Genomic DNA, 57,671 nt, shown 5'->3' with positions numbered 1-57,671 from the left:
GATGCAGCCTGTGGAATGAGTGGTCGAGCGTATCCATCGATTTCCTTCCTTACGAAAACACCGAGTGATCAGAACGCGAGTTGATGGGTGATCTGCACCGCCGCTTTTTCCAGCCTGAGCAGAAACGCCTTGCGCGGTTGTCCTCCACCATAGCCCGTCAGCGAGCCATCTGCACCGATCACCCGGTGGCAGGGCAAGACAATCGAAAGGCGGTTGTGCCCGTTGGCCAGGCCCACGGCGCGACTGGCGCCGGGCTTGCCCAGCCGCGCGGCGATGGTGCCGTAGGTGCTGGTCTGGCCGTATGGGATTTTCGCCAGTTCGGCCCAGACTTGCCGCGAGAATTCGCTACCGGGCAAGTGCAGGGGCACCTTGAATTCGGTCAGTTTGCCGGCGAAATAGTGCGCCAGCTCGTCTTCGATTTGCTGAAGGTGGGCGTTGTGACCGGGCGCCACCGCGTAGCCATAACGGTTCTGCAACGCCTCGACTTCGCGGGTCAGCGCCGGCCGATCCAGAAACTCCAGCAGCACCAGCCCACGCCGTTCGGCCATGGCGATCATCGGCCCCAGCGGGGTGGTCAGGCGCGTGAACAACAGTGGTTCGCTGTGGGCCGCGCGGCCCGGCGTGATGTGGAAGGATTTTTGAAACGCATCGCGAAATCCACTCAGCGATTCGTACCCCGAATCGAACGCCGCGCTGTCAATGGAATCGCCTTGTCTGATCCCGCCCAGTGCCATGCCGAGGCGCCGGGTACGCAACCATGCATGAAAGGTCATGCCGAAATGCTGTTTGAACCAGCGGCGCAGTTTCAGCGGCTCAATGCCCTCGGCCAGCAGTTGCACATCGGTCCAACGCCGCTCGGGGTCGGCGTCCACCGACTTGAGCAGCCTTTGCACCCAGTCCGGCGCAATGGCGGCAGCGTCCAGCGGTTTGCATCGCAGGCAGGCTCGATAACCGGCGGACAGGCACTCATCCGCATGGGCGAAGAATTCGACATTCTCCGGTTTCGGCTTGCGCGCCGTGCAACTGGGGCGGCAAAAGATCCCGGTGGTTTTGACTGCAGTAAAAAACACCCCCTCGTAGGCGGTATCGCGTTCGAGCATGGCGCGGACCATCTCGGCATGGGGCGGAAGCACAGCGTTTTGTAGGTTCATGGGCTGAGCATAAGGCGGGTTGGCCGGGGGCTCCACCGGAAAATCGACAGTGAATTCCAGTCAATCATGATGAGGCTACGATGCGGTTCAGTTCGGTTTTCGAGTACGCGTCCGAGGCAATGGCACGGAGCGGGGCCTTTCTCCAATAGGTCATGTTTTTCGCAGCCTTACTGTATGTATCTGATAGCTGCACTTTCTAGAGGGAAAAACTCCTACAGCTATTAAAGAAAAATCCCTTCATTTTTAGGATTTGCCCTAAATCCCCGCGCATTAAGAACATGGCATTTTTTTCTGTCCAGAAAAATCAGCTGTGCCTAGTCAATGAGAACCATTCTCCCATGCTTAATGAAAAATTAGTTTCAGTTGCTCCGGTTGTTGCGGCGCTGGTCGCCTTTTTATCGGTTTCAACAATGCTTCGCATTCCAGGTTTGCCTATCGGAGTATCGGAACTTGTTGTTTTATTCTTGGCGATGGTGCTGATTGTGAGAAGCAAGTTTTTGCCGCACTTTAAACACCCGCTGATGGTGTTCTGGGTTTTTTTTATTGTTACTGCTTTGGCAGGTTTTATAACGGGCTCTGAGCGCGGCGAAGGCTGGGTCTACACGGGCGCTGCTTATCTTTATGTGGCGTGTTTTACGATGGTGGTGTTGGGTTGTGCTGCCGATTTGGAGAGGTATGAGTTTCACAGGTACATTCGGGCAATGGTTACTATCCCTGTTTTTCTACTGTTTATTCCTCTGTCGTTATTTTTTTCAGGAGATATTTGGCTGTCAGGCAGGTTGGGGGTCAATACAGATTTTTACCCTTCTCGGGTAGCGGCCTGGTCGGTGAACCCTAACCAGCTTGCACTTTTTCTGCTCCCGCTTCCGTTTTGGTTGGCGGCTATTTCTCAAGCTCAGCACTGGTCAAAGGTGCGGATCGTAAAGATGTTCGTATTTCTCTGGTTTCTATTTTTTCTAGGTTTTTGTGTCAGAAGCGATGCACTGCTCCTGGCGTGGTGCATCGGGATTCCGGTGCTGACAGTGTTGGTCTCGTGTTGGTTGAAAAACATTAATTGGAGATTTTTCACCACCATGCTCATGGCGTTCTTGCTCGCGTTTGTTTTTTTCAAATGTTTTTTTGATGGAGTGGGTCAACCCTTTTTCGATACCGTTCAGACGCAAATTAAATCCCTGTCTTCCGATCCGGTTATAAGAGTTGATCAGGTCAAGAACGGTGTGTTTGAGCAATCGATACAAACGGAAAACCACCTTGATAAAGCCGGTCATGAGTTTGATGGCAATGGCGTCAGTAGACAATATGCTGTAAGTCAAACAGATCCAGTAGCGCCTGCTTTCGGGCGATCTGATTCCGCATTTGGAGTAGGGTTGGACCCTAATAAAGTAGACGTGCGGAAAGCGTTGTGGGTACATGCATTGGATGTTTGGAAGTTGTCGCCAATATTTGGCCATGGGCCAGGGGCGTTTTCCTATCTGGATATATCTGGCCAAAAGCATGAGGCTCACAATCTATTACTGGATATGCTTACCCAAGTGGGCGTGGTAGGGGTAGCTCTATTCGGCGTAATGTTTTTATGGTTGGTTGCTGGTGCGGTTAAAGCAAGAGACCCATTTTCACTCGTGTTGCTCCTTGCATTAATAGTGTTTTCCGGAGCGCATTTCATACTTCGTCAGCCAGTCTTTATGATGTACCTCGTAATAACCGCTGTGGCGATAGAAAAACGGTTTTTTGTTCTGATGAATGCATCGCGTCAGTGAAGTCTATATCGTTATGGTCGGGCTCGGTTCCAGCACTTCTTATCAATTACTTGGCGAATTTTTTCGCCCCGGCAACACACAGGATCACGGCAAGGGTCACCGCCAGCATGCCGATGCTGACCTGCTCGTGAAGCAAGGTCGCCGCCAGCGCCAGGCCAAAAAACGGCTGCAGGAGCTGAAGCTGTCCGACCGCGGCAATCCCGCCCTGAGCCAGCCCGCGATACCAGAAAACAAAGCCGATCAGCATGCTGAACAGCGACACGTAACCCAGGCTGAACCAGGCCGGTGTGCTGATCCCGGAGAACGATGCGGGGGCGAGCCACCAGGTCAACAGCGCCATCACCGGCAGCGACAGCACCAGCGCCCAGCAAATCACCTGCCAGCCGCCCAGTGTTCTGGACAGTTTCGCCCCTTCGGCATAACCCAGACCGCACGCGAGGATGGCCAGCAGCATCAGGATGTCGCCTTCAGGTGAGGCGGTCAGGCCTTGTGAGGCAGCAAATCCCACCACCAGCAGGCTGCCCAGCACCGAGAAAAACCAGAATACCGGCCGCGGCCGCTCACCACCGCGGATCACGCCGAACACGGCGGTCGCGAGCGGCAGCAAGCCGACGAAGACGATCGAGTGCGCCGACGTCACGTATTGCAACGCCAGCGCCGTCAACAGTGGAAAGCCGACCACCACGCCCATGGCCACGATGAACAGCGGCAACAGTTGGCTCTTTGCAGGGCGCTTTTCCTTGAACAGCCACAGCATGCATAGCGCCAGTACGCCAGCAATGGTTGCACGGGCGACGGTCAGGAAAACCGGGTCGAATTCCAGCACTGCCACTCGCGTGGCCGGCAGCGAGCCGCTGAAGATCACTACGCCGATCAACCCGTTGATCCACCCGCTGGTGGTCTTTTCCCGGGGCTCGATATGCAGGTTCGATACGCGTTCCATTGAGGTCACACTCGATAATTGTTTTCGCGGCGGGTTGCCTTGAGCGCATCGTATGGCTGACTATAAAGACAATCAAAAAATTGTCATGGATACATCTCGAGATGCCGCGCTCCCGATACAAGTCGCTGGTTGATTCCTTTGCCACTGATATCCGTTGCGGACGTTTGCCGCCGGGCACTCGCTTGCCCACGCACCGCCAGTTGGCCGAGTCAGAAGGTCTGGCCCTGGTCACGGCCAGCCGGGTGTATGCAGAGCTTGAGGCGATGGGGCTGGTGAGTGGGGAAACCGGGCGGGGCACGTTCGTTCGGGAGACGTCGCTGCCGCCTGGTCATGGCGTTGATCAACCCGAAGTGGCCGCGGGCGTGATGGACCTGAATTTTAACTACCCCTCATTACCCGGTCAGGCCGATCTGTTGCGCAACGCCTTGCGTCAGCTCGCGTTGTCCGGCGATCTGGAATCCCATCTGCGCTACCAGCCGCATGGCGGGCGCCTGCATGAGCGCGCGTCGGTCGCCAGTCATTTGTGCACGCGAGGGCTGAGCGTAGAGGCCGGGCAGGTATTGATCGTCAGCGGTGCCCAGCATGGTTTGGCGGTGACGATGATGGCGCTGCTGAAACCGGGCGATGTGATCGCGGCAGATGCGTTGACCTACTCGGGTTTCAAAGTGCTGGCGCAAGCGTTGCACCTGGAAATCGTGCCCATTCCCGTCACCGAGACCGGCCCCGATCTCGATGCACTCGACACGCTCTGCCGGCGTCGTTCGGTGCGGGCCGTCTACACCATGCCGACCCTGCACAACCCGCTGGGCTGGGTGATGGACGCAGCGTGGCGGAACCAGCTCGTATCGATAGCGCGCGCCCACGACCTATTGATCATCGAGGACGCCGCGTACGCGTTTCTCGCCTCTGACCCGCCGCCACCAGTGGCCCAATTGGCGCCGGAAAGGACGGTCTACGTTTCAGGTTTTTCGAAGAACGTCGCCACCGGCCTGCGTGTCGGCTTCGTTGCCGCGCCGGCTGATAAGGTCCCGGCACTGGAACGCGTGATCCGGGCGACTACCTGGAATACGCCTGGCGTGATGACCGCGATTGCCTGCGCATGGCTCGACGATGGAACCGTCAGCAAGCTTGAGGCGCAAAAGCGCGCGGATGCACAGGCTCGGCAAGCCCTGGCTGCGGAGCTTCTGAAAGGGCTGCCCTGCATCACTCATCCTTCTTCCTACTTTTTGTGGCTGCCTCTGGCGGAGGACGCCAGGGCGGACCAGATCGCCGTGGAGTTGATACAAGAGCAAGTGGCCGTTTCCACCGCCGAACCCTTTTCCGTCGCTGCCAACGTGCCCCATGCGATCCGGTTGGCGCTGGGGTCGGTGGACATGGATTCTCTTCGGGCAGCGTTGATCAAGGTGAAGCGGGTGGTGGGGGCTTATTCCTAGAACGGTTGGGCAGTTTTCTTCAATACGCGGACCAGCCCGCGCCTTACCGTGAGGCCTGGTTCAACTGAATTGAAGAAGGTATGCAATGAGTCTGATTATTTCGATGGCGGCGTTTGCCCTGGTGGCCTCGATTACGCCGGGGCCGGTCAACATTGTTGCGTTGAGTTCCGGCGCGCAGTTCGGTTTTCGCGCCAGTCAGCGCCACGTGGTCGGCGCAACGCTGGGTTTTGTGTTGCTGCTGGTGTTGATGGGGTTGGGGCTGCATGAAGTGTTGCAGGCATGGCCGGCGCTGACGCGGGTGGTGCAACTGGCCGGCGTGGCGTTTCTGTTGTTCATGGCGTGGAAACTGGCGGCGGACAACGGGCAACTCGACGCGAAGGAGTCGGGGCGGGCGCCGTCGATGGTGTACGGCGCGGTCATGCAGTGGCTCAACCCGAAAGCCTGGCTGGCCTGTGTGGCCGGCATGGGCGCGTTTGTCGCCGATGGCGAGGCGCGGCTGGTCTGGCAGTTTGCCGCGGTGTATCTGGTGATCTGCTACCTGTCCGTCGGTTGCTGGGCGTACGCCGGGACTTTTCTGCGCGGCTATCTGAACAACCCGGCGGGGATGCGCGTGTTCAACCGGATCATGGCGCTGTTGCTGGCGATGAGTGCGATTTACCTGTTGCTGCCCTGATCGATCATTCAGCCGCGATACTGCCCCGGTGTCGCCGCCAGATGCTGTTTGAACGCCCGCTGAAAATGCGCCTGATCGGCAAACCCGGCTTCCAGCGCCACGTCAGCGATCAGCTTGCCGCTGCGCAGTCGATCCTGGGCAAACTGGATGCGTCGGTTGACCAGAAACGCGTGGGGCGTCATGCCGTAATGCTGTTTGAAGGCGCGGATCAGGTAGGACGGCGACAGTTGCGCAGCGTCGCAAATGTCTTCGAGCTTGAGCATTTTCGTGCAGTTGTCGCGGATGTAGTCAGCCGCGCGCTCCAGTTTGAAATTGGGCTCGCGCAGCGGTTGATCGCCGGGGTTGAGGCGTTGCTGCACGTCGGTAAAAAACTCGACCGCCGCGCTGTGTTTGCTCAGCACGTCCTGCTCGCTGTCGACCAGTGTTTCAAATAACGCCTTCAGGCCGGCAAACAGGCTGGCGTCAGACGTATGGGTGATGGAAAACCGCCGAAACGCCAAGTCGCTGCTGAACCCGAGCTGATGCTGCAAGTCGGTAAGCCACGGCGTATCGACGTACAACATCAAGTACGACCACGGCTGGTCATTGATTGGATTGCAGGCGTGGACGTCGCCGGGATTCATCAGCACTACGGTGCCGGCGCTGACCTCAAACTCCGATTGTTCATGGATATAGGTACTGCGCCCGGCGGTAATCGCGCCGATGGAAAAGTGCTCATGGGCATGCCGGGTGTAACAGACCTCGCGCCCATCGGCGATGGAGCGGGCTTCAATGAAGGGCAGGGCATCGTCACGCCAGAAGCGGGGGGCCTTGTCAGCGTCTTTGCCAGCGGTGGGCTTCATCGTCGGTGTCCTCGGCAGGTCAGCACCGGAGTGTATTAGCTCTCGCCGTCAAAGGCTCGTTGCAGTGCAGCGATATCGAGTTTTTTCATTTGCAGCATCGCCTCCATGGCGCGCTGTGATTTTGCCGTGTCGGGGTCTTTCATCATGTTCATCAGGGCGATTGGCACGATTTGCCACGACAGGCCGAATTTGTCCTTGAGCCAGCCGCATTGCTGGGCCTGAGGGACGCCCCCCGCGCTGAGGGCGCCCCAGAAGTGATCGACTTCCTCCTGGGTCTGGCAATTGACCTGAAACGAGATCGCCTCGCTGAACTTGAACATTGGGCCACCGTTGAGGCCGGTGAAACTCTGTCCGTCGAGCTCGAAGCTGACCGTCATGACCGAGCCTTCAGGGCGGCCATGCAAATCGAAACCGGCGTGGCCATAGTAGGTCGTGGCGGTGATTTTTGAATGATCGAACACCGAGCAGTAAAACTTCGCGGCGTCCTCCGCCTGATCGTCGAACCACAGGCAGGGCGTGAGCTTCTGAACGCGTTGCATGGCGGTAATCCTCTCCACGGTTCACTCGTGCTGAACTTTCAGCGTAGTCAGCCGGGAGGGGCCCGGAAGTACCGCAGATCGACAAGTTACCAATCAGAAATCCCAGCGGGTGGTCAGTTGCACGTTGCGAGGCTCGCCGTAAAACCCGGTGCCAAAGTTACCGAGCCCGGTGTAATAGGTCTGGTCGAAGAGGTTCTTCACGTTCAGCGTGGTGCTCAGGTGGTCGTTGAAGCGGTAACGCGCCATGACGTCCACCAGGGCATAGCTTTGCTGGGTGATTTTCGAAGACTGGCCGAAGTTGACCGGGTCGTCGGGGTTGGGCTGGAACACATTGCCGAAGAATTCGCTCTGCCAGTTCACCCCGCCGCCGACGGTGAGTTTTTCCAGTGCCCCTGACAGCCGGTAGGTGCTGAACACCCGTACCACTTGTTCCGGCGCGGTGGTTTGCAGGATCGAGCCGTAGACGAAATCGCCCTTGGCATCGCGGGTGTGGTTGTAGCTGTAGCCGGCCGACAGATTCCAGCCTTCCATCACTTCACCCGCCACTTCGACTTCAAAGCCTTTGGTCGTCGCGCCTTGCACCGGGCGGTACACCGACTCGGTATCGACACCGCTGACGTACTCGGCAACGTTGTCTTGCTCGATGCGGAACACCGCGAAACTGGCGTTCAAGCGCCCGTCAAGGAATTCGGCCTTGAGCCCGGCCTCGTAGCTGTCGCCTTCCACCGGGTCGAGCAGTTTGCGCTCGGCATCCTTGCTCATCTGCGGCTGATAAATGCTGGTGTAGCTGGTGTACACCGACCAGGTATCGTCGAGGTCGTAGACCAGCCCGGCATACGGGGTGACCACGCCGGTCTGGCGATAGCTGTCGCGCACATCCTTGGTGGTCGGGTCGCTGTAGTCCAGCTCATCGCTGGCAGTGAAGCGGCTGACCCGGGCGCCGAGGATCAGCGCCAGGTCGTCGGTTGGCTTGAGCCGGGTGGCCAAGTAGGCACCGGTCTGGCGCTGGTCGATGTCGTTGTCGCCGACCCTGGCAATGTCCGGTTTCGCGAACTCGCCGCGCCAGTCGTAGATGCTGCCGTCGAGGGGCGGGTAGACCGAACCGTGCACCGGGATGTCCTGGCGCGTGTGCATCGACATGAAACCGGCGATCAACTCGTGCTCGCGACCCAGCAGGCTGAACGGGCCGGTGAAATTGACGTCGAGGTTGTCCTGCAACTGGTCGCCCTTGAACCGGCCCATGTACATGAACATGCCGTTGCCGGTGAGCGGGTCCGGATTGCCGCCGCTGGCCGAGGCGAGGAAGGTGTCGTGCTGGCGATGTTTGCGGTCGTAGCTGACCTTCAGCTTCCAGTCATTCGCCAGTTGCTGTTCCACCGAGGCGAAGATCGTCTGGTTGGTGAAATCACGCCGGCTCCAGTCGGTAGCCGGGTTGAACGAGCGGGAAAAATGCGTGCGCGAACCGTCGCTGTTGTACATCGGGAAACCGGTCCAGCTGGCGCCACGGGAGCGGGTATTTTGCTGGTCGATACCGAAGGTCACGAGAGTGCCCGGCGTCAGGTCGGCTTCGAGGATGCCGTAGGCGATGTCGCGGGTGTTGCGGTAGTTGTCCAGGTACGCGCTGCGGTCTTGATACGCCCCGACGAAACGCCCGCGCACGTTGCCGCTCTCCGTCAGTGGGCCGGCAATATCGCCGGTGCTGCGATAGTTGTCCCAGGAGCCGACGGCGCCGGTGATCGAGGCCTTGAATGCTTTGGTCGGGCGCTTGCGGATCAGGTTGACGGTGGCCGAAGGATCCCCTGAGCCGGTCATCAGCCCGGTGGCGCCCTTGATGATCTCGACGCGGTCGAAGGTCGCCATGTCGGTGCTGGTGGTGCCGTAATCGTAGACGCCGTCGTAGTCGGTGTTGACGCCGTCGTACTGGAAGTTGGTGATCGGCAGGCCACGGCTGGAAAACTCCCAGCGCTCGCTGTCGTAGTTCTGCACACTGACGCCGGGCACACGGCGCAGGGCGTCGGCGATGCTGGTGGAGCCCTGGTCGTCCAATTGCTGGCGGGTGATGACCGACACCGACTGCGGGGTTTCACGCAAGGACAGCGACAGCCCGGTGGCTGAAGAGGTCGATCCGAGGGTGTAGGCGTGGCTGTCTTCGGTGATGGCGCCGAGCGCCCGGCCGGAAACGTTGGTGGTGCCCAGTTCCAGCGGCCCATTCGTTGCGGGGGCAACCTGCAGGACATAGCCGCGGTCGCCCTGAGGCTGGGCTTGCAAGCCACTGCCTTGCAACAGTCGCTGCAAGCCCTGTTGCACGGTGAATTCGCCTTCGAGCCCCGGGCTGTATTTATCACTCGCCAGATCGTTGCGGCCGGCGAGGAATATCCCCGCCTGTTCGGCGAAACGGTTGAGTGCGCTGACTAACGAGCCAGCAGCGATCGTGTAATAACGCTTCTGGCTGCCTGACTGTTCACTGGTGCCGGTTGTTCCGGCGTGGGCGAGGGCCGGGGCAAGACTCAGCAGCGCGACCGGAAGGGCCAGTGCCAACGGACGCAAGGCAAAACGAGTGCGAGCGAAGGAGTCGCGCAAAAGGGTGTTCCCTGGAATCAGATCGAGCGGCAATTGAAGTGCTTCACAGGGTTAACCGAACGAAAAACCCAAAAGGGAACTGTGGCGTTGAAATATCTTTGGTTCACGCTTTCGGCGCGACGTTGACCCACCAGTCCATGGTTTTTTCGACGCGTATTGGTAGCGCCGCTTCCAGCAGGCGCAAGGCTTGATCGGTGTCCTTGAGCGGAAACGAGCCCATCACCGGCAAACCGGCGATGGCCGGGTCGCACGCCAGATGCCCCGGTCGGTAGCGGCTCAATTCTTCGATCAACTGCCCCAGCGGCAGGTTGTCCGCCAGCAACAGACCGCGGCGCCAGGCTTCGCGGCCCGCCGCTGCTTCGGTGGAAGGCGGCGTGTGGTTTTGCGTGAACGCCAATTGTCGTCCGGCCTCGACCACCTGCACCTGGCCCGCCGTGGTTCGAACTTCGACCGCGCCTTCGTAGACGTTCAGCAGCGTCCGCTGTTGTTCCTGGCGCACGCTGAAACGAGTGCCGAGCGCGCGCATCCGGCCTTCGGTGGTTTGCACCAGAAAGGCTCGGCTGCTGTCCTTGGCGGTATCAATCAACACTTCCCCGGCATTCAACAGCAGCAGACGTTGCGTGGTGTCGAAACGCACATTCAGCGCGCTGAGGGCGTTGAGCCAGATGCGGCTGCCATCGCTCAGGAGGCTTTCCCGGGTTTCGCCGGTGCCCGTAGAAAGATCGGCGGTCCATCGGCCCAGAACGTCCGGCAGCGAAGATTCCCGCCAGGCGTTCCAGCCCAGTAGCCCGCCCGATGCGAGAATGAGCAGGCTCTTGACTGTCTGCCGACGGCTGATCGGCGAGCGCGCGGTATTACGCAGCACAAGACCGGCGGCCTGCGGGTGATCATCCTGTAGCGCGGCGAAGCGCTGGCCAACACGCTCGACATAGCGCCAGGCCGCCTGATGATCGCCACTTTGCGCCAGCCAGGCTTGCCAGCGCTGACGTTCCTGATCGCCGACGTGCTGATCGTTGAGTTGCACATACCATTGCGCCGCTTGTTCGAGGCTGGCATGGCTGATCGAGTTGGAAGAGGGGGCGGGCATGGCGCTACTCGATCAACAGGCCATCGAGCTCGGCCTCAAGCATCGCGCAGTGCATCAGCGCCTGTGCCAGGTACTTTTTCACCATGCGCTCGCACACACCGATTTCTTCGGCGATGGCGCGGTAGGGCAGGCCATGCAACTGGGCGAGGATGAACGCGTCGCGCACATTCTTTGGCAGGCGCAGCAGCATGGCGTCCACTTCATACAAGGTCTCGACGATGATTGCCCGTTGTTCCGGCGACGGTTGAACCGCCTGCGGGCGTGCCGCCAGCGTTTCCAGCCACGCCTGTTCCAGCTGCCGACGGCGCCAGTGATCGATGCACAAGCCACGGGCAATGGTCGCCAGGTAGGAGCGCTCGCGACTTTCGCAATCGAACACTTGAGGGCGCTTGAGCACGCGGATAAAGGTGTCATGGGCCAGGTCGGCAGCATCGAACGCATTGCTCAAGCGCCGGCGCAGCAGCTCATGCAGCCAGCGGTGATGCGTGACGTAGAGGTTCTGAACGCTGGAAGAATCGGCGACCATCATCGTGAACAGATATCCATGGGCGACAGGCGCCGTTGGTGCAAATAAGAATTGGTCGCGATTAAAACAAAAGGTTTAGCTGCGTGCAAATGATATTGGTTTGCTTTTAGGGTGTATGGACAGGCAGAAGGCCTTGGTGAAGTCAAATTGACTCTTTCCGTAGTCGTATTGACTGTTCTGGTGTCAGGTCAAATTGACTGCCTTCGTCGCAGCGTGTTGATTTTTATAGCTTAAAAAACTGGCACGAAACCTGAAGTAACAAACGTACAACTGGTCTGATTCGGGAGTACGGAAATATGTTCGCTTACTTCAGCAATCCTCAGAATGTCTTGCACCTGTCTAGCAACATGTTGGGCGCGGGCCTGGCGCTGTTGCTGGCAGGCATCTACGGCGCTTATCTCTACGCCGGACACCTGCCGATCGTGGTGTTGGTCGCGATGCATGCCATGACCATCATCGGGCCTACCCTGATCAAGATCGGCTATGTCATGCGCCTGCTGGCCCAGCATCGGATGGGCAAAGGTTTGGTCACCGCAGCGGTTTGAGGCATCAGACCGGTATTTTGCTTGTGCCGAGACGCTAGCCTCGTCCCAGACCACCCTGTTCGGCGATCCAGCGGGTGGCCAGGTCGATAAAGGCGCGCAACTTCGGTTGAGTCTGGGTTCTGCCGGGGAAATACAGGTACAGCGCCGAACTCAGTGGCACGAACGGTTGCAGCACCCGCTCCAGTCGGCCGTCCGCCAACTCATCGGCGATTTCCAGATCACAGGCATACGCCAGGCCCGAACCGCTACGGGCGGCCGCCACCAGCAACCTTCGATCATTGACGATCACGCCACCCTCGACACCCACGGTAAAATCGCGCCCCTCGCGGCGAAACTCCCAGCGGTGCGCGCTCCCCGAGGTCGAAAAGCGAAAGCCGATGCATTGATGACGGGTCAGGTCCTCAGGGCTGGCCGGTTTGCCTGCCTTGGCGAAGTACTCCGGCGCACCCACCACCGACCATTGCAGATCCGGCGTGAGGCGCACTGCGACCATGTCTTTTTCGATGGACTCGCCCAGGCGGATCCCGGCATCGAAACCGCCAGCCATCAGGTCCACCGTGGCGTCATCAAGGGAGATGTCGAGGGTGACTTGCGGATAAGCCTCGCGAAACAGCGGAATCAGCGGCTCAATCAACAAGGCCCCGGACAGCCTCGGTGCAGTGAGGCGCAGCGTGCCCATGGGCTGGTCGCGAAAGCCGCTGAGTACCGCCAGCGCCTCATCGATTTCACTGGCCGCAGGCCGCAACCGCGCAAACAGGCTGGCCCCGGCTTCAGTCAACGCCACCCGGCGTGTGGTGCGCTGGAACAGCAACACACCCGTACGGCGCTCGAGCAATTTGATCGCATGGCTGACAGCCGTGGGGGTGACTGCCAACCGCGTCGCGGCGAGGGTGAAACTCTTGTGCTCGGCCACCGCCAGAAACTCGGTCAAGCCATCGAAAGGATCGTGATTCATCGCGGTGCCATTATGAAAGAGCGTTTCATAGTGCTTGTAACACGAGGGCATTTTTCCGGGCAATCTTCCTGCGTACCTTGTGCCTACCCCCACTGCACACAAGGAACACGCTCATGACCACCTCCAATAACTTCAAGCGTATCTGGCTCATCACGGGTGCTTCTCGCGGTATCGGCGCAAAAATAGCCGCCGCTGCGCTGGCCAACGGTGACGCGGTGGTTGCCACCGCCCGCGATGCCAACAGCATCACCCAGCGTTTTGGCGATCAACCCGGTTTGCTGGCCGTCACCCTCGACGTCACTGACGAAGCGCAGGGCGTTGCGGTCGCAAAAGCCGCCATCGAGCACTTCGGACGCATCGACGTGCTGGTCAACAACGCCGGTTTCGGTTTGCTCGGCGCCGTAGAAGAAGCCACTGCCGATGAAGTACGCCGCGTGTACGAAACCAATGTCTTCGGTTTGTTGAACGTCACTCGTGCCGTCCTGCCGCACATGCGCGCCGCTCGCAGCGGGCATGTGATCAACCTGTCATCGGTGGGGGGGTACAGATCCGGGGCGGGATTCGGTGTTTACTGCTCGACCAAATTCGCCGTCGAAGGCTTGAGTGAAGCGCTGCATGCCGAGCTGGAGCCGCTGGGCGTCAAGGTCACCATCGTTGAACCGGGCTATTTCCGCACTGAATTCCTTGAAGGCAATTCGCTGGTCGAGTCGCCGTCCTCGATTGCCGACTACGACGGCACTGCGGGTGAAGTGCGCAAGATTGCCAAGGCCGTGACCCTGAATCAGCCTGGTGATCCGGACAAACTGGCCCAGGTCATGATCACCCTGGTGGAAGCGCAAAAAGCACCGCTGCGCCTGCCGCTGGGCAGTGACTGCGTCGCGGCGATCGAAGCCAAAAACGCCTATGTCGCCGGTGAGTTGCAGGCCTGGCGCGAAGTGTCGGTTTCCACCGATTTCTAAGCCCCGACGCAACCTGTAGGAGGCGGCTTGCTGGCGAAGCGGCAGCGGCCATAATCCCGCTTCGCCAGCAAGCTGGCTCCTACAGGTTTGAGGCGGTATTGAGAGTACCGGTGGTCGATGAACCGGTCTCGCCCGGCAATTTGCGCTTAGCTATAGGGATAACCCAAACAGCGCTACCTGTAGGAGCGAAGCTTGCTCGCGAAGGGGCCGTGTCATTTGACATGGAAGTCGTCTGTCACACCGCCTTCGCGAGCAAGCTTCGCTCCTGCATGGGCCGTGAGTCTGAGGAATTCGCCATGCTGACCCTCAACATCAATGGCAAGGATCAGGCACTGGATGTCCCTGCGGACATGCCGCTGCTTTGGGTCCTGCGCGATGTCGCACACCTGACCGGCACCAAATTCGGTTGCGGCATGGCCCAGTGCGGCGCTTGCACCGTGCATGTCGACGGGGCGCCGCTGCGCTCCTGCATCACGCCCGCCACGGCAGTGGCCCATGGGCAAAAAATCCTCACCATTGAAGGCCTGTCCACCGACGGTTCGCACCCGGTACAACAAGCCTGGGCCGAACTCGATGTGGTCCAGTGCGGCTACTGCCAGTCCGGGCAGATCATGTCGGCGGCGGCGCTGCTGGCGAAGATCCCCAAGCCCACCGACAGCGACATCGACCAGGCGCTCTCCGGCAACATCTGCCGCTGCGGCACCTACCCGAGGATTCGTGCCGCGATCAAACGCGCCGCCGACATCGGTTGACGGGAGTCATGCGCCATGAACAGCATCAATCCGTTATCGCGCCGAGGTTTTCTCAAGGGCAGCGCAGTGCTGGGCGGTGGGCTGGTGATCGCCTTTGTCATCCCCGGCGCCCACCGTTTTGCCATGGGCGCCGAGAATCAGGGCAACGTCTTTGCACCGAATGCATTTTTACGAATCGGTAACGACAACAGCGTCACCGTGCTGCTCGGCCATTCTGAAATGGGCCAGGGCATCTGGACCGGCCTGACCATGCTGATCGCTGAAGAACTGGACGCCGACTGGTCGAAAATCCGCGTCGAACACGCCCCGGCGTCGGCCGCCGACTATGGTCTGCCCGGGTTTGGCGGGATGCAAATCACTGGCGGTTCGACCTCGACCTGGATGGAGTTCGATCGCTACCGTCAGGCGGGCGCGGCGGCGCGGTTGATGCTGATCGAAGCCGCCGCCAAGCGCTTCAATGTCGCGCCTTCGGAAATTCGCACCGAGTCGGGTGTGGTCATTGCCGGCGACCACCGCGCCACGTACGGCGAACTGGCCGATGACGCGGGCAAGCTGCTGGCACCGGACCCGGCGTCGATCAAGTTCAAGGAGGCGAAAGACTGGAAGGTCATCGGCAAACCGACCAAACGCCTGGACACTCCGGAGAAAATCACCGGGCGAGCCAAATTCGGGATGGACGTGCAGTTCGACGGACTCATGACCGCGATGGTTGCCCGTGCGCCGGTGTTCGGTGGCAGCGTCAAATCCTTTGAAGGCGCGCAAGCGCTGGAGATCCCGGGCGTGCACAAAGTGGTGCAGGTGCCGACGGGCGTCGCGGTGATTGCCGATCATTACTGGGCGGCGAAACTGGGGCGCGATGCGCTGAAGGTCGATTGGGATCTGGGGCCGAACACCGGGCTCGACAGCCAACATCTGCTGGAGAGCTTTCGCAAACTCGCCGCCACGCCAGGCACGTCGGCCAGCAAGGCCGGGGATGCACAGGGCGCTTTGCGCAAGGCAGCGAAGGCGATTGACGTCGAGTACAGCGTGCCGTACCTGGCTCATGCACCGATGGAACCGCTCAATTGCACGGTGAAAATCACCCAGGACAAATGCGAAATCTGGACCGGTACGCAGTTCCAGACGCTGGATCAGATGATCGCGGGAAAAATCACCGGGCTCAAACCCGAGCAGGTCGAGATTCATACCGAGTTCTTGGGCGGCGGTTTCGGCCGGCGGGCCAACCCGACTTCGGACTTTGTCGCTGAGGCGGTGGAGGTCGCGAAGGCGGCGGGCGGTCCGGTGAAAACGGTCTGGTCGCGTGAGGACGACATTCGTGGCGGCTATTACCGCTCGGCGTTCCTGCATCAGGCGCGTATCGGCCTGGATGCCAGTGGAATGCCGATTGCGTGGAAGCACGTGATGGTCGGGCAGTCGATCATGGACGGCACAGCGTTTGCGGCCACCATGGTCAAGGACGGTATCGACAAAACGTCGGTCGAAGGCGTTGTCGACAGCCCTTACATCGAGGGCTTGGCCGATCATCAGGTGGAACTGCATTCGCCGAAAACCGGCATCACCGTGTTGTGGTTGCGTTCGGTCGGGCACACCCACACAGCGTTCGTGATGGAGTCGCTGATCGATGAGCTGGCCGAGGCGGCTGGCAAGGACCCGGTGGAGTACCGGCGAACCTTGCTCAAGGACCATGCGCGGCATCTTGGTGTGTTGAACCTGGCGGTCGAGAAGGCCAACTGGACAGCGCCATTGCCGGATGGGCATGCACTGGGTGTCGCGGTGCATGAATCGTTCGGCAGCTACGTCGCGCAGGTTGCCGAGGTGTCCCAGGACAACCTGAAGATCCGCGTGCACCGGGTGGTGTGCGCGGTGGACTGCGGCATTGCGGTCAACCCGATGAGCATCGCGGCGCAAATGGAGTCGGCCATCACCTTCGGCCTCGGCTTTACCCTGCACAGCAAACTGACCTTCAAGAATGGGCAGGTGGTGCAGTCCAATTACCACGACTATCAGGTGCTGCGCCTGAACGAAATGCCGCTGGTTGAAGTGCATATCGTGCCCAGCACCGACAAACCCGGCGGCATCGGTGAGGCTGGCGTGCCGCCCACGGCGCCAGCGGTGGCCAACGCAGTGTTTGCCCTGACCGGGCAACGGTTGCGCGAACTGCCCTTGCAACTGTCGGGGGTGTGAGATGAGGCGACATCTGATTCTGGGCGCAGTGGTGCTGATCCTCCTGACGATCTACGCCACGGACCTGTTCTCAGAGGATAGAGAAGCGTTGAAGGCTTTCGATACCGTGCAGAAGGTGTTTCAGAACCCGCGCTGCCAGAACTGCCATATCCCGAGTGATTCACCGTTGCAGTTCGATGCCGGAACGCCCCACGCGATGAACGTCGTACGCGGCATGGACGGCAAGGGCGCGGCCGGTTTGCCGTGCGCCACCTGCCACGCCGACAGCAATCCGCCGGCCAGTTACGGCCCGCATGCGCCGCCGGGTGCACCGCACTGGAGCCTGCCGCCTGCGGCGCACAAAATGGCCTGGATCGGGCTGCCGGCCGACAAATTGTGCGCAATGATCAAGGACCGCTCCAGTAATGGCGATCGGGATTTCGCCGCGCTGATCAAGCATGTCAGCGACGACAAACTGGTGCTGTGGGGCTGGAATCCGGGTGAAGGGCGAGCGCCGGTGCCGGTGCCGCACGATATCTTCGTCACTCAATTCAAGCGCTGGGCCGAGGCCGGAGGGCCTTGTCCGGTGGTGGGCAGTTGACCGACGGTCCGTTAACCGGGAGTCAAACCGGGTATGGACCACTCTAAAGAACATACCCGCCAATGGAGTGAGTCATGCTGAACCCAGGCAAACCGGTAAAACACGGCGCTAACGCAGACCCTTTGCTGTCGCCCCAGCAAGCGCGTCAATTGCTGCGTGATCAGGCCCGTAAAGCCGAGCAGGAAGTGATTGGTGTGCAGATGGCGAGCATGGATGAGTTGACGCTGCTGTCCAACCGTCACGGCTTCACGACACTGGCCCAACTGGGGCTGGACGCCTGTCAGCAACTGGAAAAACCGGCCACGCTGCTGTTTTTCGATCTCGATAATTTCAAGCACATCAACTATTTGTACGGTCGCGCCGAGGGTGATGACGCGCTGAAAACCTTTGCCGACGTGCTGCGCATCGCCTTCCGCGAAAACGATGTGATTGGCCGGCTCGGCGACGACGAGTTTGTGGCCTTGTTGACCGGTTCAAGCGCCGTGGACATTGGCGCCATCAAGGCGCGACTCGAAGAAATCCTCGACGAGCGCAACGCCACGATGCGTCGCGGTTATGACATTCGCTTCAGCATTGGCCAGGTTGAGTACGACATTAATCTGCATCACTCGATCGATGAACTGCTGATTGAAGCGGAGAGGGCGTTGCATCGGTAGGCTGGAATTTCGGTGGTGTATGAGCGGGCCTCATCGCGAGCAGGTTCGCTCCCACATTGGTTCGTGTACGGCGCAGAACCAATGTGGGAGCGAGCCCGCTCGCGATGAGGCCCTCAAAATCACCCATATCTTCACTTGGCAAACAGCTGCCCGATATCCTTGAACGCTTTGAACTCCAGCGCATTACCGCAAGGATCAAACAAAAACATCGTCGCCTGTTCGCCAACCAACCCCTGAAACCGAATACCCGGTTCGATCACGAATTGAGTTTCAAGCGCCTTCAGCCGTTCAGCCAAACCCTCCCACTCATCCATCCCCAGCACCACGCCAAAATGCGGCACCGGTACGTTATGCCCGTCCACGGCGTTTGTATGCGCCGCTTCCTGTGAGGCGTTTTTGGGCGCCAGGTGAATCACCAACTGGTGGCCGAAGAAGTTGAAGTCGACCCAATGGTCGCTGGACCGGCCTTCCTCCAGGCCGAAGACGTCACGGTAAAAAGTCCGGGCTGCCGCGAGGTCATATACCGGGATTGCCAAGTGAAAAGGGGAGAGTTGCATCGCTGTGGCTCGCAGATTGACGGTGGTTGAGGTGGAGTTTAGCGCTGTGCTTTTCGATTGAAAGACGATAGTTTTTGCATCGAGCTCAAATTATTTCGATCAATCGAGACCGTCATGCTGCGTGAACTGAAAACCTTCATCGCTGTTACACGCTACGGCACATTCGCCGCCGCCGGCATGCACATTGGCTTGACGCAGTCGGCGGTCAGCGCGCAGATGCGCAACCTGGAACAGGCGTTGGGCATTCGTTTATTCGATCGCACCGGGCGTCAGGCGATTCTCAATGCGGCAGGGCAACGGGCGTTGCCGATGGCCCGAGAGATGCTGGAAACCTTCAGTCGCATGGCGGTCAGCGATGACGTCAGCGAATACCGCGGCGAGTTGAAGATTGGCGCAGTGGCCACAGCCCAGACCGGGTTGCTGCCCCAGGCGTTATTGCGCTTACGCCAGCAAGCGCCGTTGCTGGAACCGAAACTGGTGCCGGGCGTTTCGCTTAATCTGCTGAGCCAGGTCGATACCGGGGAGGTTGATCTGGCCATCCTGATCAAGCCGCCGTTCGAGTTGCCCAAGGAGTTGTCGGCGCAGGTCATTCGCAAGGAACCGTTTGTGCTGATCGTGCCGCCGGAGCTTGAGGGTGATGACCCGTTGCAGATCCTCGCGAGCCATCCCCATGTACGTTACGACCGCAATTCATTCGGTGGGCGCCTGGTGACGCGGTTCCTGCGTGAACAGCAGATTGATGTGCAGGTGGCTTTGGAACTGGATGAACTGGAAGCCATCGTCAAAATGGTTGAATGCGGATTGGGTGTTTCGTTGCTTCCCGAGGCCGGATTGTGGCTTGAGTATGGCGCGAAGGTGCGGATCATCCGGTTGGGCGAACTGACGTTCTACCGCGAGATTGTGCTGTTGCAGCGCTACAGCCAGCGTTTGCAGCCAATCCAGCAATTATTTGCCAACTGCCTGACCTCAATCGACCTGAACACACAATCCCTGTAGGAGCCGGCTTGCTGGCGATGGCGATCTCACAACCGACATTTGCAGTGAGTCGAATATAGCTATCGCCAGCAAGCCGGCTCCTACAGGGGATTGCGTTGAGTCTGAAATCGCAGGCACAAAAAAACCCGCCTACAGAGGCGGGTTTTTTCGTTACCGTCGAAGATTACTCTTCGAGGCTGCCCATGGCCGTGGTGTTGAAACCACCGTCCACGTACATGATTTCACCGCTGATGCCGGACGCCAGGTCCGAGCACAGGAAGGCGCCGGCGTTGCCGACTTCTTCGATGGTGACGTTGCGACGCAGCGGGGTTTGCGCTTCGTTGGCGGCCAGCATCTTGCGGAAGTTCTTGATGCCGGAAGCGGCGAGGGTGCGGATCGGGCCAGCCGATACGCAGTTGACGCGAGTGCCGTCCGGGCCCAGGGAGCCGGCCAGGTAACGTACGCCAGCTTCCAGCGAAGCCTTGGCCATGCCCATTACGTTGTAGTTAGGCATGGTGCGCTCGGCGCCCAGGTACGACAGGGTCAGCAGGCTGCCGTTGCGGCCTTTCATCATTTCGCGGCCAGCTTTGGCCAGGGCCACGAAGCTGTAGGCGCTGATGTCGTGAGCAATGCGGAAACCTTCACGGGTGGTGGCTTCGGTGAAGTCGCCGTCCAGTTGGTCGCCCGGGGCGAAGCCGACGGAGTGCACGATGCAGTCCAGGCCATCCCACTTCTTGCCCAGTTCAACGAAAACCTTGGCGATTTCTTCATCGCTGGCCACGTCGCACGGGAAGCACAGGTCCGGGTTGGAACCCCAGCTTTGTGCGAACTCTTCGACACGACCCTTGAGTTTGTCGTTCTGATAAGTGAAGGCAAGCTCAGCGCCCTCGCGATGCATGGCGGCAGCGATGCCGGATGCGATGGACAGCTTGCTGGCGACACCGACGATCAGTACGCGCTTACCGGCGAGAAAACCCATGTGTTGCTCCTCTCTTTCAGGTTATTGCGCAGTGGCTGGTGCCAGAAAAGCGGCTTCCAGCAACTGCTGTGTATACGGATGTTGGGGGGCGGCAAAGATACTTTGCGCGTCTCCCTGTTCGACCACTTGGCCATGCTTGACCACCATCAGCTGGTGGCTCAGCGCTTTGACGACAGCCAGGTCATGGCTGATAAACAGATACGTCAGGTTGTACTTGGTTTGCAGTGAACGCAAAAGCTCCACCACTTGGCGCTGCACTGTCCGGTCGAGGGCCGAAGTCGGCTCGTCCAGCAGAATCAGCGCCGGTTTTAGCACTAATGCCCGGGCAATGGCGATTCTCTGCCGCTGCCCGCCGGAAAATTCGTGGGGGTAGCGGTGCCGGGTTTCCGGATCCAGACCTACCTCCCTGAGTGCCGCAATAATCGCTTGTTCCTGTTCTGCCTCGGTGCCCATCTTGTGAATCCGCAGGCCTTCGCCAACGATCTGGCTCACGCACATCCGCGGGCTCAGGCTGCCGAACGGGTCCTGAAACACCACCTGCATCTCCCGACGCAGCGGCCGAACCTGTTGTTGCGTCAGGCAGTCTAGCTGCTTGCCTTCAAAACGGATCGCACCTTTGCTGCCAATCAGCCGCAAAATCGCCAAACCGAGTGTCGACTTGCCGGAACCGCTTTCTCCCACAATCCCCAGGGTCTGTCCCTGAGGCAGGCTGAAATTGATCCCGTCCACCGCTTTGATGTGATCGACGGTCTTTTTCAGCAAGCCTTTCTTGATCGGGAACCAGACTTTCAGGTCCTCGACCTGTAGCAACGGCGGGCCAATCACGTTGGTCGCCGGCTTGCCGCTGGGCTCCGCTGCCAGCAGTTCCCGAGTGTACGGATGCTGCGGCGCGCGGAACAACTCTTCGCACGATGCCTGTTCGACGATGCAACCGCGCTGCATGACACATACGCGATGCGCAATTCTTCGCACAAGGTTCAAATCGTGACTGATCAGTAACAATGCCATGCCCAGACGGGTCTGCAATTCCTTGAGCAATTCGAGGATTTTCAGCTGGACGGTCACGTCCAGCGCGGTGGTCGGTTCGTCTGCGATCAACAGCTCCGGCTCGTTGGCCAGGGCCATGGCGATCATCACCCGCTGGCGCTGGCCGCCGGACAATTCGTGGGGCAGGGCTTTCAGGCGCTTCTCGGGCTCCGGAATGCCGACCATTTCCAGCAGTTCCAGCGTGCGTTTGGTCGCGACTTTGCCGATCAAACCCTTGTGGATGCGCAGGACTTCGTTGATCTGCTTCTCGATCGAGTGCAGCGGATTGAGCGAAGTCATCGGTTCCTGAAAGATCATCGCGATCCGGTTGCCACGGATGTGGCGGATGGTTTTTTCTTTCAGGCTCAGCAGGTCTTGCCCGGAGTACTCGATGGTGCCGGAAGGATGCCGGGCGAGCGGGTAGGGCAGCAGGCGCAGGATCGAGTGCGCGGTCACCGATTTGCCGGAACCGCTTTCACCCACCAACGCCAGGGTTTCGCCGCGCTTGATGTCGAAGCTGACACCTTCGACCACCCGCTGGCAGCGCTCGCCAACGACGAATTCGACGGCCAGGTCGCGCACTTCGATCAGATTGTCCTGATTCATTTCACTTCCTCGGGTCGAAGGCATCGCGAGCGGACTCGCCGATGAACACCAGCAGACTCAACATCAACGCCAGCACCGCAAACGCGCTCATGCCCAGCCACGGCGCTTGCAGGTTGGATTTGCCCTGGGCCACCAGCTCACCGAGCGACGGCGCGCCCGGCGGCAAGCCGAAACCCAGGAAATCCAGCGCCGTCAGCGTGCCGATGGCGCCGGTCAGGATGAACGGCATGAAGGTCATGGTCGAAACCATCGCGTTGGGCAAGATGTGGCGGAACATGATCGCACCATTCTGCATCCCCAGCGCCCGGGCCGCGCGCACGTATTCGAGGTTGCGTCCGCGCAGGAACTCGGCGCGAACCACGTCCACCAGGCTCATCCACGAAAACAGCAGCATGATCCCCAGCAGCCACCAGAAGTTCGGCTGGACGAAGCTGGCGAGAATGATCAGCAGATACAGCACCGGCAACCCGGACCAGATCTCCAGGAACCGCTGCCCGGCCAGGTCGACCCAGCCACCATAGAAACCCTGCAAGGCACCGGCAATCACGCCGATGATCGAGCTGAGAATGGTCAACGTCAGCGCGAACAGCACTGAAATCCGGAAGCCGTAAATCACTCGCGCCAACACATCGCGGCCCTGATCGTCCGTGCCCAGCAGGTTGTCGGTCGACGGCGGCGCCGGTGCCGGGACTTTCAGGTCGTAGTTGATGCTTTGGTAGCTGTAGGGAATCGGCGCCCACAGCACCCACGCATCCTTGGCCTTGAGCAGTTCGCGGATATACGGGCTCTTGTAGTTGGCTTCCAGCGGGAATTCGCCGCCGAACGTAGTCTCCGGGTAACGCTTGAGCGCCGGGAAGTACCAGCTGTTGTCGTAATGCACCACCAAGGGTTTGTCGTTGGCGATCAGCTCGGCACCGAGGCTCAGGCCGAACAGCACGAGAAACAGCCACAGCGACCACCAGCCGCGCTTGTTGGCCTTGAACAGTTCGAAACGCCGGCGATTGAGAGGGGACAGGTTCATCTCAATGCTCCCGGCTTTCGAAGTCGATACGCGGATCGACAAAGGTGTACGTCAGATCGCCGATCAGTTTCACCACCAATCCCAGCAGGGTGAAGATGAACAACGTGCCGAAGACCACCGGGTAATCACGGTTGATCGCCGCTTCGAAACTCATCAGCCCCAGTCCGTCGAGGGAGAAGATCACCTCCACTAGCAACGAACCAGTGAAGAAAATCCCGATGAACGCCGACGGGAAACCGGCAATCACCAGCAGCATGGCGTTGCGGAACACGTGGCCGTAGAGCACACGGTGATTGGTCAGGCCCTTGGCCTTGGCGGTGACCACGTACTGCTTGTTGATTTCATCGAGGAAGCTGTTTTTGGTCAGCAGGGTCATGGTCGCGAAGTTGCCGATCACCAGCGCCGTCACCGGCAACGCCAGGTGCCAGAAGTAATCGAGAATCTTGCCGCCCATGCTCAGTTCATCGAAGTTGTTCGAGGTCAGTCCCCGTAGCGGGAACCAGTCGAAATAGCTGCCGCCGGCGAACACCACAATCAACAAAATGGCGAACAGGAACGCCGGGATCGCATAGCCGACGATGATCGCCGAGCTGGTCCAGACGTCGAAGTGACTGCCATGCCGCGTGGCCTTGGCGATCCCCAGCGGGATCGACACCAGGTACATGATCAGCGTGCTCCACAGCCCGAGGGAAATCGACACCGGCATCTTTTCCTTGATCAGGTCGACGACCTTGGCGTCGCGAAAGAAACTGTCGCCGAAATCCAGGGTGGCGTAGTTCTTGACCATGATCCACAAACGTTCCGGCGCCGATTTGTCGAAGCCGTACATGTGCTCGATTTCTTTCACCAGCGCGGGGTCAAGACCCTGGGCGCCACGATAGGCCGAGCCGGCCACCGACACTTCTGCACCACCGCCGGCAATGCGGCTGGTGGCGCCTTCGAAACCTTCGAGCTTGGCGATCATCTGCTCCACCGGCCCGCCGGGGGCGGCCTGGATGATCACGAAGTTGATCAGCAAAATGCCGAGCAGCGTCGGAATGATCAGCAGCAGTCGCCGAAAAATATACGCCAGCATCTATTACTCCGTGCCCGCAGGGTCGGCTTACAGTTTGGTTTCGACTTCTATCGCCGGTGTCACGTTGGGCTTGATCCACCAGGTGGCCGTACCGATGTCGTACTTGGGTGAGATTTTCGGGTGGCCGATATGGTTCCAGTAAGCCACGCGCCAGGTCTTGATGTGCCAGTTGGGGATCACGTAATAACCCCATTGCAGCACGCGGTCCAGTGCACGGGCGTGAGCCACCAGGCTTTTGCGCGAATCGGCGTTGATCAGTTGCTCGACCAGTTGGTCCACCACCGGGTCTTTCAGGCCCATGGAGTTGCGGCTGCCGGGCTTGTCGGCGGCGGCAGACATCCAGAATTCGCGCTGTTCATTACCCGGCGAGTTGGATTGCGGGAAGCTGCCGACAATCATGTCGAAGTCCCGTGAACGCACGCGATTGATGTACTGCGAGACGTCGACCCGGCGAATCACCAGGTCGATCCCCAGGTCGCTGAGATTGCGCTTGAACGGCAGCAGCACCCGTTCGAACTCGGTCTGGGCCAGCAGGAACTCGATGTTCACCGGTTTGCCGTTGGCGTCGACCATCTTGTCGTCGACGATCCGCCAGCCGGCTTCCTGTAACAGCTGATAAGCCTTGCGCTGCTGCGTGCGGATCATGCCGCTGGCGTCGGTCACCGGGTTCTGGAAGGCCTCGGTGAATACCTGCTCGGGGATCTTGCCGCGGAACGGGTCGAGAATGGCCAACTGATCGGCATCCGGCAAGCCGGTGGCGGCCATTTCCGAGTTTTCAAAGAAACTGCGGGTGCGCACGTAGGCGCCGTTGAACAGTTGCTTGTTGGTCCATTCAAAGTCTAGCAACAGCGTCAGCGCCTGGCGCACGCGCACGTCCTGGAACACCGGGCGGCGCAGGTTGAAGACAAAGCCCTGCATGCCGGTCGGGTTGCCGTTGGGGATCTGTTCCTTGTTCAACCGACCTTCGGCAACCGCCGGAATGTTGTAGGCGTTGGCCCAGTTCTTCGCGCTCATCTCCAGCCAGTAATCGAACTGTCCGGCCTTGAGTGCTTCCAGGGCCACGGTGTTGTCGCGGTAGTAATCGGTGGTCATCACGTCGAAGTTGTAGAAGCCACGGTTGGCCGGCAGGTCCTTGCCCCAGTAATCCTTGACCCGCTCGTAGCGAATCGAGCGCCCGGCCTTCACCTCGCTGACCTTGTACGGGCCGCTGCCCAACGGCATTTCCAGGTTGCCCTTGTTGAAGTCCCGGGTCGCCCACCAGTGTTTAGGCAGTACCGGCAACTGGCCGAGGATCAACGGCAGTTCGCGGTTGTTGGTGTGCTTGAACTTGAACAGCACGGTCAGCGGGTCTTCGGCGACTGCTTCAGCGACGTCGCTGTAGTAACCGCGATACATCGGCGCGCCGTCCTTGATCAGGGTTTCGAAGCTGAACACCACGTCTTCGGCACGGATCGGATGACCGTCGTGGAAGCGCGCTTCGGGGCGCAGATAGAAACGCACCCAGCTGTTGTCCGGGGCTTTCTCGATCTTGCCGGCAACCAATCCATATTCGGTGAACGGTTCATCGAGTCCCTGTTTGGCCAGGGTGTCGTAGATCAGCTCGATGTCGCCGGCCGACACGCCTTTGCTGATGAACGGGTTGAGGCTGTCGAAGCCGCCGAAACCAGCCTGACGGAAGACCCCGCCCTTGGGCGCGTCCGGATTCACGTAATCGAAATGCTTGAAGTCGGCCGGGTATTTCGGCGGCTCGTTGTACAAGGTCAGGGCGTGTTGCGGCGCGGCGCAGGCCAGCCCGGCGAACAACAGGCCGCTGGCCTGCAAGAGCAGGGCGCGTACGGGTTTCATCGATCTTTCTCCGAAGATTTCAGCCACCACGCACTCAGGCCCAGCGTATAGGGCGGCGTGGTGACGAAGGCGAACCGGTTGCGGTAGGCCAGGCGGTGATAATTGAGGTACCAGTTGGGAATGATGTAGTGCTGCCATAACAACACGCGGTCCAGGGCTTTGCCGGCGGCAACCTGTTCATCGCGGGTCTGGGCGGCGAGCAGTTGCTCGAGTAAATGGTCAACCACCGGGTTGGCGATGCCCGCGTAATTTTTGCTGCCCTTGACCCCGACCTGGCTGGAATGGAAATACTGCCATTGCTCCAGACCGGGGCTGAGGGTCTGGTTCAGGGTCATCAGAATCATGTCGAAATCGAACTGGTCGAGGCGCTGTTTGTACTGGGCACGGTCCACCGTGCGCAGCCGGGCGTCGATGCCGATACTGGCGAGGTTCTCGACATAAGGCTGGAGGATGCGTTCCAGGTTCGGGTTGACCAGCAGGATCTCAAGCGAGAGCGGCTGGCCCTTGGCGTTTTCGACTCGTTGACCGTTGAGCTTCCAGCCGGCCTCGGCGAGCAGGCTCAGGGCCTGGCGCATGGTGTCCCGCGGAATGCCGCGCCCTTGGGTCTGCGGCAGGCTGAACGGCTCGGTGAGCAGTTTGGCGGGCAATTGCTCGCGGTACGGCTTGAGCATCAACCACTCATGACCGACCGGCAGACCGGTGGCCGAGAATTCGCTGTTGGGGTAGTAACTCATGGCGCGCTTGTAAGCGCCGCTGAACAGCGTGCGATTGGTCCACTCGAAATCGAACATCAGCCCCAGCGCTTCGCGCACCTTCGCGTCGGAGAAGGCCGGGCGCCGGGTGTTCATGAACAGGCCCTGGCTCTGGGTCGGGATCTGGTGCGGGATCTGCGCCTTGATGACATCGCCTCGTCGCACGGCCGGGAAGTTGTAACCGTTAACCCAGTTCTTCGCCTGATGCTCGATGTAGATGTCGAACTCGCCGGCCTTGAAGGCCTCGAACGCGACGTCGCTGTCGCGGTAGAACTCGACTTCCATGCGGTCGACGTTGTACTTGCCGCGATTGACCGGCAGGTCCTTGCCCCAGTAATCCTTGACCCGTTCAAACACAATCTGGCGCCCGGGCGTGACCGAGGTCATGCGATAAGGGCCACTGCCCAGCGGCGGCTCGAAGGTGGTGGCCTTGAAGTCGCGATCTTTCCAGTAATGCTGCGGCAGCACCGGCAACTCGCCCAGGCGCAAGATCAGCAGTGGATTGCCAGCGCGCTTGAAGACGAAGCGGATGCGCTGTGGGTTGAGCACGTCGACCCGCAACACTTCCTGGAGATTGGTGCGGTATTGCGGATGGCCTTCCTTGAGCAGCAATCGATAAGAGAACGCGACGTCATACGCAGTGATCGGCGTGCCATCGTGAAAGCGGGCTTCGGGGCGCAGGTTGAACACCACCCAGCTGCGGTCTTCGCTGTATTCCACCGATTGGGCGATCAGGCCATAACTGGAGGTGGGTTCGTCGCCGGACGGCGCGTATTGGCCGGTGCCGACCATCAGCGGCTCGTTGAGCTCGTTGATGCCGTACTGCAGGAAATTCGCGGTGGAAACCGGGCTTGAGCCCTTGAAGGTGTACGGGTTGAGCGTATCGAAGGTGCCAAACGCCATCACCCGCAACGTACCGCCCTTGGGCGCTTGCGGGTTGACCCAGTCGAAATGGGTAAATCTGGCCGGGTACTTGAGCGTGCCGAACTGCGCATAACCATGGCTTTCGCTGATCGTCGCACTTGCGGAGGAGCTCAAGGCCAGGCTGATGAGGAGCAGGAGGAGGGGACGCTTCAAGTCAGAGATCCGATCCAGGCGGCTTGGGCTTTGTGGGCCGTACAGTAACAGCTTGTATGGACAGGAAAAAGACGGGGATTTAACGACCCCTTAATTGCTGGCGCAGATCGCTTGTGGAGGCTTGGAAACCTATTTGATCGCTCGTCGTACACAAACCCTGTAGGAGCCAGCTTGCTGGCGATGGTCGTTAACGATAACGCGTGAAATCTGGTTAAACGCGGCGCACTTGAGCCCATCGCCAGCAAGCTGGCTCCTACAGGGTTTGTGTGAACCTGTTTTTGGTATTTGGGCAAAAAAAAGCCCCTGAAGTCAGGGGCTTTTTTTAGTGCGGCGAAGCAACCGTCAACATCTGGCCCGGCTTCAGCGCCTGGCCGACACGCGGGTTCCAGCGCTTGAGGTGCTGCATTTCAACGTTGAAACGCTTGGCCACGATGTACAGCGAGTCACCTTGCTGGACCTTGTATTGGGTCTGCGGTTTCTTGGTGTCCGTCTTGCCATTCGTCTTGGTATTGGCGGCCACTACGGTGTTGACGCGTCCGGAGCTGCGCTTGGTCTTGTCCTGCATCACCAGCGTCTGGCCAACCTTGAGGTCCTTGCCAGTCAGCTTGTTCCAGCGTTGCAGGTCTTTTACGTCGACCTTGTTGGCCTTGGCGATGGTGCCGAGGTTGTCACCACGTTTCACGCGGTAGGCGCGTTTGAGGCTGGCGATCTGGGTATCGTCTGCGCCTTCGAACACCGGTTTGAGCGACTTCTTGCTGATCAGCTCTTCGGGACGCATGGTCGAGAGGCTGGCGGTCAGCAGTTGCGCCTTGGACGTCGGCACCAGCAAATGCTGAGGGCCGTCCAGAGTGGTGGTGCGCTGCTTGAAGGCCGGGTTGAGCTGGAACAACTCGTCTTCGTCGATATTGGCCACCGCTGCAACCTTGGACAGGTCCATGCGCTGGTTGATTTCGACGGCCTGGAAATACGGTTCGTTGGCGATCGGGTTGAGGTTCACGCCGTAGGCTTCGGGCGCCAGGACCACTTGCGACAGGGCCAGCAACTTCGGCACATAGGCCTGGGTTTCCGACGGCAGCGGCAGGTTCCAGTAATCGGTGGGCAGGCCAAGTCTTTCGTTACGTTCGATGGCCCGGCTGACCGTACCTTCACCCGCGTTGTAAGCCGCGAGGGCCAGCAGCCAGTCGCCGTTGAACATGTCGTGCAGACGGGTCAGGTAATCCATCGCGGCGGTGGTCGACGCGGTAATGTCGCGACGGCCATCGTAGAAACGAGTCTGGCGCAGGTTGAAGTAACGCCCGGTGGAAGGAATGAACTGCCACAAGCCAACCGCGTCGGCCCGGGAATAGGCCATTGGGTTGTAGGCGCTTTCAATCACTGGAAGGAGTGCCAGTTCCAGCGGCATGTTGCGTTCTTCAAGGCGTTCGACTATGTAGTGAATGTAGAGACTGCCGCGTTCGCCGGCGTTTTCGAGGAAGGATGGATTACTGGCGAACCACAGGCGCTGTTGCTCGATGCGCGGGTTGACGCCCAGGCCTTCCTGCAACTGGAAGCCTTGGCGCATGCGCTCCCAGACGTCCTGTGGAATTTGCGGGCTAGGCTTTTCGCTGAGCCAGATGGGCTTCTGTTTGGCTCGCGCTGCGATGTTCGGGGTATGTGCCGCGTCGGTCTGCGGCACATGGCTGGAACAGCCCGCCAGAGTGGCGGACACAGCCACCGCTATGGCTTGAGCCAAGCGGGTCAATGCGTCTGAATTGATGGCTTTACGAATAGATGACGACATTGGCTGGAAGTAAGTTCCGGGCAAAAATGTCGGGCGATTCTAGAAAGCGCACCCTCTGCGGTCAACCATTCAGATTTTTCGCACCAACGGCAAGCCCTCTCAGAACTTATCCTTCCAAGCGCGCAGAGCAGCAAAAACCGCACTCGGAGCCCGGTTATCGGTGCCATTCCGTTCGTCCAATTTTTCTTTAACGGATGTTTCGTCGACACGTAAAAACGGGTTGGTCTGCTTTTCCAGTGCGATCGACGAAGGCAGCGTGATGATGCCTGCTGCACGTTGTTCGGTGACTTTTGCCAGCCGTTCGGCCGTGTGCGGATTACCCGGTTCGACCGCTGCGGCGAAGCGCAGGTTGCTCAGGGTGTATTCATGCGTGCAATACACCTGCGTATCCTCGGGAAGGGATGCGAGGCGTGTCAGCGAGGTGTGCATTTGCTCGGGCGTGCCTTCGAACAACCGCCCGCAACCGGCGGCGAACAGGGTGTCGCCACAAAAAAGCAGGCCCTGATGATAAAAAGCGATGTGTCCCAGGGTGTGACCGGGTACTTCGATGACTTCAAAGTCGCAGCCGAGCACGTTGATATGGTCGTTGTCCTTGAGCGCGACGTCCCGCGCCGGAATGGTTTCACTGGCCGGGCCGTAGACCTTCGCGTCCGTCGCTTTTTTCAGCTGTTCGACACCGCCGACATGGTCGTGATGATGGTGAGTGATCAAAATATCACTCAGTGCCCAACCCGGATTCGCTGCGAGCCAGGCCTGGACCGGCGCGGCATCGCCGGGATCGACCACCGCACAGCGTCGCGTGTCGGGGTCTTGCAACAACCAGATGTAGTTGTCGGTGAAGGCGGGCAGGGCACTGATCTGTATCATCGTCGGATTCGCCAAGCGGAAAACAATGGCGCATCTTAGAACTTCCTGGCGCGTTGGAGAATGCAATGACTGATAAAGCGTTCGCTCAGGCTGATCCTGACTGGCTGGCCCTGATCAGCGCGGCCCGTGAATGGCTGTCCGGCCCCATCGGGCAGTTTCTGCTGGACGAAGAACGACGCATGCTCGAAGACGAGCTGGGGCGCTTCTTCGGTGGCTATCTGGTGCATTACGGTCCTTCGGCCGAGACACCGCCGTCGGCGCCGCAGGTCCAGCGCAATGTGCGGCTGGGTGCTCCATTGCCGGGTGTCGAGATCGTGTGTGAAGAGCAGGCTTGGCCGTTGAGTGAGCACGCTGCCGATGTGGTGGTGTTGCAGCACGGCCTGGATTTCTGCCTGTCGCCCCATGGTTTGCTGCGCGAAGCGGCGAGCAGCGTGCGTCCCGGTGGGCATTTGCTGATCATCGGGATCAACCCCTGGAGCAGCTGGGGCTTGCGCCACGTATTCGCCCATGACGCCTTGCGCAAGGCTCGATGCATTTCGCCGTCGCGGGTCGCCGACTGGCTGAACCTGCTGGGCTTCGCGCTGGAGAAACGCCGCTTCGGGTGCTATCGTCCGCCGCTTGCGTCCCCGGCCTGGCAAGCCCGTTTGGCCGGTTGGGAACGCAAGGCCGGTGACTGGCAACTGTCGGGTGGCGGCTTCTATTTATTGGTCGCGCGCAAGATCGTGGTCGGCCTGCGGCCGGTTCGTCAGGAACGTCGCGAGCCGATGGGCAAGTTGATTCCATTGCCGATGGCCAAGGTCAACCGCCGCAACATCGAGCCGTAACACTTTTTATATTCCCGGCCGGGCGCGTCCCGGCCTCGGGCATCGTCGATCAACGGTCGGCGGGCCACCGCATTTTCTGGATAGATTGGCATGAGCGATAGCGTAGAACTCTTCACCGACGGCGCCTGCAAGGGCAATCCTGGCCCAGGCGGCTGGGGCGCATTGCTGGTGTGCAAGGGCGTTGAAAAAGAACTCTGGGGTGGCGAAGCCAACACCACCAACAATCGCATGGAGCTGATGGGCGCGATTCGCGGGCTGGAAGAACTGAAGCGTTCCTGCGACGTGCTGCTGGTGACGGACTCGCAGTATGTGATGAAAGGCATCAACGAATGGATGGACAACTGGAAGAAGCGCGGCTGGAAAACGGCAGCGAAAGAACCGGTAAAAAACGCTGACCTGTGGAAATTGCTGGACGAGCAGGTCAACCGCCACAACGTCACCTGGAAGTGGGTGCGCGGGCACATCGGGCATCACGGCAACGAGCGGGCCGACCAGTTGGCTAACCGTGGCGTGGATGAGGTGCGCGGTTACAAACAAGCCTGACCTTTGTAGGAGCCGGCTTGCCGGCGATAGCGTTCCCGAGATCAATACAAGGCTCAGGACCTATCGCCGGCAAGCCGGCTCCTACAAGATCGGTGTTCACAGCATCAAAATGGCGTTGGCCAATTGTTGGTCTGAATACTGATCGCTCAGCCCGCCACGAATCCTCTCGAATGCCGCTTCAATTCGCGCCCCGCGAATCGCCCCGTCACTCGCCACAAACGCTGCCGCATCATCCTTGGCCGCCAGCACAATCTTGTCGTCCTTGAATGATCCGCTCGTGCCCTTGGACGAACTCAAGGTCAGGCTCAACGTGATATCGGTGCTGATTACAAAACTGGTGGCCTGGGCGGTGGTTGCGATCAGGCAACTGCACAGGACCAGCAGGCGTAGCGATTGTGTGGTGGTCATGACGAACTCAAATCCATCGGAAACAAGCCGCGCACGCTATCAAGCCGTTCTTTGCCAGACTTTATGAACATTGCTAATGATTGTTAAAAACTGCATGAGTCGCAGTCATTTGCCTGTGCGCACGCCTGATCCCGTGGGCGTGTTAACATCGCCGCTTTTGCACGATTGACCCGTTGAGAGCTGAGCACTGATGGCCACCAGATCCGTTGTACTCGATACCGAAACCACCGGCATGCCGGTGACCGACGGCCACCGGATTATCGAAATCGGTTGTGTCGAGTTGATCGGTCGGCGCCTGACCGGTCGGCATTTTCACGTTTACCTGCAACCGGACCGCGAGAGTGATGAAGGCGCCATCGGCGTTCACGGCATCACCAACGAATTCCTGGTGGGCAAGCCGCGCTTCACGGAAGTGGCTGATGAGTTTTTCGAATTCATCAAGGGCGCGCAGCTGATCATCCATAACGCGGCGTTCGACGTTGGCTTCATCAACAACGAATTTGCCCTGATGGGCCAGCACGATCGAGCGGACATCACGCAACACTGCTCGATCCTCGACACCCTGATGATGGCCCGGGAACGTCACCCGGGGCAGCGCAACAGCCTCGACGCCTTGTGCAAACGTTATGGCGTCGACAACTCCGGTCGTGAACTCCACGGCGCCTTGCTCGACTCCGAGATTCTCGCCGACGTTTACCTGACCATGACCGGCGGCCAGACCAGCCTGTCGCTGGCCGGCAATGCGTCCGACGGCAACGGGTCTGGTGAAGGGGCGGACAACTCCGCCACGGAGATCCGCCGTTTGCCGGCCGATCGCCAGCCAACCCGTATCATCCGCGCCAGTGAAGATGATTTGGCGCAACACATGGCCCGCCTGGAAGTCATCGCCAAATCCGCTGGTGCGCCATCGTTGTGGCAGCAACTGCTTGAGGCTGAAGCTCAGGCGTAAATCTCGAGATAGACACTAACCTGTAGGAGCCGGCTTGCTGCGGGCGGCGTTCCGACGATAGCGTCCGTTCAGACGATGAACGTGTCGACTGTCCCACCGCCATCGCCGGCAAGCCGGCTCCTACAGGGTTATGCGATCCACTCGTGACCCATTTCGGGGCATTGCACTCGCCACAAGCGCCTCAACCCTCTACCCTGAGGTTATTGGCAGGCTACGGACTGCCGCCTCAGGACACTGAGCCCCATGTATAAAGATTTGAGATTCCCGGTCTTGATCGTCCATCGCGACATCAAGGCCGACACGGTTGCCGGTGATCGGGTGCGTGGCATCGCCCGGGAGCTGGAGCAGGAAGGTTTCAGCATTGTCTCGGCAGTGGATTACACCGAAGGGCGGTTGGTCGCGTCGACCCATCATGGCCTCTCGTGCATGTTGATCGCCGCCGAAGACCCGAGCGCCAATTCCCATCTGTTGCAGAACATGGCCGAACTGATCGGCTTGGCGCGGGTGCGTGCGCCGGATTTGCCGATTTTCGCGCTGGGCGAGCAGGTGACGCTGGAAAACGCCCCCGCCGATGCGATGGACGAGCTCAATCAGCTGCGCGGCATTCTCTATTTGTTCGAAGACACCGTGCCGTTTCTGGCACGGCAGGTCGCACGAGCCGCACGCAAATACCTGGATGGCCTGCTGCCACCGTTCTTCAAGGCGTTGGTGCAACACACCGCCGACTCCAACTATTCCTGGCACACGCCGGGCCATGGTGGCGGCGTGGCCTATCACAAGAGCCCGGTGGGGCAGGCGTTTCACCAGTTTTTCGGGGAAAACACCCTGCGTTCAGACCTGTCGGTGTCGGTGCCGGAGCTCGGTTCGCTGCTCGACCACACCGGCCCTCTGGCCGAGGCGGAAGCGCGAGCGGCGCGCAACTTTGGCGCCGATCACACCTTTTTCGTGATCAATGGCACCTCGACGGCCAACAAGATCGTCTGGCATTCGATGGTCGCCCGCGATGACCTGGTGCTGGTAGACCGCAACTGCCACAAGTCGGTATTGCACTCGATCATCATGACCGGCGCGATTCCGTTGTACCTGTGCCCGGAACGCAACGAACTGGGGATCATCGGCCCGATTCCGCTGAGTGAATTCAGCCGCGAATCGATTCAGGCCAAGATCGACGCCAGCCCGTTGACCAAGGGCCGTGCGCCCAAGGTCAAACTGGCGGTGGTGACCAATTCGACCTACGACGGGCTCTGTTACAACGCCGAACTGATCAAGCAAAGCCTGGGCAACAGCGTCGAGGTGCTGCATTTCGATGAAGCCTGGTATGCCTATGCGGCGTTTCACGAATTTTTTGCCGGACGTTACGGCATGGGCACTGCGCGCAGTGCGGACAGCCCGCTGGTGTTCACCACCCATTCCACCCACAAACTGTTGGCGGCGTTCAGTCAGGCCTCGATGATTCACGTCCAGGACGGCGGTGCGCGGCAACTGGATCGCGACCGCTTCAACGAAGCGTTCATGATGCACATCTCCACGTCGCCGCAGTACAGCATCATCGCCTCTCTGGATGTGGCGTCGGCGATGATGGAAGGTCCGGCGGGTCGCTCGCTGTTGCAGGAAATGTTCGACGAAGCCCTGAGTTTCCGTCGGGCACTGGCGAATTTGCGTCAGCACATTGCCGCTGATGACTGGTGGTTCTCCATCTGGCAGCCGCCGTCGGTGGAAGGCATCGAGCGCGTGGTGACGCAAGACTGGCTGCTGCAACCCGATGCCGACTGGCACGGTTTTGGCGGCGTGACCGATGACTACGTGCTGCTCGATCCGGTCAAGGTCACGCTGGTGATGCCGGGCCTCACCGCCGGCGGTGCGTTGAGCGAACGCGGGATTCCGGCGGCGGTGGTCAGCAAATTCCTCTGGGAGCGTGGGCTGGTGGTCGAGAAGACCGGGCTCTATTCGTTTTTGGTGCTGTTCTCCATGGGCATCACCAAGGGCAAATGGAGCACGCTGCTGACCGAGTTGCTGGAGTTCAAGCGCAGTTACGACGCCAACGTCAGCCTCCTGACCTGCCTGCCCTGCGTGGCGCAGCAGGAAGGCGCGCGTTACAAGGGTATGGGGCTGCGCGATTTGTGCGATCAACTGCACGCCTGTTACCGCAGCAATGCCACGGCCAAACATCTCAAGCGCATGTACACCGTGTTGCCGGAAATCGCCATGAAGCCGGCTGACGCTTATGATCATCTGGTGCGTGGCGAGGTGGAAGCCGTGTCCATCGATGCACTGGACGGCCGCATTGCCGCGGTGATGCTGGTGCCGTATCCGCCGGGGATTCCGTTGATCATGCCCGGCGAACGTTTCACCGAGTCGACCCGCTCGATCATCGATTACCTGGCGTTTGCCCGCACGTTCGATAGCAGTTTCCCGGGGTTTGTCGTCGATGTGCACGGCTTGCAACACGAAGACGAGGGCAATGGACGGCATTACACCGTCGATTGCATCAAGGAGTGAGGACCTTTCCCAGTATGCAACCGGTCATGAATCCGAAATACCCAGGGCTGTCGGTTCGCGTTGCCGACGACGGCTTTGCGGCTTACATCTGGGGCAGTGATTTCAGTTTTGAAGTCACGGCCTATGTCGCAGCCGAAATCGGCAAACCGATGGAGCAATGGCCGGTCACGCCAATCACCCCTTACCGCAAGTGCTATGGCATCGATCCCGAGGAATTCAGCAGTTTCCGCGACGCCGCCGACAGCGCGATTTTCATGGCTTATCTCGATGATGAGCCAGTGGGCCACCTGGTGGTCAGCACCAACTGGAACGGCTTTGCCCATATTGACGAGTTGGCGGTCCACGCGCCGGCCCGCCGGCATGGCGTGGCCAAGGCGCTGCTGGATGTGGCGCAGTTCTGGAGCCGCAAGAAAAAACTGCCGGGCATCATGCTAGAAACCCAGAACAACAATCTGGGCGCGTGTCGGCTGTATGAGCGCTGCGGTTATGTGATGGGGGGTGTCGATCATCTGCGCTATCGCGGCATCGACCCGAACACCGCCGAAATCGCATTGTTCTGGTATCGACTATTCGACAATCCGCTGGAAAGCCCGATCAGCTCGCCAACATCGCCACGGCTTGTTCCGTGACGATGTCCAGCAGTGCCTGAAGAGCGGGGGATGGCTCGCCGTTCTTCAGGGTCAGGGCGTAGACGCTGATCGGCACGGCGGGCGCCAGCGGGCAGGCATCCAGGCCGGCGGATTTGGCCCCGAGCGCGGTGAACGGGTCGACAATTGCCAGGCCTTCACCGGCTTCGACCATGCTGCGCATCATCTGGTGAGTCTGAACCCGAGTGTGAATCACCGGGGCAGGGCGCAGGGCGTGCAGTTTGTTGTCGAGCGCCGGGCTCAGTGGATCATGACCTTCCAGGCCAACCATCGACTGCCCCGCCAGGTCTTGCAGCGAAATGTACTTCTGCTTCGGTTGCAGCCAGCCATGGGGGGCCAGTAGCTGGAGTTTGCCCTGGGCAATCACCTGGCAATGAATGTCGGCATGGTCGGGATCATGCAGGCTCAGGCCCAGATCGCTTTCGCGCAGCAGCAGGCTTCTGACGATGTCGCGGGTGGGTTGGCTCAGGAGGCTGCAAGGCACGTCGGGGAGGCGTCGACGCAACGCCGCGATGCTCTGTGGCAACAACTGTTGTGCCAAGGGCGGCGTGCAAATGATGCGAAGGGGTGGGGCCTGATATTGCTTGAGGCTGCTGGCCAGTCGCAGGACCGGCTCAAGCGCATCGTAGACGTGGGCGATTTCGACCTGGAGCTCCCGCGCCTCGCGCGTGGCTTGCAAGCGTCCGCGCACGCTGGAAAACAGCATGAAACCCAACTGACTCTCAGCGTCACGCAGAATGCCTTCGACCTCGGCCACTGGCAGCTGCAGCCATTCGGCGGCGGTGCCAAGGTGACCGGTCTGCAGGAGCGCCTGGATCACTTCGATATGACGTAAACGCATGCGTGAAGTCCATGTTCAGCAGGTGAGGGAGTCAGTGGCTGAATCCTAACCCAAGTCCGCGCATAAGACTTCTGCTCATAACGCGAGGTTATGAGGCGACGCTGGCTTCGGGTTCACGAATGAGGGTGACGCCCGATTGCACCAGCAGAAACTCGTTCTCATCAAGCTTGTTGACGCGATCGCCAATGGCCAGCTTGTAAGTGGTGACAGCGGTGAGGCCATCTGCCGACGGGGTGGATTCCTGGAACTCATGCACGGAATAGACACGGCCTTCCGCGTCTCTTGCATGGAACTGACTGACGAGTACTGCTGCCATCTGCTTAGAACCTCTGGAGATAAATCACTCAATTTGCGGTTCTGTAGACCGTGGTTGGGCGAGGTAAGTTTTCCTACAGGAAAAAAATAGTCAGGGGCGGCGTTTTTCAGTCGCCCACTGCTTGAATCGTCATCTATAACTACAAGCTCTTTCCTTCGGACAGTCGAGAATCTTCCATGAGCAATGTCTACACGATCGCCGTTCTGGTCGGCAGCTTGAGAAAGGAATCGATCAACCGCAAGGTGGCGTTGGCCCTGGCCGATCTGGCACCTGCAAATCTCAAGCTCAACATCGTCGAAATTGGCGACTTGCCGCTCTACAACGAAGACATCGATGGCGAATCACCGCCGGCAGCCTACAGCACTTTCCGGCAACAAGTGAGTTCATCCGACGCGTTGCTGTTCGTCACCCCGGAATACAACCGTTCGGTTCCTGCACCGTTGAAGAACGCAATCGACGTCGGTTCGCGTCCGTATGGCAAGAGCGCCTGGGGTGGCAAGCCGGGTGCGGTGATCAGCTGTTCACCGGGGGCTATCGGCGGGTTTGGCGCCAACCATCATTTGCGCCAGTCCATGGTGTTTCTCAATGTGCCTTGCATGCAACAACCGGAAGCCTACTTGAGCGGTGCCGGTTCGGCCTTCGATGAAGCGGGCAGATTGTCCGAGACGGTGAAGCCGTTTTTGCAGAGTTTCATCAATGCTTACGGGCAGTGGGTCGAGCAGCATAAGAAAGTCTGAATACCACTTTGATAGCCGCTGCCGAATGCAGGCTCGGCAGCGGCTGCACAAACAATCGTTTCCAGACTTTGCTTTACTGGATATTCGAAATTCCATATATTCACGCCTCGTTTGTCCGGAGGCGTTTCCCTGTATGTCCGACTCTTACAGTCCTGTCGATGTTTTCAAGGCCCTGGCCGATGACACGCGCAGCCGTATCGCGCTGTTGATCGCCCGCGAAGGCGAGTTGTGCGTGTGCGAGTTGACCGCCGGGCTGGACTTGAGTCAGCCGAAAATTTCCCGTCACCTGGCGCTCTTGCGTAGCAATGGGCTGTTGGCGGACCGCCGTCAGGGGCAATGGGTGTTCTACCGCCTGCACCCGGACCTGGCGCCTTGGGTCGTCACTCTGCTGCACGGCGCGCTGGCTGAACATCAAGGCTGGCTGGCTGCCGATGTCGCACGCCTTCAAGCCATGACCGATCGACCTGTACGTTGCTGTTAATCCCTGATTTCTGTTGAAGGCTGCTTTGCATGCTCATTGCGTCGTTGATTTTCCTGCTGACCATCACCCTGGTGATCTGGCAACCCAAAGGCCTCGGTGTCGGTTGGAGTGCGGTGTTCGGCGCCGTGCTGGCGCTGATTTTCGGTGTGGTGCACCTCAGTGATATTCCGCTGGTGTGGCAGATCATCTGGAACGCCACCGGCACTTTTGTCGCGCTGATCATCATCAGCCTGTTGCTGGATGAGGCGGGGTTCTTTGCCTGGGCGGCACTGCATGTCGCGCGGTGGGGACGGGGCAGTGGGCGCAAGTTGTTTGCCTACATGGTGCTGCTCGGCGCGCTGGTCTCGGCCTTGTTTGCCAACGACGGGGCGGCGCTGATCCTCACGCCCATCGTGATTTCCATGCTGTTGGCGTTGCGCTTTTCCCCGGCGGCGACCCTGGCGTTCGTGATGGGTGCCGGGTTTATTGCCGACACTGCCAGCCTGCCGCTGGTGGTGTCGAACCTGGTGAACATCGTTTCTGCCGACTTCTTCCACATCGGCTTCAATCGCTACGCGGCGGTGATGGTTCCGGTCAACCTGGTGAGCGTTGCGGCGACACTGGCGGTGTTGATGTGGTTTTTCCGGCGCGACATTCCCAAGGATTACAACCCTGAGCAACTGGAGCATCCGTCCAGTGCGATCCATGACACGGCGACGTTTTATGCCGGTTGGGCGGTGTTGCTGATCCTGTTGATCGGGTGTTTTGCGCTGGAACCGCTGGGTATTCCCATCAGTGCCATTTCGGCGGTGTGCGCGGCGTTGCTGCTGGCCATTGCTGCCCGAGGCCACAAGATTTCCACGCGCAAGGTGCTGAAAGAAGCGCCGTGGCAGATCGTGATTTTCTCGCTGGGCATGTATCTGGTGGTCTACGGCCTGCGCAACGCCGGGCTCACCGGGTATCTGGCGGGTTGGCTGGACGGTTTTGCCGGTTACGGCGTCTGGGGCGCGGCCATGGGCACGGGTGTGTTGACGGCGCTGTTGTCGTCGATCATGAATAATCTGCCGACGGTGCTGATTGGTCTGCTGTCGATTGACGCGAGTCAGGCGAGCGGAGTGGTGAAAGAGGCGATGATCTACGCCAACGTGATCGGCAGTGACCTGGGGCCGAAGATTACGCCGATTGGCAGCCTGGCGACGTTGTTGTGGCTGCATGTGCTGGAGCGCAAGAGCATTCGGATCGGCTGGGGGTATTACTTCAAGGTCGGGATTGTGTTGACGGTGCCGGTGTTGTTGGTGACGTTGGCGGCGTTGGCTGTGCGGTTGTCCGTTTAGACCGCGTCGGCCCCATCGCGAGCAGGCTCGCTCCCACAGGGATTTTGTGAACGCCGCAAATCCAATGTGGGAGCGAGCCTGCTCGCGATGGGGCCAGTCTAGTCACTACAAAAACTAACCACTGCCCGGCACATTCGGCCAAAGATCCGCCACCAGAAACAACCGCTCCGCTTCCTCCCACTCTCCATTGGCATTCTCGATCAACCGTACCAACAACTGCGCCGGCGCCAGCGGTTCCAGATCGCTCAGCCACGCTTGCAGCTGTTGCGTGCTCCAGGTCTGCTCGGCCGGGTAGTGCGCCGGCGCCAGCCAGGCATGGCGGGGCAGGGGTTGCCAGCGACCGAACGGGCGCTGCGTGACAAAATCATTCCAGTCCTTTTGATGCAGCCAGCTACCGCGCAAATGCTGTGGGTGCGCACCGCTCGGGGCTTCGGATTGCCCCGGCCACGGATAAAGCAGATAGCCGCCCAGCCACAAATGCGCACTGAACTGCTGGATGTCCAGCGCCGCCAGGACCTCGCGGCTCTCCGGTCGCGCGGAAATCGGCAGCTGATGCTGGCTCAGGTGCGCCAGTTTGCGGTCCAGCCGATCATGGCAGCCCGGCCCCAGCCATTGCGCGGTGTTATGTCCCGCGCCATTTTGCGGGCCGAGGTAAAGCTTGATCGCCAGTTCCAGGTGATGCACGCCGTCGCGATCGCGCAGCAGCATGTCCAGTTCGCCCAGCGTGTGCCCTTCGCGACGGATTGGCATGTTCGCGGCAATCAGATCGATGCCCGGTGCATGGCGCACCGCGTATTGCCACAGCCGTTCGTAATACAGACCCAGGCGCCGGGTCCGGGCCTGGGCCAGCCAGTGCAGCAAGTCGTAGCTGTCGTGATCCAGTTGCCGTAGCCAGAGTTCCAGCCGTTCCGGTGCCTGCACCCAGTCACTGCCGGCCAGTGGATGGCGTTGCGGCCACGGCGTGACCGCCAGCATCGGCGGCGCGAGGATGACCCAGGCCAGGTCGCGGACCTCGGGGTGGCGCAACTGGTGGGGTAACTGCAGCAAATCGGGAAATAGGATCATCTTGCGAGCATAGCCCTAAACCTGAGTGCGCCCTTGTGGCTGAAAGGATTTTGTCTATCCCGCGCTTTCGCCCATAATCGTGATTTTCGCCGTCGCAAACCGTAGGGGCACCATGGAGCAATTTCGTAATATCGGCATCATCGGTCGCCTGGGCAGTTCGCAGGTGCTGGATACCGTCCGCCGACTGAAACGGTTTCTGCTCGATCGTCACCTGCACGTGATCCTCGAAGACACCATCGCTGAAGTCCTGCCGGGTCATGGCCTGCAAACTTCGTCGCGCAAGATGCTCGGTGAAGTCTGTGACATGGTGATTGTGGTCGGCGGTGACGGCAGCCTGCTTGGCGCCGCACGCGCACTGGCCCGACACAATATTCCGGTGCTCGGCATCAACCGTGGCAGCCTCGGTTTCCTGACCGATATTCGCCCCGATGAACTGGAAGTCAAAGTCGCCGAAGTGCTCGACGGCCACTATCTGGTGGAAAACCGCTTCCTGCTGCAAGCCGAAGTCCGCCGCCACGCCGAGGCCATTGGCCAGGGCGATGCGCTGAACGACGTGGTGCTGCACCCCGGCAAATCGACGCGCATGATCGAGTTCGAGCTGTACATCGACGGCCAGTTCGTCTGCAGCCAGAAGGCCGACGGCCTGATCGTCGCCACGCCGACCGGCTCGACCGCGTACGCGCTGTCGGCGGGCGGTCCGATCATGCACCCCAAGCTTGACGCTATTGTGATTGTGCCGATGTACCCCCATACCTTGTCGGGCAGACCGATTGTGGTCGATGGCAACAGTGAGCTGAAAATCGTCGTGTCCAAGGATATGCAGATCTACCCGCAAGTCTCCTGTGACGGGCAGAACCACTTCACCTGCGCGCCGGGTGACACCATCACCGTGAGCAAGAAAGCGCAGAAGCTGCGGCTGATTCATCCGCTCGACCACAACTACTACGAAGTCTGCCGGACCAAACTTGGCTGGGGCAGCAAGTTGGGGGGTGGAGGCGACTGATGCTCGATCCCGCGCGAAGTTATGACCTTATCGGTGACGTGCACGGTTGCGCCCTGACCCTTGAGCACTTGCTCGACCTGCTCGGTTATCACAAACAGGGCGGCGTCTGGCGGCATCCGTCGCGCATGGCGGTGTTCGTCGGTGACATCATCGACCGCGGCCCGCGGATTCGCGAGGCGCTGCACATCGTCCACGACATGGTCGAGGCTGGCCAGGCGTTGTGCATCATGGGCAACCATGAATTCAACGCACTCGGCTGGAGCACGCCAGCGCCGCCGGGCAGCGGCAAGCAATTCGTCCGTGAGCACACGCCACGTCATGCGCGCTTGCTGGGTGAAACCCTGACCCAGTTTGAAGACCATCCCGCGGACTGGCATGACTTCCAGCAATGGTTCTACGAACTGCCGCTGTTTGTGGATGCCGGGCGTTTCCGTGTGGTTCACGCCTGCTGGGATGCGGGCTTGATCGAGCCGCTACGCGCTCTGTTTTCCGATGGCTGCGTCGATGAACATTTCCTCCAGGCCTCGGCCGTGCCGGGCAGTTTTGCCTGCACCGTGTTCGACCGTTTGCTGCGCGGCACCGACATGCGCTTGCCTGACGGGTTGACCATGACCAGCGGCGATGGCCTGACGCGCTCGTTCTTCCGCACCAAATTCTGGGAAGACGACCCGCAAACCTACGGAGACATCGTGTTCCAGCCTGACGCTTTACCGGAACCCGTGGCCCGGACGCCGCTATCGTCCACCGAGAAAAACACTTTGCTGCGCTATGGCGTTGACGAGCCCTTGTTGTTCGTCGGCCACTACTGGCGCAGCGGCAAACCGGCGCCGATCCGCCCGAACCTGGCCTGCCTGGATTACAGCGCGGTGCTTTACGGCAAGCTGGTCGCCTATCGACTGGATCAGGAAACCCGGCTCGATCCGCACAAATTCGTCTGGGTCGACGTCGAACGGCCGGAGGCACTGCGATGAGCGCCGTGGCCGTTTTACGCCTGCCGCTGGCGGTGGATCTGAGCGGGTTCGTCAAACTGCTGCAACGCATGCAGGTGCCGCATCGGGTCAGCGAAGAGCAGGGCGAGCAGGTGTTGTGGGTGCCCGCCAATATCAGTGAAGACGTGCGTGCGTTGTACGAGCGTTTTCCGGCGGGTGATCCCGATCAGCAACTGGACATCCCGGTGGCGATCACCACGAAGCGTCCCGGCTTCGTCGAGCAATTGCGCCACGCCAAAGCGACGGCAGCGGTGCTGCTGCTGAGCCTGATCGTCGGTGCGGTGACGCTGCTGGGCGAAAACCTCGACACGATGCGCTGGTTGACCTTCCTCGATTTCCGGGTGGTCGGCGAATACATCCATTTCACGCCATTGGCCGACAGCCTGGCAGCGGGGCAGTGGTGGCGTCTGGTGACGCCGATGCTGATCCACTTCGGCATCCTCCACCTGGCCATGAACGGCATGTGGTATTGGGAACTGGGGCGACGCATTGAGTCGCGTCAAGGCGGCATCAACCTGATCGGCCTGACCCTGCTGTTCGCCCTGGTGTCGAACTACGCGCAGTTTTATTTCAGCGGCCCGACCTTGTTTGGCGGGTTGTCCGGCGTGCTGTATGGCCTGCTCGGGCATTGCTGGATCTTTCAGATCCTGTCGCCGAACCGTGCTTATCGCCTGCCTCGCGGGGTGCTGGTGATGATGCTGGTGTGGCTGCTGCTGTGCCTGTCCGGGCTGGTCTCGATGATCGGCTTCGGTGAAATTGCGAACGCCGCCCACGTCGGCGGGTTACTCATCGGATGCTTCACCGGTTTGTTGGGTGGTTTGTACAACCGCCGTAAACTGGCCGCCTAAAAAGTTATGTAAGTTCGGAGACCTTGATGTCCTCTTTTAACGAAATGATCAAAAACATCACCCCCGATATCTACCAGAGCCTGAAACTGGCGGTGGAAATCGGCAAATGGTCCGACGGTGGCAAACTCACCGCCGAGCAACGCGAGCTGTCGCTGCAAGCGATGATCGCCTGGGAAATCCAGAACCTGCCCGAAGACCAGCGCACCGGTTACATGGGCGTGCAGGAATGTGGCTCGAAGTCGATTGAAGTGCCCAATATCCTGTTCAAGTCGGATGCCATCCATTGATCGAGATTGGCCGCGGTGCAATCAGTAAAATGTCGGCCCGCCTGGACGGGGCCGACGTGCAGTACGCGTTTCGTCTGGACGATGTCGAAGTGCCGGTCAACCCGTTGATCGGCACCACGGTACGTCTGGAATACCTGGGGGCGATCCACTGCTGCCATTGCGGACGCAAGACCAAAACCAGTTTCAGCCAGGGTTACTGCTACCCGTGCATGACCAAACTGGCGCAGTGCGATGTCTGCATCATGAGCCCGGAGCGCTGCCACTACGACGCCGGCACCTGCCGTGAGCCGGAGTGGGGCGAGAAGTTCTGCATGACCGATCACATCGTGTATCTGTCGAACTCGTCCGGGGTCAAAGTCGGGATTACCCGCGCGACCCAACTGCCGACGCGCTGGATCGACCAGGGCGCTCGTCAGGCGTTGCCGATCATGCGTGTCGCGACCCGTCAGCAGTCAGGCTTCGTCGAAGACCTGTTCCGCAGTCAGGTGGCGGACAAGACCAACTGGCGTGCTTTACTCAAGGGCGAAGCGGTTTCGGTGGACCTTGTCGAAGTTCGCGATCAGCTGTTTGAAAGCTGCGCCGAAGGCCTGCAAACCTTGCAGGAACGATTTGGTCTGCAGGCGATCCAGACTATTAGCGATGCCGAGCCGCTGGAGATCCGTTATCCGGTGGAGCAATACCCGGCCAAAATCGTCAGCTTCAACCTGGACAAGAACCCGATTGCCGAAGGCACGCTGCTGGGGATCAAGGGCCAGTACCTGATCTTCGACACCGGCGTGATCAATATTCGTAAATACACGGCTTATCAGCTCGCCGTGCATCAGTAAGGACTCCAGCATGCGCACCGAACAACCGAAGATGATCTATTTGAAAGACTATCAGGCGCCTGAGTACCTGATCGACGAGACGCACCTGACCTTCGAGTTGTTCGAGGACCACAGCCTGGTCCATGCGCAACTGGTGATGCGCCGCAACCCTGAGCGTGGCCCGGGCCTGCCGCCGCTGGTGCTGGACGGTCAGCAACTCGATCTGCTGTCGGTGACCCTGGCCGACCGCGAACTGACGGCTGCCGACTATCAGTTGACCGAGAACCACCTGACGCTGCATCCGACCAGCACCAGCTTCACGGTCGACACCAGCGTACGCATTCACCCGGAAACCAACACCGCGCTGGAAGGCCTGTACAAGTCCGGCACGATGTTCTGCACCCAGTGCGAGGCCGAAGGCTTCCGCAAGATCACCTATTACCTCGACCGCCCGGACGTGATGAGCACGTTCACCACCACGGTCGTCGCGGAACAGCACAGCTACCCGGTGCTGCTGTCCAACGGCAACCCGATTGCCAGCGGTCCTGGCGAAGACGGCCGCCATTGGGCGACCTGGGAAGACCCGTTCAAGAAACCGGCGTACCTGTTCGCATTGGTGGCCGGTGATTTGTGGTGCGTCGAAGACACCTTCACCACCATGACCGAGCGCAACGTGGCGCTGCGCATCTACGTCGAGCCGGAAAACATCGACAAGTGCCAGCACGCCATGAACAGCCTGAAGAAATCCATGCGCTGGGACGAAGAAGTCTACGGTCGTGAATACGACCTGGACATCTTCATGATCGTTGCGGTCAACGACTTCAACATGGGCGCCATGGAGAACAAGGGCCTCAACATCTTCAACTCCAGCGCCGTGCTGGCTCGCGCCGAAACCGCGACCGACGCCGCGCACCAGCGTGTCGAAGCGATCGTCGCCCACGAATACTTCCACAACTGGTCGGGCAACCGCGTGACCTGCCGCGACTGGTTCCAGTTGTCGCTGAAGGAAGGCTTCACCGTGTTCCGCGATTCCGGTTTCTCCGCCGACATGAACTCGGCCACCGTGAAGCGCATCCAGGACGTGGCTTACCTGCGCACTCATCAGTTCGCCGAAGACGCAGGTCCCATGGCCCACGCCGTGCGCCCGGACAGCTTCATCGAGATTTCCAACTTCTACACCCTGACCGTGTACGAAAAGGGTTCGGAAGTGGTCGGCATGATCCACACCTTGCTCGGCGCCGACGGTTTCCGTAAAGGCAGCGACCTGTATTTCGAGCGCCATGACGGCCAGGCCGTGACCTGCGATGACTTCATCAAGGCCATGGAAGATGCCAACGGTGTCGACCTGACCCAGTTCAAACGCTGGTACAGCCAGGCTGGCACGCCGCGTCTGGCGGTGAGCGAGTCCTACGACGCAGCAGCGAAAACCTACAGCCTGACGTTCCGTCAAAGCTGCCCGGCGACCCCGGACAAGGTTGAAAAACTGCCGCTCGTGATCCCGGTTGAATTGGGCCTGCTGGATTCCAAAGGCGCGCCTGTTGCCTTGCGCCTGTCCGGCGAAGCCAGCGCCCAGGGCACCTCGCGCGTCATTTCGGTGACCGAAGCCGAACAGACCTTCACCTTCGTCGATATCGCTGAGCAACCGCTGCCTTCGTTGCTGCGTGGCTTCTCGGCGCCGGTGAAACTGAGCTTCCCGTACAACCGCGACCAACTGATGTTCCTGATGCAGCACGACAGCGACGGTTTCAACCGCTGGGATGCCGGTCAGCAATTGTCGGTGCAAGTGCTGCAAGAGCTGATCGCCCAGCAGCAGAAGGGCGAGAAGCTGGTGCTGGATCAGCGCCTGATTTCGGCCTTGCGTACCGTGCTGTCGGACGAGTCGCTGGATCAGGCAATGGTCGCCGAAATGCTCTCGCTACCGGGTGAGGCGTATCTGACCGAGATCAGCGAAGTGGCTGACGTCGATGCCATCCACATCGCTCGCGAGTTTGCCCGCAAGGCGTTGGCAGACGGTTTGTTCGATGCGTTGTGGTCGCGTTACCAGGCCAACCGCGTTCTGTCGAAACAAACCCCGTACATTGCCGAAGCCGAGCACTTTGCCCGTCGCGCCTTGCAGAACATTGCGCTGTCGTACCTGATGCTCAGTGGTCAATCGCAAGTAATGGCGGCGACGCTTGAGCAGTTCGAGACCAGCGACAACATGACCGAGCGCCTGACGGCATTGGCGGTGTTGGTGAATTCGCCGTTCGAAGAAGAAAAAGCCCTGGCGCTGGCCGGTTTTGCCGAGCACTTCAAGGACAATCCGCTGGTCATGGATCAATGGTTCAGCGTTCAGGCAGGCAGCACGTTGCCGGGCGGGCTGGAGCGTGTGCGTCAGTTGATGCAGCATCCGGCGTTCAACATCAAGAACCCGAACAAGGTGCGGGCGCTGGTCGGTGCGTTTGCCGGGCAGAACCTGATCAACTTCCATGCGGCGGATGGTTCGGGGTATCGTTTCCTGGCGGATCTGGTCATCGAACTGAACGGGTTCAACCCGCAGATTGCCTCTCGCCAACTGGCGCCGCTGACGCGCTGGCGCAAATACGACGATGCTCGTCAGGCGTTGATGAAAGGGGAGCTGGAGCGGATTCGTGCTTCGGGTCAACTGTCCAGCGATGTGTTTGAAGTGGTCAGCAAAAGCCTGGCCTGAGTCTGGCTTTGGATCCTGTAGGAGCGAGGCTTGCCCGCGAAGGCTGTGTGTCGGGCGCGTTTTTTGATGGTGTACATATCCATTGCTGCGGTAACGGCGGCTGGCGGTTTCGCTCTTACAGCGACTCACTTTTCCAGACGCCGGAGTGCCGGCCCAGCGAAAAGTAAGCAAAAGGCTTTGCCCCTGACGTACGGCCCTTCGCCTAGGCTCAGGGTTCCCTCGCTCCGGTCCTGCTCCGTGGGCCCGCCGCCATCGGCCATCCATGGCCGGGGGCGGCTACCGCGGCATCCTTGCCGCGGTGCCCACTGCGCAGAACCTCCACTCGGCCTCCCGACGGGGCAGATCAAAATCAAAAACCAAAGCAAAGCAAAAGCGAGGCGGCCTGCCAGCCGACGTGGCTCTTTGATCGTACGCATCCCCCTGTAGGAGCCGGCTTGCTGGCGATAGCGTCCGTTCAGGCGATACATGTGTCGCTGACCCACCGCCATCGCCAGCAAGCCGGCTCCTACACGGGATCGGGTTCACACGATTCAAAATTGTAGGAGCCAGCTTGCTGGCGATGGACGCCAACGATAACGCGTGCTGCCTGTATGAACGCGTCGCCCAGACGTTTTCGCCGGCAAGCCGGCTCCTACAGGGAACCCCATACGCTTTTGCTTTTCACCACTCATCAGGCCGAGCGTTAGCTCGCCTTCCGCTTTTGATCTGAGCGCCCCCTCGAGAGGCCGAGCGCAGGTTCTGCGCAGTGGGCAACCCGGCATGGATGCCGGGTTAGCCGCCCCCGGCCATGGATGGCCGATGGCGGCGGGCCCACGGAGCAGGACCGGAGCGAGGGCATGCCGAGCCACAGCGAGGCACCGAACGAAAGGGGCAAGAGCGCTTGGTTACTTGGCGCTTCTCCAAGTGACCCGCTGTAAGAGCGGAACCAATAGAGGCCGTTACTGCAGAAATGGATATGTACACCACCAACCCCGAACCCCAAATCACCCCACCTGATACCCCAACATTCAGAAAAACCCCATCCCCCCCAGGTTAACAAAAGATAACGTGGCGTCGATTGTCAGACCTTTCCAAACCCCGATAGGATAAGCCAGCTTCCGAAGGGGCTCTGGATTGCGGGTTTCAGGACTATGCTCCTAACCATCCAATCCCGATGAGCACCCCTTACGGCGCCCTGAAAGGTTGAACGACCTAACAATAATAATGGGGGAAGGTCTATGAGTGAGCCTGTCATGGGTGTGGGTATCTGCCGCCCGCCGGCACTGCGCAAATTCGCATTGCTGGCTACAGCGCTCTCGCTGTTGGGCTGTGCCGTGTTGTCGGCACCTGCGCTGGCCAATGCGGCGCCAGCCACCGACGTTGTCTATTCCGTTGAATCCGCCAAAGCCAGCAAAAGCCTGATGCTCGACGTCGTGCACGCCGGCAAGCGCCTGGTGGCCGTCGGGGATCGCGGGCACATCCTGTATTCCGATGACCAGGGCGCGACCTGGACCCAGGCCAAGGTGCCGACCCGGGCACTGCTGACCTCGGTCTATTTTGTCGACGACAAGCACGGCTGGGCCGTCGGGCATGACGCGCAGATCCTCGCGAGCGAGGACGGCGGCGTCACCTGGACCAAACAATATGAAGACCTGAAACGCGAATCGCCGCTGCTCGACGTCTGGTTCCAGGACGCCAGCAACGGCTTTGCCGTGGGCGCTTACGGCGCGTTGGTGGCCACCACCGACGGCGGCAAGACCTGGGAAGACGCCAGCGATCGCCTGGACAACGAAGACCAGTACCACCTCAACGCCATTGCAGCGATCAAGGATGCCGGGCTGTTCATCGTCGGTGAGCAGGGCAGCATGTTCCGTTCCTCCGACTGGGGGCAGACCTGGGAAAAACTCGAAGGCCCCTATGAAGGCTCGTTGTTCGGCGTGATCGGCACTGCCGAGGCCAACACGCTGCTGGCTTACGGGCTGCGGGGCAACCTGTTCCGCTCCACCGATTTCGGCACCACCTGGGAGCCGGTCGAGTTGAAAGCCACCCGTGGCGCGCTGGAGTTCGGTCTGTCCGGTGCGACCTTGCTCGACGACGGTTCCATCGTGATCGTCGGCAACGGCGGCTCGGTGATCCGCAGCAACGACAACGGCGAAACCTTCAGCGTATTCAACCGTCCGGATCGCATTTCCGTTTCGGCGGTCACTGCGGCGGGCGACGGCAATCTGGTTCTGGCAGGACAGGGCGGCGTTCGCGTCACCTCGCCAACCGGCGCCGGTGCAGAGAATGGAAAAAACGGGTCGTCCAAATGAGCCGGGCAAATAATAAGAAGGCGGGTCTATGACATCCTTGAGCAGCCATCACCAAGACAAGGCGACGTTTCTTGAACGCCTGATTTTCAACAACCGCCCGGCAGTGATCGTGATCTGTCTGTTGGTGAGCATTTTCCTGTTCTGGCAAGCGACGCTGATTCGGCCGTCCACCAGTTTCGAAAAGATGATCCCGCTCGAGCATCCGTTCATTCAAAAGATGATGGAGCACCGCAACGACCTGGCGAACCTGGGCAACACCGTTCGCATTTCGGTTGAAGCCACCGACGGCGACATCTTCTCCAAGGAGTACATGGAGACCCTGCGTCAGATCAACGACGAGGTGTTCTACATCTCCGGCGTCGACCGTTCCGGCCTCAAGTCGCTGTGGAGCCCGAGCGTACGCTGGACCGAGGTGACGGAGGAGGGCTTCGCCGGGGGTGAAGTGATCCCGCAGAGCTACAACGGCTCCCAGCAAAGCCTCGATTTGTTGCGCAACAACGTGCTCAAGTCCGGTCAGGTCGGGCGCCTGGTGTCCAACGACTTCAAGTCGAGCATCGTCGATATCCCGCTGCTGGAGTCCTACCCGGACCCGCAGGACCAAGGCAAGTTGCTGGCCCTGGACTACCGCAAGTTCTCCCACGAACTGGAAGAAAAGATCCGCGACAAGTACGAGAAACAGAACCCCAACGTGCAGATCCACATCGTCGGTTTCGCCAAGAAAGTCGGCGACCTGATCGATGGCCTGGTGATGGTGGTGATGTTCTTCGGTGTCGCCTTCGTCATCACCCTGATTCTGTTGTACTGGTTCACCAACTGCATGCGCAGCACCGTGGCGGTGTTGAGCACGACGCTGGTGGCGGTGATCTGGCAGCTCGGCCTGATGCACTTCTTCGGCTTCGGGCTGGATCCGTACTCGATGCTGGTGCCGTTCCTGATCTTCGCCATCGGTATTTCCCACGGCGTGCAAAAGATCAACGGTATCGCCTTGCAGTCCAGTGAGGCCGACAACGCGTTGACTGCGGCGCGGCGCACCTTCCGCCAATTGTTCCTGCCGGGGATGATCGCGATCCTTGCGGATGCGGTGGGCTTCATCACATTGCTGATCATCGACATCGGCGTGATTCGCGAACTGGCCATCGGCGCATCCATCGGTGTGGCGGTGATCGTGTTCACCAACCTGATCCTGCTGCCGGTGGCGATTTCCTACGTCGGCATCAGCAAGCGCGCCGTCGAGCGCAGCAAGAAAGACGCGCACCGCGAACACCCGTTCTGGCGCCTGCTGTCCAACTTCGCCAGCCCGAAAGTTGCCCCGGTATCGATCGTGTTGGCCCTGTTGGCCTTCGGTGGCGGCCTCTGGTACAGCCAGAACCTGAAAATCGGCGACCTCGACCAAGGTGCTCCAGAGCTGCGTCCGGATTCGCGTTACAACAAGGACAACAACTTCATCATCAGCAACTACTCCACCAGTTCCGACGTGTTGGTGGTGATGGTCAAGACCAAGTCCGAAGGTTGCTCGCGCTATGAAGCAATGGCGCCCATCGACGAACTGATGTGGAAGATGCAGAACACCGAGGGCGTGCAGTCAGCGATCTCGCTGGTGACCGTGTCCAAGCAGATGATCAAGGGCATGAACGAGGGCAACCTGAAATGGGAAACCCTGTCGCGCAACCCGGACGTGCTGAACAACTCCATCGCCCGCGCTGACGGCCTCTACAACAACAGTTGCTCCCTGGCGCCGGTGCTGGTGTTCCTCAACGATCACAAGGCTGCCACCCTGGATCGCGCAGTGCATGCGGTGCAGGACTTCGCCAAGGAAAACAACAAGGAAGGCCTGGAGTTCATCCTCGCGGCGGGTAACGCCGGCATCGAGGCGGCCACCAACGAAGTGATCAAGGAATCCGAGCTGACCATCCTGATCCTCGTCTATATCTGCGTCGCGACCATGTGCATGATCACCTTCCGTTCCTGGGCGGCGACCTTGTGCATCGTGTTGCCACTGGTGCTGACGTCGGTACTCGGCAACGCGCTGATGGCTTTCATGGGCATTGGCGTCAAAGTCGCGACCTTGCCGGTGGTGGCATTGGGCGTGGGGATTGGCGTGGACTACGGCATCTACATCTACAGCCGCCTGGAAAGTTTCCTGCGTGCCGGTCTGCCGTTGCAAGAGGCGTACTACCAGACGCTGAAGTCCACCGGTAAAGCCGTATTGTTCACCGGCCTGTGCCTGGCGATCGGCGTGTGCACCTGGATCTTCTCGGCCATCAAGTTCCAGGCCGACATGGGCCTGATGCTGACCTTCATGCTGCTCTGGAACATGTTCGGCGCGTTGTGGCTGCTGCCGGCGCTGGCGCGGTTCCTGATCAAACCGGAGAAGCTGGCGGGGCAGAAGGGCAACTCGTTGTTTGCTCACTAAACCTCAGGCAAAACCAAAAAGCCGCAACCTTGGGTTGCGGCTTTTTTATGGGTGATTGGAAAACTCAGAGGGGTTGCAGTGGTAGAAAATCGCTGTTCGCCAGTTCCTTGCTGATGATTCCGTGATGAATATCGATTTTTTGCTTCGGATCCTTGGCCTTGGCCATGGCCGATTCGTAGGTTTCGAAGCGTTGCTCCCTGGTTTTCAGATGCGCCTGGGTGTAGTCAGCCTTGGCATCATCCGCGTTGGCATAGTGAAAATGCCCGTACCACCAGGGTTGATTGTCTTTATTCAACAAAGCGTACTCTTGCATGAAGTCACGCCGCCCGGTTTTCAGCTGAACCCGGTGGCCATTGATTCGCGCAAAAATTTCATTGCGCCGCAACAGATACTCCACCCCCTCGCTACTGGGCGGTCGAGCGAGTGTCATGCGGGTGCGAAGTTCGGTGGCCTTGGTCTCGAGGACGTGCGCTTTGTCGCGGAGTCCGCTGATCAGCGAAACGTCTGTTTCGCGGTTGGCCGGAGGACTTTCGTGCTGTTCCAGCCCATCGGCGTACCCGCTCAGCTTTTGTGCCTCGCGTTGCAATTGCTCTTCGATTTCCTTGGGAGAACTGGCGCGCTGCGCGTAACCCTCGATCTTCTGCACGTTTTTATCGACATCGGCCAACGCCTTGCGGGCATCGCCCTTGAGCTGCTGATAGGGGCGCGTTGCCTTGGTCGCTGCGGGCCTGGCATCGACGATTTCTACCCAGACATTGGGCTCGTGCTCGTGGAACGAAGCCAGTGGCCTTTCTTCGAACGGATGGTTGATGTCGACAATGTCTCCTTCCTGGTGAGCGACCCGTTGTCGAAGATCGCCGATTAATGTGCCTTTAGCGGTTTTGATCACCCGCTTGCGACTGGACCATGAATAGGGACGCTTCACCGGCGGCTTGGGGCCGGAAGCTGATGTTGAAGGCTCCTCCGGTTGCGGCAACAGTTGAAGCGCTTCCGCCAGACGGCGTTCGGCGTCGATACGCAGTTGGTCAATGAGCTCGCGCAGTCGATTGAAGGGGTGTACCTGCAGTTCATCTGTGCTGAAAATGCCTATCGCCTCAAGGCCGTCCTGTGCCTTGTTGTACTGATCGACCAGGTTCTCCAGAACGGCGGTCCGGTCGCTGTTGGTGTAGCTGTGTTCCGTTTGCAGTTCGGCATGCGAGCGTGACAGTAGCAGCAAAGGGCTGAGGGTGTGTTCGAGCACACCCATGGTGCTGCTTCCGAGGGCCTTGAGACTGAGCAGGCGCAAGACACTCAGCTGATAGCACTTGACGCGCAGTGCCGTTATTTCATCTTCGGGCCTGTTGCCGGTCAGTCGTTTCCAGTACTCGATGCCCAGGCGAGGGATCTGCTTGAGTTCCTGCAGTCGGCTGTCTACCTGATCTAGAAACTTGATCAAGGACTCGTTGATTTCTGAGGTTTTGCGCATGAACTCAAAATAGCGATCCAGTACCACGTCGCCTTCGCGGATCAACGCGTCATGCAAATGCCCGACGCCATTTCTCAAGTCCGCATACGTTTGATTGACAGCCTCGCGCTCCCAGTCAGCAATGACGATCCGTTTGCGGGCATTGTTGATGATGTTTTCCGACAGGTTGCACAACTGCACAGGATCGGGATCGGATTTGGTCAACTCGGCCAATTCCCGTTTCTCGGCCAGCAGCGTAGCGTAGCTTTCGGTCTGTTTGTCCAGCTCATCAACGAACCGTTGCCTGTAGGTGGCGCGATCGAGCTCTGTACTGGCGGCGTCGTTCCTTTTCAGCTGCATCAGGTTTTCGGCGATGTCGACGCGCTTCTGCACCCGCACTTGCTGATCCACGAATTCCTGACGATTGAGTTCCAGCAGGCTGATGCGTTGTTGCGTCATTTCACGTTGGGCGCTGATCCTCGAATTGCGCCCGCCGCCAACCAGTTTCAACCCTTGGTCCAGAGTCCAGTGGCCCGCTCCATTGGTCTTGAGCTTGATGCCGGGATGATCCGGGTGCTCCGGATGTATCAGATACACCTCGCCGAACCCAGGCACGATACTCACGCGAAACAGCAGGCCGGCGACGGTGGCGTGCCAAAGATTGCCGATCCGGTACAAACCTTTGAACACGCCGGTGCTAACGGGCTCTGGCAGAGGTGTCGGCCATGGCACTTGAACCTCCCGTAACGTGTTGAACAGTTGGGCGGTTGCCGAATCGCGCGCGCTCGACTGGTTGAAGTCGAGCAGGGTCTTGCCACTGCCCGGCGGCTCGGAGGGCAGGCCCGCAGTGTCCTGGGTAATAGTCGATTCGGCGGGCCATGAAAATGTCTGCGCAGGACGGCGCAAGGAGGCGAGGGCATCCGGAACTGTCGTCGCTGCGCTGTCGGAAAGTGCCGGGGCTGCTTCCTCTCGAGCGACATGCAGAACCAACAGGCCAATGTTCAACAGCACATCGATCCATGCCTGATTCCGCGCCTTCGGGTCATCACTGTCCAGCGCTGGCAGATCGGTGATCAGGCTGTGGGCGATTTGCAGCATCCAGCCCACCACCATGGCAGGGCCGCGCAACAACGGCAGAATCAGGTTGTTGAACACCAGCCAGCCACCCTCAAGGATGATCGCCCAGCGGCTCTCGGCATTCGACACCGATTGCCGATCCGCCAGATCGATCAGTGTGCGTGCATTGCTGACGAACAGACTGGCCAGCAATCGACCTTCTTCCAGCGCGGTGAGCCAGTCACCAACCGCTTCGTCGCCGGCCAGAATCGCCGGTTGGGGCTTTTCAGGCAGTGTGAATTCGTCCCCTGCATGGAAGTGGACAATGTGCGGTTCGGTGAAGCCGTTGTTGTCGTAGATCGGCCGTGCGCGATCCGGCAGCCAGGTCAGCACACTGGTTTGCAACGGGCCGGTTTGCGCAATGGCCCTCAGCAAGTCCTGACGGCTGGGGTATTGGTGCAGGGGTTCTGAGTACAGAGGTCGGTATAGAATATGCGGGCTGACTGCGCTCAGGTCTTTCGGCTCGATGATGAACATGTTGCTGACCACATCACACGAGGCCACGGCCTTGCGTTGAAACGCCAATGGCCTGATGACGACGGACTGCTCCTCGACAATGCGCTCGGCGGCCAGCGGCTGGAACACTGCATCGACATATCGATAGCCCAGGAAGGTGAAGCCATGCTCACCTTTGATCGAATGCTCAAGGGCACGCAGCGGTAAATGCAGGCTCAGTTCCAGGCCGAAGAGTCGCAGTCGCTCATTGGCCTCGGGACTGTTGCCAAGCAACTGCGCCTCGATGTACTCGGGGTAATGTTTTCCGACATCAACGCGGCTCACCAGATCCAGCAAATAGGCCTCGGTGGTCCAGTCTTGAATCAACTGGTTTTCGGTGTGGCGAAGGGTCATCCGGCCCTTGGGTTTGCCTGCCAGGTTGTTGATCGCCAGGTCGGTCAGGGACATTTTGACGGGTTCGAGGTAGCCGCTGCCCAAGTCGCCGACAGGCACGTGAAAGGTCAGTTCCAGTTCATCGGACTTGTAGCCGGGCGCCAAGGGCTGGTCTTTGAGCATTTGCTCATGCAGCGCATTTCTGGCGAATGTGCGAAGGTCAACGACGTCGTCGGGCAACGAGCGCCCCTGTGTTTGCTGTTTGACACTGGCCATCGACAACGTGTGTTTACGCCAGGCCATGCGCTCTGTGGCGCTGGCGCCTTGCAACCACTCGGGAATCGTTGTCTGTAGGGCGTGAAGGTGCGTTGGGTGGTTGTCGCTGCCGATAAACAGTGCGGCGACATCGGTGATCGCGTCGAAACGCTTTTCAAGGTCAGCCAGGCTTTGGCGTGCGGGCAGTTTGAGCGACTGCAAATCTTCCAGTTGCCGGTTCAGCAGCAGAGCTGCCTGGGTATCAAAGATGTTGCCGTCCGGAGCAAAACGTTTCCAGGTGATGGAGTCCGCCGTGAAGTCTTGCTGAAACCGCGCGCCCCACGCGGCACCGAAGGCTTGCAGGGACGGGAACGATTCGATGTTGCCGGTCACGCTGCACAACAAATGGGTCTCGCCGCAAATCACCAGGATATCCGGCGCCTGTAGTGTGAACGACATGTCGCCTCTGCTCAGCGTGACTTGAAGCGTGCAGGCTTCAATTGCACCTTTGGCCCAAGGACGCAGAAGGCGTTCGCGGTTGTCGGGTTGGCGGGCCAGCTCCAATAGAATCCCGGCCTGCTCGGCATCACTTGCCGCGAGGCGCGTTGCGGATGTTTTCAACACGCCGGCGAGCAGGTTCCCCAACCATTGCCAGCGGCTGACGCCGGTTTCGTCCTGTTCATTCCAGCAGGTCGTCAATGATTCCTGAGCGCCGATGTAGAAAATGTCGGGTAATTCACGGATGACTTGCGCAATCACTTGCAGGTCGGGCAGTCGCGATGTCGTGTTGTCGACGGTAAGTTGCGCGGGGGCACGGTTTGTCAAAAAACAGCTGCGACCGTATTGCTCGCTGAGATCGGGGAATGCGCCGCTGGCCAGGTAGTCGAGTACCACGTCCAGAAGCAGCGTCAACCGCCAGGCGCCATCCGGGATCGGTTGGGCAATTTTGGTTCGCTCAGGGTCGAACGCCAGTTGCGGGTATTTTTCCAGAATGCCGTCTTTGAGCAGGCGGGCGGTTTGCGAGCGTAAAGTCGGTCGGGTATTGAATCGGGTGTGAACCGCCCGCACGATGATGTCGGTGTCGCTTGCGGCGGCGGGTGGTGATGCAGGTGTGGGCATGATGCAATCCTTTGCATGTGTGGTTCCTCAACGTAAAACCGAATCGAAAGGGATGTGCGGTAGCCGGGTACCGCACATTGGGCGAGGCGATAGGCTAAGGCCTGCGTTCAGGCCAGAAACGAAAAAGCCGCAACCAGAGTTGCGGCTTTGTTATCTCAGAAGATCAACGTAACCCCTGTAGGAGCCGGCTTGCTGGCGATGGTGTGTCAGCCACTACGATGTCGACTGACACACCATC

At 59.7% G+C, this 57,671-nt stretch carries 49 protein-coding genes (1 of these 49 running past the window's edge); 26 read left to right on the top strand and 23 right to left on the bottom strand.

All coding sequences use genetic code 11. The features are described from left to right. On the bottom strand, positions 1–37 hold the 5' end (the start) of the coding sequence (locus KGA82_RS11985) for an isocitrate lyase/phosphoenolpyruvate mutase family protein (protein ID WP_223450445.1). The gene continues 776 nt to the left of window position 1, outside the view; 37 of the gene's 813 nt are visible here — the first part of the coding sequence; the start codon lies at positions 35–37; the stop codon falls past the left edge of the window. A 31-nt stretch (positions 38–68) separates the two neighbouring features. Beyond that, positions 69–1,151: a bifunctional transcriptional activator/DNA repair enzyme AdaA gene (locus KGA82_RS11980; RefSeq protein ID WP_223450444.1), complete on the bottom strand. Its 1,083-nt coding sequence runs from the start codon at positions 1,149–1,151 to the stop codon at positions 69–71. A 338-nt stretch (positions 1,152–1,489) separates the two neighbouring features. Between KGA82_RS11980 and KGA82_RS11975 the strand changes: the two genes are divergently transcribed. Continuing rightward, the gene (locus KGA82_RS11975; RefSeq protein WP_223450443.1) at positions 1,490–2,908 is read left to right on the top strand and encodes an O-antigen ligase family protein; all 1,419 of its coding nucleotides are present in this window, start codon (positions 1,490–1,492) and stop codon (positions 2,906–2,908) included. Between the two features lie 46 nt (positions 2,909–2,954). On the opposite strand, the gene KGA82_RS11970 is transcribed toward KGA82_RS11975, so the two are convergent. Then, positions 2,955–3,851, bottom strand: a complete 897-nt coding sequence (locus KGA82_RS11970) for a DMT family transporter (RefSeq protein ID WP_223450442.1) — start codon at positions 3,849–3,851, stop codon at positions 2,955–2,957. Between the two features lie 101 nt (positions 3,852–3,952). Between KGA82_RS11970 and KGA82_RS11965 the strand changes: the two genes are divergently transcribed. Further along, a complete protein-coding gene (locus KGA82_RS11965) occupies positions 3,953–5,284 on the top strand; it encodes a PLP-dependent aminotransferase family protein (RefSeq protein WP_223450441.1) in 1,332 nt (443 codons plus the stop codon). 85 nt (positions 5,285–5,369) lie between these two features. Beyond that, on the top strand, positions 5,370–5,957 hold the full coding sequence (locus KGA82_RS11960) for a LysE family translocator (protein WP_207285665.1): 588 nt from the start codon (positions 5,370–5,372) through the stop codon (positions 5,955–5,957). Between the two features lie 8 nt (positions 5,958–5,965). Here KGA82_RS11960 and KGA82_RS11955 read toward each other — a convergent pair whose 3' ends face one another. The 5 genes from KGA82_RS11955 to KGA82_RS11935 all read right to left on the bottom strand — a co-directional run bounded on the left by KGA82_RS11955 (position 5,966) and on the right by KGA82_RS11935 (position 11,534). Then, positions 5,966–6,799 (bottom strand): AraC family transcriptional regulator, encoded by an 834-nt coding sequence (locus tag KGA82_RS11955; RefSeq protein ID WP_223450440.1) that lies wholly within the window; start codon positions 6,797–6,799, stop codon positions 5,966–5,968. A 35-nt stretch (positions 6,800–6,834) separates the two neighbouring features. Then, a complete protein-coding gene (locus KGA82_RS11950; RefSeq protein ID WP_223450439.1) occupies positions 6,835–7,338 on the bottom strand; it encodes a VOC family protein in 504 nt (167 codons plus the stop codon). Positions 7,339–7,431: 93 nt separating this feature from the next. Continuing rightward, a complete protein-coding gene (locus KGA82_RS11945; RefSeq protein ID WP_223450438.1) occupies positions 7,432–9,918 on the bottom strand; it encodes a TonB-dependent siderophore receptor in 2,487 nt (828 codons plus the stop codon). Positions 9,919–10,021: 103 nt separating this feature from the next. After that, positions 10,022–11,005 carry a FecR domain-containing protein gene (locus KGA82_RS11940; RefSeq protein ID WP_223450437.1) on the bottom strand — a complete coding sequence of 328 codons (984 nt, stop codon included), beginning with the start codon at positions 11,003–11,005 and terminating at the stop codon, positions 10,022–10,024. Between the two features lie 4 nt (positions 11,006–11,009). Then, positions 11,010–11,534, bottom strand: a complete 525-nt coding sequence (locus KGA82_RS11935) for a sigma-70 family RNA polymerase sigma factor (RefSeq protein ID WP_192227371.1) — start codon at positions 11,532–11,534, stop codon at positions 11,010–11,012. Between the two features lie 293 nt (positions 11,535–11,827). Between KGA82_RS11935 and KGA82_RS11930 the strand changes: the two genes are divergently transcribed. After that, positions 11,828–12,076 (top strand): transmembrane sensor/regulator PpyR, encoded by a 249-nt coding sequence (locus tag KGA82_RS11930; protein WP_192227370.1) that lies wholly within the window; start codon positions 11,828–11,830, stop codon positions 12,074–12,076. Between the two features lie 34 nt (positions 12,077–12,110). Here the strand turns inward: KGA82_RS11930 and KGA82_RS11925 are convergent, their stop codons facing one another. Next, the gene (locus KGA82_RS11925) at positions 12,111–13,031 is read right to left on the bottom strand and encodes a LysR family transcriptional regulator (protein WP_223450436.1); all 921 of its coding nucleotides are present in this window, start codon (positions 13,029–13,031) and stop codon (positions 12,111–12,113) included. A 113-nt stretch (positions 13,032–13,144) separates the two neighbouring features. On the opposite strand from KGA82_RS11925, the gene KGA82_RS11920 reads away from it, so the two are divergent. From KGA82_RS11920 to KGA82_RS11900, 5 genes are all read left to right on the top strand, one after another. Further along, positions 13,145–13,990 carry an oxidoreductase gene (locus KGA82_RS11920; protein WP_223450435.1) on the top strand — a complete coding sequence of 282 codons (846 nt, stop codon included), beginning with the start codon at positions 13,145–13,147 and terminating at the stop codon, positions 13,988–13,990. A 296-nt stretch (positions 13,991–14,286) separates the two neighbouring features. Beyond that, positions 14,287–14,742 carry a (2Fe-2S)-binding protein gene (locus KGA82_RS11915; RefSeq protein ID WP_207285671.1) on the top strand — a complete coding sequence of 152 codons (456 nt, stop codon included), beginning with the start codon at positions 14,287–14,289 and terminating at the stop codon, positions 14,740–14,742. A 15-nt stretch (positions 14,743–14,757) separates the two neighbouring features. After that, positions 14,758–16,926, top strand: coding sequence for a xanthine dehydrogenase family protein molybdopterin-binding subunit (locus KGA82_RS11910; RefSeq protein ID WP_223450434.1), 2,169 nt, complete (start codon positions 14,758–14,760; stop codon positions 16,924–16,926). Between the two features lies 1 nt (position 16,927). Beyond that, positions 16,928–17,506 (top strand): hypothetical protein, encoded by a 579-nt coding sequence (locus KGA82_RS11905; RefSeq protein ID WP_223450433.1) that lies wholly within the window; start codon positions 16,928–16,930, stop codon positions 17,504–17,506. Between the two features lie 74 nt (positions 17,507–17,580). Further along, positions 17,581–18,162 carry a GGDEF domain-containing protein gene (locus KGA82_RS11900; RefSeq protein WP_223450432.1) on the top strand — a complete coding sequence of 194 codons (582 nt, stop codon included), beginning with the start codon at positions 17,581–17,583 and terminating at the stop codon, positions 18,160–18,162. A 131-nt stretch (positions 18,163–18,293) separates the two neighbouring features. Here KGA82_RS11900 and KGA82_RS11895 read toward each other — a convergent pair whose 3' ends face one another. Further along, positions 18,294–18,719, bottom strand: a complete 426-nt coding sequence (locus tag KGA82_RS11895; protein WP_223450431.1) for a VOC family protein — start codon at positions 18,717–18,719, stop codon at positions 18,294–18,296. A 114-nt stretch (positions 18,720–18,833) separates the two neighbouring features. Between KGA82_RS11895 and KGA82_RS11890 the strand changes: the two genes are divergently transcribed. After that, positions 18,834–19,715: a LysR family transcriptional regulator gene (locus KGA82_RS11890; RefSeq protein WP_223450430.1), complete on the top strand. Its 882-nt coding sequence runs from the start codon at positions 18,834–18,836 to the stop codon at positions 19,713–19,715. A 163-nt stretch (positions 19,716–19,878) separates the two neighbouring features. Here KGA82_RS11890 and fabI read toward each other — a convergent pair whose 3' ends face one another. From fabI to gloB, 8 genes are all read right to left on the bottom strand, one after another. Continuing rightward, the gene (fabI, locus tag KGA82_RS11885) at positions 19,879–20,673 is read right to left on the bottom strand and encodes an enoyl-ACP reductase FabI (RefSeq protein WP_008028639.1); all 795 of its coding nucleotides are present in this window, start codon (positions 20,671–20,673) and stop codon (positions 19,879–19,881) included. 21 nt (positions 20,674–20,694) lie between these two features. Then, on the bottom strand, positions 20,695–22,305 hold the full coding sequence (locus tag KGA82_RS11880; RefSeq protein ID WP_223414502.1) for an ABC transporter ATP-binding protein: 1,611 nt from the start codon (positions 22,303–22,305) through the stop codon (positions 20,695–20,697). Between the two features lies 1 nt (position 22,306). Beyond that, positions 22,307–23,326 carry an ABC transporter permease gene (locus tag KGA82_RS11875; RefSeq protein WP_008028637.1) on the bottom strand — a complete coding sequence of 340 codons (1,020 nt, stop codon included), beginning with the start codon at positions 23,324–23,326 and terminating at the stop codon, positions 22,307–22,309. Position 23,327: 1 nt separating this feature from the next. Beyond that, the gene (locus KGA82_RS11870; protein ID WP_223450429.1) at positions 23,328–24,401 is read right to left on the bottom strand and encodes a microcin C ABC transporter permease YejB; all 1,074 of its coding nucleotides are present in this window, start codon (positions 24,399–24,401) and stop codon (positions 23,328–23,330) included. Positions 24,402–24,428: 27 nt separating this feature from the next. Beyond that, positions 24,429–26,246 carry an extracellular solute-binding protein gene (locus tag KGA82_RS11865; RefSeq protein ID WP_223450428.1) on the bottom strand — a complete coding sequence of 606 codons (1,818 nt, stop codon included), beginning with the start codon at positions 26,244–26,246 and terminating at the stop codon, positions 24,429–24,431. Next, positions 26,243–28,057, bottom strand: a complete 1,815-nt coding sequence (locus KGA82_RS11860) for an extracellular solute-binding protein (protein WP_411737623.1) — start codon at positions 28,055–28,057, stop codon at positions 26,243–26,245. The genes KGA82_RS11865 and KGA82_RS11860 overlap by 4 nt, the downstream gene beginning before the upstream one ends. A 340-nt stretch (positions 28,058–28,397) precedes the next feature. Beyond that, positions 28,398–29,855 (bottom strand): transglycosylase SLT domain-containing protein, encoded by a 1,458-nt coding sequence (locus KGA82_RS11855; protein WP_008038257.1) that lies wholly within the window; start codon positions 29,853–29,855, stop codon positions 28,398–28,400. 99 nt (positions 29,856–29,954) lie between these two features. Further along, positions 29,955–30,722: a hydroxyacylglutathione hydrolase gene (gene gloB, locus KGA82_RS11850; RefSeq protein ID WP_223450426.1), complete on the bottom strand. Its 768-nt coding sequence runs from the start codon at positions 30,720–30,722 to the stop codon at positions 29,955–29,957. A gap of 65 nt (positions 30,723–30,787) precedes the next feature. Between gloB and KGA82_RS11845 the strand changes: the two genes are divergently transcribed. Together KGA82_RS11845 and rnhA are read left to right on the top strand one after the other, a co-directional pair. Then, positions 30,788–31,546: a methyltransferase domain-containing protein gene (locus tag KGA82_RS11845; protein WP_008038260.1), complete on the top strand. Its 759-nt coding sequence runs from the start codon at positions 30,788–30,790 to the stop codon at positions 31,544–31,546. 90 nt (positions 31,547–31,636) lie between these two features. Beyond that, positions 31,637–32,089 (top strand): ribonuclease HI, encoded by a 453-nt coding sequence (rnhA, locus tag KGA82_RS11840; protein ID WP_008028618.1) that lies wholly within the window; start codon positions 31,637–31,639, stop codon positions 32,087–32,089. 96 nt (positions 32,090–32,185) lie between these two features. Here the strand turns inward: rnhA and KGA82_RS11835 are convergent, their stop codons facing one another. After that, positions 32,186–32,497 carry a DUF2388 domain-containing protein gene (locus tag KGA82_RS11835; RefSeq protein WP_223450425.1) on the bottom strand — a complete coding sequence of 104 codons (312 nt, stop codon included), beginning with the start codon at positions 32,495–32,497 and terminating at the stop codon, positions 32,186–32,188. A 190-nt stretch (positions 32,498–32,687) separates the two neighbouring features. Between KGA82_RS11835 and dnaQ the strand changes: the two genes are divergently transcribed. From dnaQ to KGA82_RS11820, 3 genes are all read left to right on the top strand, one after another. Continuing rightward, on the top strand, positions 32,688–33,446 hold the full coding sequence (dnaQ, locus tag KGA82_RS11830; RefSeq protein WP_008038265.1) for a DNA polymerase III subunit epsilon: 759 nt from the start codon (positions 32,688–32,690) through the stop codon (positions 33,444–33,446). Positions 33,447–33,689: 243 nt separating this feature from the next. After that, positions 33,690–35,945, top strand: coding sequence for an Orn/Lys/Arg decarboxylase N-terminal domain-containing protein (locus tag KGA82_RS11825; RefSeq protein ID WP_223450424.1), 2,256 nt, complete (start codon positions 33,690–33,692; stop codon positions 35,943–35,945). Between the two features lie 14 nt (positions 35,946–35,959). Continuing rightward, the gene (locus KGA82_RS11820) at positions 35,960–36,574 is read left to right on the top strand and encodes a GNAT family N-acetyltransferase (RefSeq protein WP_223450423.1); all 615 of its coding nucleotides are present in this window, start codon (positions 35,960–35,962) and stop codon (positions 36,572–36,574) included. Here KGA82_RS11820 and KGA82_RS11815 read toward each other — a convergent pair. Both KGA82_RS11815 and KGA82_RS11810 read right to left on the bottom strand, forming a co-directional pair. After that, entirely contained in the window at positions 36,540–37,433 is an 894-nt protein-coding gene (locus tag KGA82_RS11815; RefSeq protein WP_008038270.1) for a LysR family transcriptional regulator, read from the bottom strand. The genes KGA82_RS11820 and KGA82_RS11815 overlap by 35 nt on opposite strands. Before the next feature lie 88 nt (positions 37,434–37,521). Then, complete coding sequence (locus KGA82_RS11810) at positions 37,522–37,749, bottom strand: hypothetical protein (protein WP_008028606.1); 228 nt, start codon at positions 37,747–37,749, stop codon at positions 37,522–37,524. A 176-nt stretch (positions 37,750–37,925) separates the two neighbouring features. Between KGA82_RS11810 and KGA82_RS11805 the strand changes: the two genes are divergently transcribed. The 3 genes from KGA82_RS11805 to KGA82_RS11795 all read left to right on the top strand — a co-directional run bounded on the left by KGA82_RS11805 (position 37,926) and on the right by KGA82_RS11795 (position 40,280). Then, positions 37,926–38,486, top strand: coding sequence for an NADPH-dependent FMN reductase (locus tag KGA82_RS11805; protein ID WP_008028605.1), 561 nt, complete (start codon positions 37,926–37,928; stop codon positions 38,484–38,486). 133 nt (positions 38,487–38,619) lie between these two features. After that, positions 38,620–38,967: a metalloregulator ArsR/SmtB family transcription factor gene (locus tag KGA82_RS11800; protein ID WP_008028603.1), complete on the top strand. Its 348-nt coding sequence runs from the start codon at positions 38,620–38,622 to the stop codon at positions 38,965–38,967. A 29-nt stretch (positions 38,968–38,996) separates the two neighbouring features. Beyond that, a complete protein-coding gene (locus KGA82_RS11795) occupies positions 38,997–40,280 on the top strand; it encodes an arsenic transporter (protein ID WP_207286639.1) in 1,284 nt (427 codons plus the stop codon). A 114-nt stretch (positions 40,281–40,394) separates the two neighbouring features. Here the strand turns inward: KGA82_RS11795 and KGA82_RS11790 are convergent, their stop codons facing one another. Continuing rightward, positions 40,395–41,345 carry a DUF1853 family protein gene (locus KGA82_RS11790; protein ID WP_223450422.1) on the bottom strand — a complete coding sequence of 317 codons (951 nt, stop codon included), beginning with the start codon at positions 41,343–41,345 and terminating at the stop codon, positions 40,395–40,397. A gap of 112 nt (positions 41,346–41,457) precedes the next feature. Here KGA82_RS11790 and KGA82_RS11785 point away from each other — a divergent pair, with 112 nt between their 5' ends. From KGA82_RS11785 to KGA82_RS11750, 8 genes are all read left to right on the top strand, one after another. Next, the gene (locus KGA82_RS11785; protein ID WP_007988608.1) at positions 41,458–42,348 is read left to right on the top strand and encodes an NAD(+) kinase; all 891 of its coding nucleotides are present in this window, start codon (positions 41,458–41,460) and stop codon (positions 42,346–42,348) included. Further along, the gene (locus KGA82_RS11780; protein WP_223450454.1) at positions 42,345–43,319 is read left to right on the top strand and encodes a metallophosphoesterase; all 975 of its coding nucleotides are present in this window, start codon (positions 42,345–42,347) and stop codon (positions 43,317–43,319) included. Before KGA82_RS11785 ends, KGA82_RS11780 begins: the two co-directional genes overlap by 4 nt. Beyond that, positions 43,316–44,185 (top strand): rhomboid family intramembrane serine protease, encoded by an 870-nt coding sequence (locus KGA82_RS11775; protein WP_223450421.1) that lies wholly within the window; start codon positions 43,316–43,318, stop codon positions 44,183–44,185. Before KGA82_RS11780 ends, KGA82_RS11775 begins: the two co-directional genes overlap by 4 nt. Positions 44,186–44,211: 26 nt before the next feature. Next, on the top strand, positions 44,212–44,472 hold the full coding sequence (locus KGA82_RS11770) for a YeaC family protein (protein WP_008028592.1): 261 nt from the start codon (positions 44,212–44,214) through the stop codon (positions 44,470–44,472). After that, positions 44,469–45,299 carry a DUF2797 domain-containing protein gene (locus KGA82_RS11765; RefSeq protein WP_223450420.1) on the top strand — a complete coding sequence of 277 codons (831 nt, stop codon included), beginning with the start codon at positions 44,469–44,471 and terminating at the stop codon, positions 45,297–45,299. Before KGA82_RS11770 ends, KGA82_RS11765 begins: the two co-directional genes overlap by 4 nt. 10 nt (positions 45,300–45,309) lie before the next feature. Next, positions 45,310–47,967: an aminopeptidase N gene (pepN, locus tag KGA82_RS11760; RefSeq protein WP_223450419.1), complete on the top strand. Its 2,658-nt coding sequence runs from the start codon at positions 45,310–45,312 to the stop codon at positions 47,965–47,967. Between the two features lie 1,217 nt (positions 47,968–49,184). Further along, the gene (locus tag KGA82_RS11755; protein ID WP_008030080.1) at positions 49,185–50,258 is read left to right on the top strand and encodes a WD40/YVTN/BNR-like repeat-containing protein; all 1,074 of its coding nucleotides are present in this window, start codon (positions 49,185–49,187) and stop codon (positions 50,256–50,258) included. A 28-nt stretch (positions 50,259–50,286) separates the two neighbouring features. Then, complete coding sequence (locus tag KGA82_RS11750) at positions 50,287–52,671, top strand: efflux RND transporter permease subunit (RefSeq protein WP_008042857.1); 2,385 nt, start codon at positions 50,287–50,289, stop codon at positions 52,669–52,671. A 64-nt stretch (positions 52,672–52,735) separates the two neighbouring features. Here the strand turns inward: KGA82_RS11750 and KGA82_RS11745 are convergent, their stop codons facing one another. Continuing rightward, positions 52,736–57,433, bottom strand: a complete 4,698-nt coding sequence (locus KGA82_RS11745) for a dermonecrotic toxin domain-containing protein (protein ID WP_223450418.1) — start codon at positions 57,431–57,433, stop codon at positions 52,736–52,738. Between the last annotated feature and the right edge of the window lie 238 nt (positions 57,434–57,671).

This window comes from Pseudomonas sp. BF-RE-22, assembly GCF_019956155.1.
Classification (GTDB): domain Bacteria; phylum Pseudomonadota; class Gammaproteobacteria; order Pseudomonadales; family Pseudomonadaceae; genus Aquipseudomonas; species Aquipseudomonas migulae.
This window is presented reverse-complemented; position numbering and strand designations above follow the sequence as displayed.

Excerpts from the sequence above, each read along its gene's own strand:
- KGA82_RS11980 (WP_223450444.1), bottom strand. The coding sequence starts at position 1,151 with ATGAACCTACAAAACGCTGTGCTTCCGCCCCATGCCGAGATGGTCCGC.
- KGA82_RS11975 (WP_223450443.1), top strand. The coding sequence starts at position 1,490 with ATGCTTAATGAAAAATTAGTTTCAGTTGCTCCGGTTGTTGCGGCGCTG.
- KGA82_RS11970 (WP_223450442.1), bottom strand. The coding sequence starts at position 3,851 with ATGGAACGCGTATCGAACCTGCATATCGAGCCCCGGGAAAAGACCACC.
- KGA82_RS11965 (WP_223450441.1), top strand. The coding sequence starts at position 3,953 with ATGCCGCGCTCCCGATACAAGTCGCTGGTTGATTCCTTTGCCACTGAT.
- KGA82_RS11960 (WP_207285665.1), top strand. The coding sequence starts at position 5,370 with ATGAGTCTGATTATTTCGATGGCGGCGTTTGCCCTGGTGGCCTCGATT.
- KGA82_RS11955 (WP_223450440.1), bottom strand. The coding sequence starts at position 6,799 with ATGAAGCCCACCGCTGGCAAAGACGCTGACAAGGCCCCCCGCTTCTGG.
- KGA82_RS11950 (WP_223450439.1), bottom strand. The coding sequence starts at position 7,338 with ATGCAACGCGTTCAGAAGCTCACGCCCTGCCTGTGGTTCGACGATCAG.
- KGA82_RS11940 (WP_223450437.1), bottom strand. The coding sequence starts at position 11,005 with ATGCCCGCCCCCTCTTCCAACTCGATCAGCCATGCCAGCCTCGAACAA.
- KGA82_RS11935 (WP_192227371.1), bottom strand. The coding sequence starts at position 11,534 with ATGATGGTCGCCGATTCTTCCAGCGTTCAGAACCTCTACGTCACGCAT.
- KGA82_RS11930 (WP_192227370.1), top strand. The coding sequence starts at position 11,828 with ATGTTCGCTTACTTCAGCAATCCTCAGAATGTCTTGCACCTGTCTAGC.
- KGA82_RS11925 (WP_223450436.1), bottom strand. The coding sequence starts at position 13,031 with ATGAATCACGATCCTTTCGATGGCTTGACCGAGTTTCTGGCGGTGGCC.
- KGA82_RS11920 (WP_223450435.1), top strand. The coding sequence starts at position 13,145 with ATGACCACCTCCAATAACTTCAAGCGTATCTGGCTCATCACGGGTGCT.
- KGA82_RS11915 (WP_207285671.1), top strand. The coding sequence starts at position 14,287 with ATGCTGACCCTCAACATCAATGGCAAGGATCAGGCACTGGATGTCCCT.
- KGA82_RS11910 (WP_223450434.1), top strand. The coding sequence starts at position 14,758 with ATGAACAGCATCAATCCGTTATCGCGCCGAGGTTTTCTCAAGGGCAGC.
- KGA82_RS11905 (WP_223450433.1), top strand. The coding sequence starts at position 16,928 with ATGAGGCGACATCTGATTCTGGGCGCAGTGGTGCTGATCCTCCTGACG.
- KGA82_RS11900 (WP_223450432.1), top strand. The coding sequence starts at position 17,581 with ATGCTGAACCCAGGCAAACCGGTAAAACACGGCGCTAACGCAGACCCT.
- KGA82_RS11895 (WP_223450431.1), bottom strand. The coding sequence starts at position 18,719 with ATGCAACTCTCCCCTTTTCACTTGGCAATCCCGGTATATGACCTCGCG.
- KGA82_RS11890 (WP_223450430.1), top strand. The coding sequence starts at position 18,834 with ATGCTGCGTGAACTGAAAACCTTCATCGCTGTTACACGCTACGGCACA.
- fabI (WP_008028639.1), bottom strand. The coding sequence starts at position 20,673 with ATGGGTTTTCTCGCCGGTAAGCGCGTACTGATCGTCGGTGTCGCCAGC.
- KGA82_RS11880 (WP_223414502.1), bottom strand. The coding sequence starts at position 22,305 with ATGAATCAGGACAATCTGATCGAAGTGCGCGACCTGGCCGTCGAATTC.
- KGA82_RS11875 (WP_008028637.1), bottom strand. The coding sequence starts at position 23,326 with ATGAACCTGTCCCCTCTCAATCGCCGGCGTTTCGAACTGTTCAAGGCC.
- KGA82_RS11870 (WP_223450429.1), bottom strand. The coding sequence starts at position 24,401 with ATGCTGGCGTATATTTTTCGGCGACTGCTGCTGATCATTCCGACGCTG.
- KGA82_RS11865 (WP_223450428.1), bottom strand. The coding sequence starts at position 26,246 with ATGAAACCCGTACGCGCCCTGCTCTTGCAGGCCAGCGGCCTGTTGTTC.
- KGA82_RS11855 (WP_008038257.1), bottom strand. The coding sequence starts at position 29,855 with ATGTCGTCATCTATTCGTAAAGCCATCAATTCAGACGCATTGACCCGC.
- gloB (WP_223450426.1), bottom strand. The coding sequence starts at position 30,722 with ATGATACAGATCAGTGCCCTGCCCGCCTTCACCGACAACTACATCTGG.
- KGA82_RS11845 (WP_008038260.1), top strand. The coding sequence starts at position 30,788 with ATGACTGATAAAGCGTTCGCTCAGGCTGATCCTGACTGGCTGGCCCTG.
- rnhA (WP_008028618.1), top strand. The coding sequence starts at position 31,637 with ATGAGCGATAGCGTAGAACTCTTCACCGACGGCGCCTGCAAGGGCAAT.
- KGA82_RS11835 (WP_223450425.1), bottom strand. The coding sequence starts at position 32,497 with ATGACCACCACACAATCGCTACGCCTGCTGGTCCTGTGCAGTTGCCTG.
- dnaQ (WP_008038265.1), top strand. The coding sequence starts at position 32,688 with ATGGCCACCAGATCCGTTGTACTCGATACCGAAACCACCGGCATGCCG.
- KGA82_RS11825 (WP_223450424.1), top strand. The coding sequence starts at position 33,690 with ATGTATAAAGATTTGAGATTCCCGGTCTTGATCGTCCATCGCGACATC.
- KGA82_RS11820 (WP_223450423.1), top strand. The coding sequence starts at position 35,960 with ATGCAACCGGTCATGAATCCGAAATACCCAGGGCTGTCGGTTCGCGTT.
- KGA82_RS11815 (WP_008038270.1), bottom strand. The coding sequence starts at position 37,433 with ATGCGTTTACGTCATATCGAAGTGATCCAGGCGCTCCTGCAGACCGGT.
- KGA82_RS11810 (WP_008028606.1), bottom strand. The coding sequence starts at position 37,749 with ATGGCAGCAGTACTCGTCAGTCAGTTCCATGCAAGAGACGCGGAAGGC.
- KGA82_RS11805 (WP_008028605.1), top strand. The coding sequence starts at position 37,926 with ATGAGCAATGTCTACACGATCGCCGTTCTGGTCGGCAGCTTGAGAAAG.
- KGA82_RS11800 (WP_008028603.1), top strand. The coding sequence starts at position 38,620 with ATGTCCGACTCTTACAGTCCTGTCGATGTTTTCAAGGCCCTGGCCGAT.
- KGA82_RS11795 (WP_207286639.1), top strand. The coding sequence starts at position 38,997 with ATGCTCATTGCGTCGTTGATTTTCCTGCTGACCATCACCCTGGTGATC.
- KGA82_RS11790 (WP_223450422.1), bottom strand. The coding sequence starts at position 41,345 with ATGATCCTATTTCCCGATTTGCTGCAGTTACCCCACCAGTTGCGCCAC.
- KGA82_RS11785 (WP_007988608.1), top strand. The coding sequence starts at position 41,458 with ATGGAGCAATTTCGTAATATCGGCATCATCGGTCGCCTGGGCAGTTCG.
- KGA82_RS11775 (WP_223450421.1), top strand. The coding sequence starts at position 43,316 with ATGAGCGCCGTGGCCGTTTTACGCCTGCCGCTGGCGGTGGATCTGAGC.
- KGA82_RS11770 (WP_008028592.1), top strand. The coding sequence starts at position 44,212 with ATGTCCTCTTTTAACGAAATGATCAAAAACATCACCCCCGATATCTAC.
- pepN (WP_223450419.1), top strand. The coding sequence starts at position 45,310 with ATGCGCACCGAACAACCGAAGATGATCTATTTGAAAGACTATCAGGCG.
- KGA82_RS11755 (WP_008030080.1), top strand. The coding sequence starts at position 49,185 with ATGAGTGAGCCTGTCATGGGTGTGGGTATCTGCCGCCCGCCGGCACTG.
- KGA82_RS11750 (WP_008042857.1), top strand. The coding sequence starts at position 50,287 with ATGACATCCTTGAGCAGCCATCACCAAGACAAGGCGACGTTTCTTGAA.
- KGA82_RS11745 (WP_223450418.1), bottom strand. The coding sequence starts at position 57,433 with ATGCCCACACCTGCATCACCACCCGCCGCCGCAAGCGACACCGACATC.